General features: G+C 73.9%; 41 protein-coding genes (1 of these 41 cut by a window edge). 24 read left to right on the top strand and 17 right to left on the bottom strand.

Translation table 11 applies throughout. The annotated features are described in order from the left end of the window. The 4 genes from ACIA79_RS19800 to ACIA79_RS19815 form a co-directional block, all read left to right on the top strand. A protein-coding gene (locus tag ACIA79_RS19800) for a tryptophan halogenase family protein (RefSeq protein WP_399429596.1) crosses the window boundary here: on the top strand, positions 1 to 1,504 show its 3' portion. Its footprint begins 95 nt before the window's first position; 1,504 of the gene's 1,599 nt are visible here — the last part of the coding sequence; its start codon lies beyond the left edge, outside the window; the stop codon is at positions 1,502 to 1,504. 194 nt (positions 1,505 to 1,698) lie between these two features. Beyond that, on the top strand, positions 1,699 to 2,340 hold the full coding sequence (locus ACIA79_RS19805) for a flavin reductase family protein (RefSeq protein ID WP_399429597.1): 642 nt from the start codon (positions 1,699 to 1,701) through the stop codon (positions 2,338 to 2,340). Further along, complete coding sequence (locus ACIA79_RS19810) at positions 2,327 to 3,610, top strand: cation:proton antiporter (RefSeq protein WP_399429598.1); 1,284 nt, start codon at positions 2,327 to 2,329, stop codon at positions 3,608 to 3,610. Before ACIA79_RS19805 ends, ACIA79_RS19810 begins: the two co-directional genes overlap by 14 nt. Positions 3,611 to 3,976: 366 nt before the next feature. After that, complete coding sequence (locus ACIA79_RS19815; RefSeq protein ID WP_399429599.1) at positions 3,977 to 4,831, top strand: DMT family transporter; 855 nt, start codon at positions 3,977 to 3,979, stop codon at positions 4,829 to 4,831. A gap of 42 nt (positions 4,832 to 4,873) precedes the next feature. On the opposite strand, the gene ACIA79_RS19820 is transcribed toward ACIA79_RS19815, so the two are convergent. From ACIA79_RS19820 to ACIA79_RS19830, 3 genes are all read right to left on the bottom strand, one after another. Beyond that, positions 4,874 to 5,350, bottom strand: coding sequence for a hypothetical protein (locus tag ACIA79_RS19820; RefSeq protein ID WP_399429601.1), 477 nt, complete (start codon positions 5,348 to 5,350; stop codon positions 4,874 to 4,876). A gap of 245 nt (positions 5,351 to 5,595) precedes the next feature. Further along, positions 5,596 to 7,206, bottom strand: coding sequence for a glycerol-3-phosphate dehydrogenase/oxidase (locus tag ACIA79_RS19825; RefSeq protein ID WP_399429602.1), 1,611 nt, complete (start codon positions 7,204 to 7,206; stop codon positions 5,596 to 5,598). After that, positions 7,203 to 7,802, bottom strand: a complete 600-nt coding sequence (locus ACIA79_RS19830) for a TetR/AcrR family transcriptional regulator (RefSeq protein ID WP_399429603.1) — start codon at positions 7,800 to 7,802, stop codon at positions 7,203 to 7,205. Before ACIA79_RS19830 ends, ACIA79_RS19825 begins: the two co-directional genes overlap by 4 nt. Positions 7,803 to 7,876: 74 nt before the next feature. Between ACIA79_RS19830 and ACIA79_RS19835 the strand changes: the two genes are divergently transcribed. From ACIA79_RS19835 to ACIA79_RS19850, 4 genes are all read left to right on the top strand, one after another. Then, on the top strand, positions 7,877 to 9,472 hold the full coding sequence (locus ACIA79_RS19835; RefSeq protein WP_399429604.1) for an FAD-binding oxidoreductase: 1,596 nt from the start codon (positions 7,877 to 7,879) through the stop codon (positions 9,470 to 9,472). A 34-nt stretch (positions 9,473 to 9,506) separates the two neighbouring features. Further along, positions 9,507 to 10,388 (top strand): YegS/Rv2252/BmrU family lipid kinase, encoded by an 882-nt coding sequence (locus ACIA79_RS19840; RefSeq protein ID WP_399429605.1) that lies wholly within the window; start codon positions 9,507 to 9,509, stop codon positions 10,386 to 10,388. A 269-nt stretch (positions 10,389 to 10,657) separates the two neighbouring features. Then, positions 10,658 to 10,843, top strand: coding sequence for a hypothetical protein (locus ACIA79_RS19845; RefSeq protein ID WP_399429606.1), 186 nt, complete (start codon positions 10,658 to 10,660; stop codon positions 10,841 to 10,843). 104 nt (positions 10,844 to 10,947) lie between these two features. Then, positions 10,948 to 11,169, top strand: coding sequence for a hypothetical protein (locus ACIA79_RS19850; RefSeq protein WP_399429607.1), 222 nt, complete (start codon positions 10,948 to 10,950; stop codon positions 11,167 to 11,169). A 9-nt stretch (positions 11,170 to 11,178) separates the two neighbouring features. Here the strand turns inward: ACIA79_RS19850 and ACIA79_RS19855 are convergent, their stop codons facing one another. After that, a complete protein-coding gene (locus ACIA79_RS19855; protein ID WP_399429608.1) occupies positions 11,179 to 12,246 on the bottom strand; it encodes a lactonase family protein in 1,068 nt (355 codons plus the stop codon). Positions 12,247 to 12,313: 67 nt separating this feature from the next. Next, entirely contained in the window at positions 12,314 to 14,380 is a 2,067-nt protein-coding gene (locus ACIA79_RS19860) for a discoidin domain-containing protein (protein ID WP_399429609.1), read from the bottom strand. Positions 14,381 to 14,612: 232 nt separating this feature from the next. Between ACIA79_RS19860 and ACIA79_RS19865 the strand changes: the two genes are divergently transcribed. From ACIA79_RS19865 to ACIA79_RS19875, 3 genes are all read left to right on the top strand, one after another. Then, positions 14,613 to 14,837, top strand: coding sequence for a DUF2945 domain-containing protein (locus ACIA79_RS19865; protein ID WP_399429610.1), 225 nt, complete (start codon positions 14,613 to 14,615; stop codon positions 14,835 to 14,837). Next, entirely contained in the window at positions 14,834 to 15,181 is a 348-nt protein-coding gene (locus tag ACIA79_RS19870) for a DUF3140 domain-containing protein (protein ID WP_399429611.1), read from the top strand. Before ACIA79_RS19865 ends, ACIA79_RS19870 begins: the two co-directional genes overlap by 4 nt. Before the next feature lie 160 nt (positions 15,182 to 15,341). Next, entirely contained in the window at positions 15,342 to 15,707 is a 366-nt protein-coding gene (locus ACIA79_RS19875; RefSeq protein ID WP_399429612.1) for a hypothetical protein, read from the top strand. Between the two features lie 32 nt (positions 15,708 to 15,739). On the opposite strand, the gene ACIA79_RS19880 is transcribed toward ACIA79_RS19875, so the two are convergent. From ACIA79_RS19880 to ACIA79_RS19905, 6 genes are all read right to left on the bottom strand, one after another. Next, on the bottom strand, positions 15,740 to 16,174 hold the full coding sequence (locus tag ACIA79_RS19880) for a nuclear transport factor 2 family protein (protein WP_399429613.1): 435 nt from the start codon (positions 16,172 to 16,174) through the stop codon (positions 15,740 to 15,742). 111 nt (positions 16,175 to 16,285) lie between these two features. Beyond that, positions 16,286 to 16,930, bottom strand: coding sequence for a TMEM175 family protein (locus ACIA79_RS19885; protein ID WP_399429614.1), 645 nt, complete (start codon positions 16,928 to 16,930; stop codon positions 16,286 to 16,288). A gap of 77 nt (positions 16,931 to 17,007) precedes the next feature. Beyond that, positions 17,008 to 18,564, bottom strand: coding sequence for a SpoIIE family protein phosphatase (locus ACIA79_RS19890; protein WP_399429615.1), 1,557 nt, complete (start codon positions 18,562 to 18,564; stop codon positions 17,008 to 17,010). 1 nt (position 18,565) lies between these two features. Continuing rightward, positions 18,566 to 19,123, bottom strand: a complete 558-nt coding sequence (locus tag ACIA79_RS19895) for a methanogen output domain 1-containing protein (protein WP_399429616.1) — start codon at positions 19,121 to 19,123, stop codon at positions 18,566 to 18,568. Positions 19,124 to 19,350: 227 nt separating this feature from the next. Next, positions 19,351 to 19,980 (bottom strand): L,D-transpeptidase, encoded by a 630-nt coding sequence (locus ACIA79_RS19900; protein ID WP_399429617.1) that lies wholly within the window; start codon positions 19,978 to 19,980, stop codon positions 19,351 to 19,353. Further along, positions 19,970 to 20,488, bottom strand: coding sequence for a SigE family RNA polymerase sigma factor (locus ACIA79_RS19905; RefSeq protein WP_399429618.1), 519 nt, complete (start codon positions 20,486 to 20,488; stop codon positions 19,970 to 19,972). Before ACIA79_RS19905 ends, ACIA79_RS19900 begins: the two co-directional genes overlap by 11 nt. A 133-nt stretch (positions 20,489 to 20,621) precedes the next feature. On the opposite strand from ACIA79_RS19905, the gene ACIA79_RS19910 reads away from it, so the two are divergent. The 5 genes from ACIA79_RS19910 to ACIA79_RS19930 all read left to right on the top strand — a co-directional run bounded on the left by ACIA79_RS19910 (position 20,622) and on the right by ACIA79_RS19930 (position 27,954). After that, positions 20,622 to 22,634 (top strand): D-alanyl-D-alanine carboxypeptidase, encoded by a 2,013-nt coding sequence (locus ACIA79_RS19910; protein ID WP_399429619.1) that lies wholly within the window; start codon positions 20,622 to 20,624, stop codon positions 22,632 to 22,634. Between the two features lie 690 nt (positions 22,635 to 23,324). Further along, entirely contained in the window at positions 23,325 to 23,531 is a 207-nt protein-coding gene (locus ACIA79_RS19915) for a hypothetical protein (RefSeq protein ID WP_399429620.1), read from the top strand. A 167-nt stretch (positions 23,532 to 23,698) separates the two neighbouring features. Beyond that, complete coding sequence (locus ACIA79_RS19920; protein WP_399429621.1) at positions 23,699 to 24,811, top strand: helix-turn-helix domain-containing protein; 1,113 nt, start codon at positions 23,699 to 23,701, stop codon at positions 24,809 to 24,811. A 32-nt stretch (positions 24,812 to 24,843) separates the two neighbouring features. Then, positions 24,844 to 25,362 carry a hypothetical protein gene (locus ACIA79_RS19925; RefSeq protein ID WP_399429622.1) on the top strand — a complete coding sequence of 173 codons (519 nt, stop codon included), beginning with the start codon at positions 24,844 to 24,846 and terminating at the stop codon, positions 25,360 to 25,362. A 204-nt stretch (positions 25,363 to 25,566) separates the two neighbouring features. Beyond that, positions 25,567 to 27,954: a SpoIIE family protein phosphatase gene (locus tag ACIA79_RS19930; protein WP_399429623.1), complete on the top strand. Its 2,388-nt coding sequence runs from the start codon at positions 25,567 to 25,569 to the stop codon at positions 27,952 to 27,954. 54 nt (positions 27,955 to 28,008) lie between these two features. On the opposite strand, the gene ACIA79_RS19935 is transcribed toward ACIA79_RS19930, so the two are convergent. Together ACIA79_RS19935 and ACIA79_RS19940 are read right to left on the bottom strand one after the other, a co-directional pair. Beyond that, entirely contained in the window at positions 28,009 to 28,869 is an 861-nt protein-coding gene (locus ACIA79_RS19935) for an alpha/beta fold hydrolase (protein ID WP_399429624.1), read from the bottom strand. A 327-nt stretch (positions 28,870 to 29,196) separates the two neighbouring features. Further along, positions 29,197 to 29,688: a hypothetical protein gene (locus ACIA79_RS19940; RefSeq protein WP_399429625.1), complete on the bottom strand. Its 492-nt coding sequence runs from the start codon at positions 29,686 to 29,688 to the stop codon at positions 29,197 to 29,199. 188 nt (positions 29,689 to 29,876) lie between these two features. On the opposite strand from ACIA79_RS19940, the gene ACIA79_RS19945 reads away from it, so the two are divergent. Next, positions 29,877 to 30,083, top strand: a complete 207-nt coding sequence (locus tag ACIA79_RS19945; RefSeq protein WP_399429627.1) for a cold-shock protein — start codon at positions 29,877 to 29,879, stop codon at positions 30,081 to 30,083. Between the two features lie 335 nt (positions 30,084 to 30,418). On the opposite strand, the gene ACIA79_RS19950 is transcribed toward ACIA79_RS19945, so the two are convergent. Beyond that, positions 30,419 to 32,653: a heavy metal translocating P-type ATPase gene (locus tag ACIA79_RS19950; protein WP_399429655.1), complete on the bottom strand. Its 2,235-nt coding sequence runs from the start codon at positions 32,651 to 32,653 to the stop codon at positions 30,419 to 30,421. A 239-nt stretch (positions 32,654 to 32,892) separates the two neighbouring features. Between ACIA79_RS19950 and ACIA79_RS19955 the strand changes: the two genes are divergently transcribed. Continuing rightward, complete coding sequence (locus tag ACIA79_RS19955; RefSeq protein WP_399429628.1) at positions 32,893 to 33,915, top strand: hypothetical protein; 1,023 nt, start codon at positions 32,893 to 32,895, stop codon at positions 33,913 to 33,915. Between the two features lie 30 nt (positions 33,916 to 33,945). On the opposite strand, the gene ACIA79_RS19960 is transcribed toward ACIA79_RS19955, so the two are convergent. Further along, entirely contained in the window at positions 33,946 to 34,776 is an 831-nt protein-coding gene (locus tag ACIA79_RS19960; RefSeq protein WP_399429629.1) for an alpha/beta fold hydrolase, read from the bottom strand. Between the two features lie 592 nt (positions 34,777 to 35,368). On the opposite strand from ACIA79_RS19960, the gene ACIA79_RS19965 reads away from it, so the two are divergent. Continuing rightward, the gene (locus ACIA79_RS19965; RefSeq protein WP_399429630.1) at positions 35,369 to 35,539 is read left to right on the top strand and encodes a hypothetical protein; all 171 of its coding nucleotides are present in this window, start codon (positions 35,369 to 35,371) and stop codon (positions 35,537 to 35,539) included. 224 nt (positions 35,540 to 35,763) lie between these two features. On the opposite strand, the gene ACIA79_RS19970 is transcribed toward ACIA79_RS19965, so the two are convergent. Further along, positions 35,764 to 35,919 (bottom strand): DUF6131 family protein, encoded by a 156-nt coding sequence (locus ACIA79_RS19970; protein ID WP_399429631.1) that lies wholly within the window; start codon positions 35,917 to 35,919, stop codon positions 35,764 to 35,766. 921 nt (positions 35,920 to 36,840) lie between these two features. Here ACIA79_RS19970 and ACIA79_RS19975 point away from each other — a divergent pair. Next, on the top strand, positions 36,841 to 37,494 hold the full coding sequence (locus tag ACIA79_RS19975; RefSeq protein WP_399429632.1) for a hypothetical protein: 654 nt from the start codon (positions 36,841 to 36,843) through the stop codon (positions 37,492 to 37,494). Next, entirely contained in the window at positions 37,491 to 38,120 is a 630-nt protein-coding gene (locus ACIA79_RS19980; protein ID WP_399429633.1) for a hypothetical protein, read from the top strand. Before ACIA79_RS19975 ends, ACIA79_RS19980 begins: the two co-directional genes overlap by 4 nt. A 250-nt stretch (positions 38,121 to 38,370) precedes the next feature. Here ACIA79_RS19980 and ACIA79_RS19985 read toward each other — a convergent pair whose 3' ends face one another. Then, positions 38,371 to 39,288: a S1 family peptidase gene (locus ACIA79_RS19985; protein WP_399429634.1), complete on the bottom strand. Its 918-nt coding sequence runs from the start codon at positions 39,286 to 39,288 to the stop codon at positions 38,371 to 38,373. Between the two features lie 1,134 nt (positions 39,289 to 40,422). Here ACIA79_RS19985 and fusA point away from each other — a divergent pair. The 3 genes from fusA to ACIA79_RS20000 all read left to right on the top strand — a co-directional run. Further along, complete coding sequence (gene fusA, locus ACIA79_RS19990; RefSeq protein ID WP_399429635.1) at positions 40,423 to 42,573, top strand: elongation factor G; 2,151 nt, start codon at positions 40,423 to 40,425, stop codon at positions 42,571 to 42,573. Between the two features lie 173 nt (positions 42,574 to 42,746). Next, entirely contained in the window at positions 42,747 to 43,265 is a 519-nt protein-coding gene (locus tag ACIA79_RS19995; RefSeq protein WP_399429636.1) for a hypothetical protein, read from the top strand. 674 nt (positions 43,266 to 43,939) lie between these two features. Then, a partial coding sequence (locus ACIA79_RS20000; protein WP_399429637.1) for a HAMP domain-containing protein occupies positions 43,940 to 44,520 on the top strand: 581 nt, incomplete at its 3' end.

The following is a 44,520-nucleotide window of genomic DNA, read 5'->3' on the forward strand; positions in this document are numbered from 1 at the left end:
GGGCACGGTCGACATCACCGTGCTGGAAGCCCCGACGATTCCGCGGATCGGGGTCGGCGAGGCGACGGTGCCCAACCTGCAGCGCGCGTTCTTCGACTACCTCGGCATCGCCGAGGACGAGTGGATGCGGGAGTGCAACGCCAGCTTCAAGATGGCGGTGCGGTTCGTGAACTGGCGCACCGAAGGCGCAGGCGAGGCCACGGCCAGGGAGCTGCCCGACGGCCGGCCCGACCACTTCTACCACCCGTTCGGGCTGCTGCCCGACTACGACCAGACGCCCCTGTCGCACTACTGGTTCAAGCGCAAGTACGAGGGCACCACCACCGAGCCCTTCGACTACGCCTGCTTCCGCGAGCCCCCGATCATGGACGCGATGAAGGCGCCGCGCTGGCTCGACGGCCGCTCCGCCACCCGCTACGCCTGGCACTTCGACGCCCAGCTCGTCGCCGACTTCCTGCGCCGCTTCGCCATCGAGAAGCAGGGCGTCCACCACGTGCAGGACGAGATGACCGAGGTACGGCAGGACGCGCGCGGCTACGTCACCGCGCTGCGCACCCGCAGCGGCCGCGAGCTCGACGCCGACCTCTTCGTCGACTGCTCCGGCTTCCGCGGACTGCTGATCAACAAGGCGATGGCCGAGCCGTTCGTCGACATGAGCGACCACCTGCTGTGCGACAGCGCGGTCGCCACCGCCGTTCCGCACGACGACGAGGCCGGCGGCGTGGAGCCGTACACCTCCGCCATCGCGATGTCGTCCGGCTGGGCCTGGAAGATCCCGATGCTGGGGCGCTTCGGCACCGGCTACGTCTACTCCAGCAAGTTCACCGGGAAGGACGAGGCCACGGCCGAGTTCGCGGCCATGTGGGGCCTCGACCCCGAGACGACGGCGTTCAACCACATCCGTTTCCGGGTCGGCCGCAACCGCCGCGCCTGGGTGAAGAACGTCGTCAGCATCGGCCTGTCGTCGTGCTTCCTGGAGCCGCTGGAGTCGACCGGCATCTACTTCATCACCGCGGCGATCTACCAGCTGGCCAAGCACTTCCCCGACAAGACCTTCAACGAGGGTCTGATCGACAGCTTCAACCACGAGATCGAGGTGATGTTCGACGACACCCGCGACTTCATCCAGGCGCACTTCTTCTACGCGCCGCGCAACGACAGCCCGTTCTGGCAGGCGAACAAGAAGCTGACCCTCCCCGACAACATCCAGCAGAAGATCTCCGCCTACCGGGCGGGCCTGCCCATCAACTCGCCGATCACCGACGAGTCGACGTACTACGGCAACTTCGAGGCCGAGTTCCGCAACTTCTGGACCAACGGCAGCTACTACTGCATCTTCGCGGGCATGGGCCTGGAGCCCGACGCTCCCCTCCCGGCGCTGGCGTACAAGCCCGAGTCGGTGGCGGGCGCGGAGCCGCTGTTCGAGACGGTCAAACGCCAGCAGCAGAACCTGCTGGAGACGCTGCCGAGCGCCTACGAGTACCTCAAGCGACTGCACGGCTGAGCCGGCCGGGGCCGGGCCGCCCCCGGTCCCCGGCCCGCGGCCACCCCCTCACCTCCCCGGCACCGCAGCACTCCGGCGCGGAACCGGCGGCCACCCCCGGGCCCCGGCTTCCGCCGCCGCTCCCACGGCCCGGCGCCCGGCGCAGTCCGCCGGGTGCCGGGCCGCACTGCATCGTCATCCACAGGGAGTCACACATGCCCGACTTCGCTCCGCACCCGGACACCCCGGGTGGCGACGGCACCGAGGGGGCTGTCGCCGCCGAAGGCGCCGTCGTCCTCCGGGAGGCGGATCTCCGCCCCTTCATGGCCGCTTTCCCCTCCGGGGTCACCGTGGTCACCACCCTCGACGCCGACGGCCGGCCCCGCGGCCTCACGTGCAGCTCGATGGCGAGCGTCGCCCTCGCCCCGCCCACGCTCGTCGTGTGCATCCGGACGGCGAGCCCGACCCTGCGGGCCCTGCTCGACCAGGGGCAGTTCGCCCTCAACCTGCTGCACGAGCGGGCCAGGGCGACCTCTGACCTCTTCGCCTCCGGGGCGCCCGACCGCTTCGAGCGCACCGAGTGGCGGCTGCCCCTCGGTGCGAGCGGCCCGCACCTGACCTCGTCCGCCCACGCCGTCGCCGACTGCACCGTGGTGGAGACCGCCGTGTTCGGCGACCACACGGCGGTCTTCGCGCAGGCGCGCCGGATCAGCGTGCGCCCCGCGGCGCAGCCCCTCCTCTACGGCCTGCGCCGCTACGCCGGGTGGTCCGCCGCGGCCGCCGTGCCGCAGCCGCCGGCGGTCCCGCTCCCGCCCCGCTCCGTACCGACCGAAGGAGCCGCCGGTGTCCGCGGCTGAAACCATGCGCGCCCTGCTCGTCGCCGTCCCGGTCGCCATCCTGGCCTGCCAGGCCGGGGCGAGCCTCGTCAGACGATTCGGCCAGCCACCCGTGATCGGCGAGATCGCCATGGGCATCGTCCTCGGGCCCTCCCTGCTGGGCTGGCTCTGGCCCGAGGCGCAGCACTGGCTGTTCCCCGAGTCGGTCCTCCCGTACACCTCGGTGCTGGGCCAGCTCGGTCTGCTGGCGTTCATGTTCCTCGTCGGCCTGGAGCTCGACCTGGGTGCCCTGCGCGGCAACTCGCGGACCGCCGTGGCCGTCAGCCAGGCCGGCATTCTGCTTCCCCTGGGCCTGGGTGCGCTGCTGGCCTTCCCGCTGTACGGGCACCTCGCGCCCGACGGTGTGGAGTTCACACCGTTCCTGCTGTTCGTCGCGGTCGCCATGAGCATCACGGCGTTCCCGGTGCTGGCCCGGATCCTGGTCGACCGCGGGCTGTACGGGACTCCGCTCGGCGCCCTCGCGATGGCGTGCGCGGCGGTCGACGACGTGGCCGCGTGGTGCCTGCTGGCGCTGGTGGTCGCGTTCTCCACGGCGGGGTCGCCGTTCGACGCCCTGACGGCGGCGGGGCTCACCGTGGCCTTCGGTGCCTTCATGCTGCTGGTGGTCCGTCCGCTGCTGGCGCGGTGGGCGAAGGGCCGCACGGACCGGGCCGGCGACGGGGTGGTCCTGGTCCTGCTGTTCAGCGGTCTCAGCCTGTCCGCGCTGGCGACGGACCTGATCGGGGTGCACACGCTGTTCGGCGCCTTCCTGTTCGGCGTGGCCGCACCGCGCGGCCACCGCCGCATCGAGGCGTCGTCCGCCCGGCTGCGCGCCGTGGTGGTCCCGGTGCTGCTGCCGCTGTTCTTCGTGCACACCGGACTCAGCACCGAGATCGGGGCCCTGGCCGCCGACCCGGTGCAGTGGCTGTGGACGGGAGCGCTGCTCGCGATCGCCGTGGCCGGCAAGTGGGGCGGGGCGGCCGGTGCCGCGCTGGCGTGCGGACAGTCCTGGCGGCAGGCCATGTCGATCGGGGCCCTGATGAACTGCCGGGGCCTGACCGAGCTGGTGGTGCTGTCCATCGGCCTGGAGCTCGGCGTGATCGGACCGGAGCTGTTCACCATGCTGGTGCTGGTGGCCCTGATCACCACCGCGGTCACCTCCCCGGCCGTCACCCGCTTCCAGCGCCTCCGTCCGGCGGACCCGCCGGCCCGGGAACCGGAACCCGTGCCGAAGGCCGCCTCCCGCCCTTGAGCCCGGCCTGGGCGTCCCGGCAGGAGCCCCACGCCCGCCCGGGAGGCCGTGTGGGCCGGCCGCTGCGCCGTGTGGGCCCGTGGCTGGGCGCGGGCCTCTCAAGGCCCCGGCCGCCGGGACGGGGACCCGCCGGGCCGGGGACCCGCCGGGACGGTCGCGCCCGCCGGGGAGCCCCCGCGTGCCGGGAGCCTGCGCCCGCGGGGGAGCCCACCGCGAACCTGCGCCTGCCGGAAGGCTCGGGGTGTGGCTCCCGGGAGGCCCGGGAGCCACGGACCGGGAAGGCGGGCCACACCCCAATGGCTCCGGCCGGCCGCGCGGCCGACGTGTCGGCCCGCCCGTGCCCCGCCGCCGCACCAGGATCGGGGCATGGGCGTCCTCCTCCCCACCCTCTTCGCGCTCTGCGCGGCGGCGAGCAACGCGCTCGCCACCGTGCTCCAGCGCCGCGCCACCCTGACCGTCCCGCAGACACAGGGCTTCCGCCCCGGCCTGCTGCTCGATCTGCTGAGACGACCGCTCTGGCTGGCCGGCATGCTGGCCGTGATCGTCGCCGGGGTGGGCCAGGCGGCCGCCCTGGCTACCGGCCCCCTGGCACTCGTACAACCCCTGTTCGTGCTGGAACTGCCCCTCGCCCTGCTGTTCGGGTCGCTGGCGGACCACCAGCGGCTGGCCGGGCGCCTGTGGGTGGCCGTGGCCGCCGTCGTCGCCGGGCTGGGCCTGGCCCTCATGGCGGCCGCCCCCGAGGGCAACCGCACGCACGTGCCGCTCGACCGGTGGGTGCCCACCCTGGCCGGGTGCGCCGTGGTCGTCCTCGCGCTGACGACCGCGGCACTGCGCCGGCCGCCCGGCAGGGCGAGGGCCGGGTGCCTCGGGGCCGCCACCGCGGTGTGCTACGCCCTGACGGCCGCCCTGATGAAGACGTCCATGCACATCCTCGACGACAGCGGCGTGGGCGCGTTCTTCACCACCTGGCACACGTACGCCTTCGCGGCCTGCGGCGTCTGCGCGCTGCTGCTGCTGGAGCACGCGCTGCAGGGCGGTCCGCTGGTCGCCTCGCAACCGGCGCTCACGCTGGGGGACGCGAGTGTGAGCCTCGTTCTGGGCGTGCTGCTCTACGAGGAGCACGTACGCGCCGGCTGGTGGCTGGTGCCGGAGGCGCTCGGGGTCGGCCTCATCGTCGCGGGAGTGCTCACGCTGGCGCGGGCCGGCGCGAGCACCGGGTGACGGGCCCGGCCGGCCCGCGGGCCGGAAGGCGGCCTGCCGCAGTCAGCCCGCCGCGTCCAGCACGGCGAGCAGCGCGCGAGCCTCCGCCCGGGCCCGGTCCACCTCGACGTCGCGGCAGACCACCTCCAGGCCCAGGGAGGTCCACTCCGGCCGGCCGGGGACGGCGACGTACGAGCGGTAGGCGACGAAGGCGCGCTTCCCCTCCGTCCGGTCCCGGCCGACCCGCAGGGTGGCGAAGCGCTCCTCCTCCGGCCCCTCCTCACCGAGGAGGAACTCGTGCTCGTCGGCGGCGGGAGCCGACGCCAGGCCGAGCACCGCCCGGGCGAACGCCCGGACCTGTGCGGCGTCGTCGAAGGGCAGCAGCTCGGTGACGTCGGGCAGCCCGGCCAGCAGCAGCCAGCGACCGGGCGTGCCCTCCTCCGCCGGCTCGCGGGCGACGGACAGGACCGATGTGCCCGGAGCCCGTCCGGCCGCGCCGCCGTACTGCCACGCGTACGTGAAGACCTGCTCGAACCTCATCCTTTCGGGCCTCCCTCCTCCGGTGCGCGCGTCAGAGCCGGTTCACGGGGTACGCGCGCACCATGACGCGTCAACGCCTCGAATGACACCGCGAATTGACACGGAGGAACCTGTGAACCACATCGTGACAGCCGCTCAGGACGCCGCGGCCGCCCCCGGTTGGCTCCATCTGATCGTGATGGCGGTCGCCGTGGTCGTCCTCTTCTACAGCCTGGCCCGGCACAGCAACTGACCGGCCCGCCCCCTCAGGACGTGCGCGGCACGAGCCGCCCGTCCTCGTGGCGGAGCACCTCGCGGGCCGTGTCCAGCGCCGCTTCCCGGTCGTCCGGCACCACTCCGATCCGGGTGCGGCGGTCCAGGACGTCGGCCTCGTCGAGCGCCCCTTCGTGGCGCACCGCCCACACCAGTTCGGCCACGGTCACCGGGTGGCCCGGCACCACGGGGCGCGCCAGGGCGGGATTCTCCAGCCCCAGCGCGTGCACGGCCGGAGCCTCGGTGCCGTAGCGGCGCACCAGCCGGCGGGGGGCGTCCAGGGCGGCCAGGGCCACCGGGGCGGCCGCCCCCACCAGCGGGAGCCATGCCGTACGGCAGGGCCCCGCCGCGAGACCACGCGCCGAGACCACCGCGTCCAGGGCGTCCTGCGCCATGCGCCGGTACGTCGTGAGCTTGCCTCCCACCACGGTCACCACCCCGTCGGACGAGGTGAGCACGGCGTGCTTGCGGGAGATGTCGGCCGTCCGTGCGGCACCCGGCTCGCCCGACGTGTCGAGGAGGGGCCGCAGGCCGGCGAAGGCGCCGATGACGTCGTCGCGGCCCAGCGACACGTCGAGGGCCGAACCGAGGACGTCGAGCAGGAAGCCGATGTCCGTCTCCGGGACCTCCGGAACATCCGGGATGTCACCGTCGACCGGTTCGTCCGTCAGCCCCACGTACACCCGGCCGTCACCCTGCGGCAGGACCAGGACGAAGCGGTTCGCCTCGCCCGGGATGGGGATGTGCAGGCCCGCGGTGAGCGAGCCCAGGTCCTCCGAGCGGAGGACCAGGTGGGTGCCCCGGGAGGGCCGCAGCCGGATGTCCTCGATCAGCCCGCCGGCCCAGACCCCGGTCGCGTTGACGACGGCGCGGGCCCTGATCCTCGACTCCTCGCCCGTGAGCTCGTCCCGCACCACGGCTCCGCCGCCGTCGAGGGAGAGCGCCCGCGTCCGGGTGAGGATCCGCGCGCCGTGCGCCGCGGCGGTCCGGGCGAGGGCCGTCACCAGCCGGGCGTCGTCACTGAGCCTGCCGTCCCAGGAGAGCAGCCCGCCACGCAGGCCGGTGGACCGCAGGGCGGGCGCCAGGTGCCGGGTCTCCACGGGGGAGAGCGCCCGCGGAGGGGGCAGCGTGGCACGGGACGTGCGCGCCGAGGCCCGCAGCAGGTCCCCGGCCCGCAGTCCGGCCCGGGCCAGCGCCGCCTGCGACCGGGAGACCAGCGGCGTCAGCGGCATCACGAACGGCTGGGCGCCGACCAGGTGCGGGGCGGTCCGCTCCATCAGCACGCCCCGCTCCACGGCGCTCTCGTGGGCGACGTCGAGCTGTCCGGAGGCCAGGTAGCGCAACCCGCCGTGGATGAGCTTCGAGCTCCAGCGCGAGGTGCCGAAGGCGAGGTCGTGGGCGTCGATCGCGGCGACCGTCAGGCCGCGGGTCGCGGCGTCGAGCGCGACGCCCGCGCCGGTGGCCCCGAGGCCGACGACGAGGACGTCCACCGGTGTGCCGTCGGCGAGCCCGGACAGTTCGCGCCGGCGGCGCGCCGCGTTCAGCGACGACGAGGCCCGCGCGGGTGCGGAGGTGGTGCGCGACCGGCTGAGCGGGTGGCTCATGGGGCGAGGGTCCTTTCCAGGAGGGTCCGCAGCTCACCGAGGAATGCCGCTTCGTCGAGCCCGGGGTCGGACGCGTCGGTCATGGTGCGCAGCGAGAGCGTGAAGGACTGGACGATCAGCAGCAGGGAGCGGGCCTGGAGGTCGGGGTGGGCCGCCCGGACCGATCCGTCGGCGTGTCCCTCCTCCAGCGCGCCGGTGATGAGGCCGAGCAGCGCGTCCTGGCTGGCACCCCGCCGGTCGAGCACGTAGGGCAGCAGGAGCTCGGGGTCGACGTCGAGGATCTTGTGGAACAGCGGGTGGGCGCGGAACGCCTCGACGCCCGCGACCAGCCCGTCGACCAGTCTCGGCCGGGTGGGAGCGCCGGGTTCCCGCTCGGGCATGGCCGACACGGCGAGGGCGACCCACTCACGGGTCATCACGTCCCCGACCAGGGTCCGCACATCGGGCCACCGGCGGTAGAGCGTCATGCGGGAGACCCCGGCGCGGCGGGCCACGTCGGTCAGCGTCGTCCGGCGCACCCCGACGGCGAGGACGCAGTCACGGGCCGCGTCGAGGACGGTTTCCCCGTCCGAATGGTTGTGACGAATGGGCGTCATCTGTCACAGTGTAATGCCAGTGCGGGCCCCAGGGCACGCCTTGACCCGAAACCGACGGCGAGGAACCGAATCCCGTGGACATGTTGTGGAGCGGCTGGGGCGACCCGGCCAAGGCGGCCCCCCTGCCCGACACCGTGACCGGCCTGCTGCGCGACCTGCTCGGCGTCACCCCGCGCGACCACGGCCCCGCCGCGCTGGAGGACATCGCCGTCCCCGCCCCATCGCTCATGGACGACACGCTCCGCGCCCTCGCCGCATGCCTGGGCGATCCCGCGCACCTGCGGACGGACGCCGAGGCCCGCATCCGCCACACCCGCGGCAAGTCGACCCCCGACCTGCTGCGCATCCGCGCGGGCGAGGTCGACGACATCCCCGCCGCCGTCCTGCTGCCCGGCAGCCACGACGAGGTCCTCGCCGTCCTGCGCGTGTGCAGCGAACACCAGGTACCCGCCGTGCCGTTCGGCGGCGGCACCTCGGTCGTCGGCGGCCTGGCCCCGGAGCGGTCCAGCTTCGTCGCCCTGGACCTGCGCCGCATGGACGCCCTCCTCGACCTGGACGAGGTCTCCCGCACCGCGACCTTCCAGCCCGGACTGCGCGCGCCGCGGGCCGAAGCCCTGCTCAACGAACGCGGCTACACCCTCGGCCACTTCCCCCAGTCGTACGAATGGGCCACCATCGGCGGATTCGCCGCGGCCCGCTCCAGCGGCCAGGCGTCCGCGGGCTACGGCCGCTTCGACGAGATGGTGCTCGGCACCACCGTGGCCACCCCCGAGGGCACCTGGGAGGCCGGACGCGCGCCCCGCTCGGCGGCCGGCCCGGACCTCCGCCAGCTCGTGCTCGGCTCCGAGGGCGCGTTCGGCGTGATCACCTCCGTCACCGTGCGCATCCGCCCGCTGCCCGAGCAGCGCGTCTACGAAGGCTGGCGCTTCACCTCCTTCGAGGCCGGCGCCGCCGCGCTGCGCAAGCTCGCCCAGGACGGGCCGCGCCCGACCGTCCTGCGCCTGTCCGACGAGACCGAGACCTTCATCGGCCTCGCCCAGCCCGACCGCATCGGCAGCGGCGCCCCGGAGGCGGCCGGCTGCATGGCGATCGTCGGGTACGAGGGGACGGCCGCGCGCAACGAGGAGTGCCGCAGCGGCGTCCACGAGGTCCTCCTGGCGGAGGGCGGCGAGTGCGTCGGCCGCGAACCGGGGGACCGCTGGGCCCACGGCCGTTACGACGCCCCCTACCTCCGCGACGCGCTCCTCGACGCCGGGGCCTTCGCCGAGACCCTGGAGACGGCCGCCTTCTGGTCCGCGCTCCCGCGGCTGTACCAGGACGTCCGCCGGGCGCTGACCACCGCGCTCTCCGACGCCGGCACGCCGCCGCTGGTCATGTGCCACATCTCGCACGTGTACGAGAACGGCGCCTCCCTGTACTTCACGGTCGTCTCCGCCCAGGGCGATGACCCCGTCGCTCACTGGGCCCCGGCCAAGCAGGCCGCGAACGAGGCGATCCTGGCCGCCGGCGGAACCATCAGCCACCACCACGGCGTCGGCACCGACCACCGCGACGGGTACACCCGGGAGGCGGGCCCCCTCGGCGTCCGCGTCCTCCAGGCCGTCAAGGCGGAGCTCGATCCGGCGGGGGTGCTCAATCCCGGCATCCTCGTCCCCGTCCGCCACCCCTGACCCCCAGCCTGCCCTGCCCTACGGAGGCGCGCACATGCGACAGTTCACCGCCGTCGTCAACCCGGCCGCGGGAAGTTCCAGCGGCACGGCGGCCCTGCTGCCCGTGGCCCGGCTCCTGCGGGAGGCGGGGGCCGGGCTGGAGACCCGCTACAGCCGCAGCCTCGACCACGCCCGCGAGCTGGCACGGCAGGCCGCCGCCCAGGGGCACGTCGTGCTCGCGGTCGGCGGTGACGGGATGGCCGGAGCCGTCGGCGGGGTGCTCAGCGGCACCGACGCCGTGCTCGGCCTCGTCCCGTCGGGGCGCGGCAACGACTTCGCCCGGGCCCTGGGCCTGCCCGCGGAGCCCGCGGCCCTGGCGGAACTCCTCCTGCGCGCCGCGCCGCGCGCCGTCGACACCATCGAGGTGGAATCGGCCGTGCACCCGAGGACCGCGGTCCTCGGCAGCGTGTACGCGGGCGTCGACGCCGTCGCCAACCGGTACGCCAACCGGTCACGGCTGCTGCGGGGCGCCGCCTCGTACTACGCGGGCGGCGCACGGGCCGTGGCGGGCTGGCGGCCCGCGGCGTACCGGATCACCGTCGACGGCACGGTGCACGAGCGGAGCGGCTACACCGTCGTCGCCGCCAACTCCGGCTTCTACGGCTTCGGCCGCCGCATCGCGCCGGACGCCCGCGTCGACGACGGCCTGCTCGACGTCGTCGTCGTCCGCCACGCCCCGAAGCGGCTGTTCTTCGCCCTGATGAACGAGCTCAAGACCGGGGCGCACATGCGGCGGCCCCAGGTCGAGGTCCTGCGCGGCAAGGAGATCCGCATCGAGGCCGACCGGGACCTGCCGTACGGCGCGGACGGCGAGGTCGACGCGACGCTGCCGGTGACGGTCCGGGTGCGGCCGGGCGCCCTGAACGTGCTGTGCTGACCGAGCGCGCCGCACCCCGGGTGCCGCCGCGCGCACGACGCGCGGGGCGCCCCGGCGGCGCCTAGCGTGAGTACGTGTACGCGGCGAAAGGGCACGACCGTGGCAGAGCACTTCGCGTCCGTCGACGACTACATCGGCTCCTTCCCCGAGGACGTGCGCACCGTCCTCGGACGGATCCGGCGCACGATCCACGAAGCGGCGCCCGAGGGCATCGGCGAGAAGATCGGTTACGGGATCCCGGCGGCGTCACCCTCGACCGCCGGATCCTCGTGTACTTCGCCGGATGGCGGCATCACGTCAGCGTCTATCCCGTCCCGCGGGGCGACGACGCGTTCCGGCGGGACACCGAGCCCTACCGGTCGGGCCGCGGAACGCTGAAGTTCCCCCTGAACGCCCCCGTGCCGTACGACCTCATCGCGCGGACCGTGCGGCACCTGGTGGCGGAACGGGACTGAGCGGCCCGCTCCGTCCGGCCGGGGACCCGGACCGCGCGGGGACCTGATCCGCCGAACGGGCGACCGGGGCCGTGACCGGGCACGGGAGGGATCGTTGCCCGGGCATGCCAGGAATCACCCAGCGCGCCATGACCGCGCTCGCCCTTGCGGGAGCCGCGCTCTCGGCCGGCGGAACCGCCCACGCCGGATCCCTCAACCAGGAGCTGGTCGACCGGGTCCACGTCGGTGTCGACGGCGAGCTCGCCCAGCACGTCGTGGACGAGACCGTGCACACGGTCGACACCGTGCAGTCGAAGGCGTCGATCCAGCCGTCCGGACGGCGCTGAACCCGCCGGTCAGGAGAAGACCACACACGCGGCGGCCGGCACCTCCACCGCGCCGCCGCGCCGCAGCCGCCCGCTCTCGGGGTCCGCCTCGAACCAGGTGACGTCGCCGGACCACTCGTTGACGACGTACAGCCGGCGCCCCGACGGGCCGGTCACCAGATCCCGCGGCCAGACGCCGCCGCAGTCGGCTGCGCCCGCGAGCGCCGGCTTCTCGGCGCCGTCGGCGAGGGAGAACGTCAGCACGGTGTTGCTGCCGCGCACCGCGGCCCGGACGAAGCGCCCGTCGGGCGAGACGCAGACCACCGAGGGGTAGGCGCGCTCCCCCGCGGGGAGGCCCTCCGTGTCGATCGCGGTCTCCGCCAGCGCCTCCAGGCGGCCGGCCGCCGCATCCCAGCGGCAGACCGTCATCAACGGCTCCAGCTCGTGCAGGACGTACACCACCTCACCGTCCGGGTGGAAGGCCAGGTGACGCGGGCCCGACCCGGCCCGCAGCACGGTCTCGGCGTGCACGCGCGGCTCCCCGGTGGCCGGGTCGAGCGCGCAGACCCGCACCGCATCGGTGCCCAGGTCCACGCTCAGCACCCACCGCCCGCCGGGGTCCGGCAGCACCTGGTGGGCGTGCGGCCCCTGCTGCCGGTCGGCGTCCGGGCCCGAGCCGTGGTGCGCGAGCACGGCCGGAGGGCCGCTGAGGGAGCCGTCCGGGCCGATCGCGAGGCTGCTGACGCTGCCCGAGCCGTAGTTGGCGGTGAGCACCCGGCGCCCGGCCACGCCGAGGTGGGTGGGGCCCGAGCCGCCCACACCGACGGCCGCACCGAGAGGGGTGAGGGCGCCCCCCGCCGCCCGGAAGGCCGCGACCGCACCCGGCTCCGTGTCGCTCACCGCGTAGAGCACTCCCGCCACCGGGTCGAGCGCGAGGGCCGAGGGGTTGACGATCGTGCCGACGGCCGTGTGCGGGGTGAGCGCCCCCGTCACCCGGTCGACGGCCGCGACCGTGATGCCGCGGCCGCCTCCCGTGGTGAAGGAGCCGATGTACGCCCACTGCCCGTCCCTCGTGCCCGCCCGGTTGCCGCGCTCCACGCCGCCCACAGGATGCCCTTTCCGCCGTTCCACGACTGGCTGGGCACTGTAGGTCCCGAGCGGGACGTCAGCGGCTGTACACGCCGACCTCGTGGAGCGAGTAGCCCCATTCGGTCCCGCGTTCGAGGCCCATCACCCGGACGAAGCGGGCCGGCACGGCGGTGAACCGCGCGGTGTCCAGACCGCCGTCCCCGGCGGTGGTGGACCAGACGGTCCGCCAGTCGTTCCCGTCGCCGGACACCTCGATGCGGTACGCCTTGCCGTGCGCGCGTTCCCAGTCGAGCGTCACCCGGCCGACCGGCTGCGCGGAGCCCAGGTCGATCCGGAGCCACTGCGGGTCGCTCCGGTCGCTGGCCCAGCGGGTGCGCGGGTCGCCGTCCACGGCGCGGCCGGCGGCGTAGCTCGTGAACGGGTTCCACTCCGCCGAACTCGCCGACGCGGGAGCCCCGGCGGCCAGGTTCGCGCCGGCCCGGTGGCGCTCCGAGGCGCCCCAGGTGGTCAGGTAGGACTCCGCGCCGCGGAAGAGGTCGTCGATGACGTCCTGGCCGCCCGTGACGCGGATGTCCTCCAGCCAGTCGGGCACCAGGCCGTAATGGGCGGCGCCGTCGGTGTTGATGTCCCAGGTGCGTTCGCCGGTGGTCTGCCGGTCGATGACCGAGCCGCCGTCGGCGCTGCGGAAGGGGTACCGCACCGGGTCGGGCGTGTCGGCGCCGCGCGGCGCCGGCCAGCCGCCGACCCCGTTCATGTCGGTGCCGTAGCCGTATCCGGCGCCGTACTTCTCACGCAGCGCGTCCGTGCGCCGCGCCTCGGCGGTGAACCCCTCGGCGCCGTGCATGTACTGGGCGATGAACCCGCCGAGGCGGTAGACCCGCTCCGTCCAGTCGGTGTCCATCCAGCTGTGCGAGGAGAGCACGCCGGGGTACGAGGCGGACTCCAGGATGTCGAGGACGCGGCCGGTGGCCTTCACGCTCATGTGGTCGATCTCGATCATCATCCCGCGCTGCATCATGCCGCGCACGGCGTGCTCGCCGAGCGCGGTGAGGCCGCGGGTGTTGCACCGTGCGTCGGCGGCGTACGACGGGACCGCGACGCCGGGCGGGAGCTGCTTCTCCGCCTCGGCGGCCGGGGCGGCGCCGATGGGGTTGTCGGCCTGCGGCCCGGTGCACTTCTCCGTCTTCCAGAACGTGCCCGTCGAGAGGAACTGCCCGACGTTGATCGCCGTACCGAGGGTGCCGGAGTCGAACCGCACCCCGCACAGGGCGTTGTCGAACTTGTGGCACAGGAACATGCTGCGGACCCCGAGGGCGTGCAGCTCGTCCAGGCCGCGGTCGATGTCGTCCTTGCCGCACTGCGCCACGTCCAGGATCTGCTTGCACCCGAAGGGCTCCGAGGTCTCCACGCCCAGGACGACGGCCATCTTGCCCTGCTCGACGACCTCCCTGGCCTGGGCGGAGTCGGTGACGACGCGGAACCATCCCTTGCCCGGTCCGCCGTACATCGTGTCGATGTACGCCTGCATCTCGTACGTCTTGCGGGCCTGGAGGCGGATGGAGGTCATCTCGTCGCAGCCGCGGTCCTTGAAGAAGTAGACCGAGCAGATCACGCCGTTGGTGACGAGGTCGTTGACGAGCACCCGCTGGCCGCCGCGCCAGGCGCGCTCCACCCACGCGTAGTAGTTCTGCTGGTGGGTCAGCGAGTCGTGGGCGGGCCAGTCCTTGAAGGTGGGCCAGCCGTGGGGGTCGTGCCGGCCGTCGCCGCCCTTGGTGATGAAGTCGAAGACCGCCAGGGAGCCGTCGGGGTAGTGCTCCGGGCAGTCCTTGAGCGCGTCGGCGACGCCGCCGGCGGAGAACGGCTTGCCGCAGATCAGCCGGCCCCCGAAGGCCTCGTTGGACATCAGGTGGTCGTGCGCGTCGACGAAGCCCCGGACCCGGCCCTGGGAGTCGGTGCCCTTGAACGGCTCCCCGGTGACGTCGATGCGGGAGTCCGGCGCCGGCCGGGCCACGGGGTCCCACCAGCCCGGTCCGGAGGCGGCGCCCGCCCCCGCCTGGGCCGGTCCCAGGCTCAGCAGGGTGAGGACCAGCGAAAGTACCGCGAGAACCCTGAGCCTGCCGTGCGTGCGTCGCACCAAGGTCATCACCCGTGTCCCAGCCGGAGGAGGCACCGAAGGGGACCCGGGCGCCCGCGGGGCCCGAGCCCTCCAGTGATTGTCATGTCCCCATAAATGATGCGAGGAGGATCGCGGCTGCCGCCGCAGCAGTCAAGAGCCGCGCATCGGCCGCCCCGCCCCGCCACCGCGTGGCGGGAGGCGCACCGGCGTGTTCTGCTCGGACGGGGGCGTGTTCCCGGCTCCCGGAGGAGTGATCCGCATGACCAAGCGCAAGAAGCTCGACGAGGGCGACAAGGTGACCTGGAAGAGCCACGGAAAGAACGTCGCCGGCACGGTGAAGCAGAAGATCACCGAACGCACGAAGGCGGCGGGGCGCACCGTCGACGCCTCCGCGCAGGAGCCGCAGTACGAGGTCGAGAGCGACAGGAGCGGCCGCTCGGCCGTGCACAAGCCCCGGGCGCTGCGCAAGAAGGGGAGGTCGTGACCGCCGGGGACGGCGACGGACGCGAGGACACCGTCGCCGCGTTCCGCAAGGCGGTCAACCTCACCGCCACCGAACTGGAACGGTGGCTGGAGACCGACGAGTCCCGCAGCGTCGGCCAGAAGCAGGACGGCGGCTCCGAGAGCGTCGGACACGCGTCGGGCCGCCGCATCGTCGCGCTGCTGCGCACGAAGAAAGCGGACCTCACCGACGACGACGTCGCCCACATGCGCAAGGTCGTCGGGTACGTCGAGCGCCACACCGCCCAGCGCCCCGGCGGCGACGTCACCCGGACGCCCTGGCGGTACTCCCTGATGAACTGGGGACACGACCCCGAGAAGGGCTGACCCGCCCGCCGCCGCGGGCGGGCGCGGGCTCGCGGCGGGCGCGACATGACCGGACATCGCCTCACGGAGGGACGCGCTCCGGCGGTTGGGTGGGACGGGCCGCGCCCGGGGTGTCACCCCGGGCGCGCACCCTGACCGCCCACCGTCGCAAGGAGACTCCGTGTCGCTCCAGCGCACCATGGCCCTCGCCGCCGCCGGCTCCGCCGCCTGCCTGTTCCTCGCCGCGCCCCCCTCCCACGCGGCACCGGGCGACGTCACGACCGTCTGCGCGAGCGTCCTGACTCCTGCCGGGTTCGTCGATGTGAGCTGGGGGACCAGTCTCTCCTGCGGCTCGGGGAGCGCCCCGAACATCAAGCAGATCAAGCAGCTCACCGGTCTCGCCGTGGGCACCACCGTCAACGCCTGTGCGTCCACCTACCCGCCGGCCGGCTGGGTGCAGACGAGCACGTACTACAGCAGCAGTTGCCGGTACTCGGTCGTGCCGAGCTTCAACCCGAACGCCTGGACGCTCAAGCGCGTGTCGTGATGGTGCGCCGGGGCGGCCGGGGCGGTGCGGTCTCAGGCGAGGCCGTCGCCCCAGCCGACCTGGACCATCGTCTGGAACGCCCACACCCCGTCCCGCCTGACGAGGATGTCGGCGTACCGCAGCTGCGTCGTCTCCTCGCCGCTGGTCATCGTGGAATCCGTGAACACCACGGCGATGGACGGGCTGAGGAAGACCGGTGTCCGGGTGGAGGTGAAGGAGAGCTGGGCGTCGCCGCTCTCGCCCATCACCTGGCCCATGGTCTCCAGGAACCGCGCGCGGTCCCACTGCGCGGTGCGGCCGTCGCCCGCGCTGTCGTCGCTGACCAGGTTCAGCGGGAAGACGGCCATGTCGGCCATGCGCGGGACATCACGCCGGGCGCTCGCCGCGTCGTACTCGGCGAACCAGGCGTCTAGGCTCGCGCGGTCCTCGGCGGACGGGGTGAAACCGGTGTCGGGCAGTACGGTCATCGCGAAACCTCTCATCACGTCCGGATCAGTCGCGTGACCGTATCCCCGGCGCGATCAGCTAGTCAAACTTGATTAATGCGGTTCCGGGGCGACCCGCACGGCGCGAACCCGTCACGGCCCCCGTCGCGCGGAGTCCCGCCCCTCCCGCGACGGCGGGACGGTGAGCCGGCGGGCCAGCACCGCGAGGGGCACGGAAGCGATCCAGCTGTAGATCGCGGCGGTGGGCGAGTGCACCGCGACGACCACCGAGAGCAGGAACACGACGGCCTGCGCGGGAAGGGGGACCGAGCGCCACGACAGGTGCCGCGTGCCGCGCAGGATGTGCAGTTCCATCGCGTACAGCACCAGCGCGGCCGCACCGATGACCGCTCCGTACAGCCCCGGGCCGAGCGGCCGGTGGGCGTAGGCCTCCAGGACGCGCGTGGGGAACGGGATCAGGGAGACCAGCACCAGGAAGACCACGTTGAGCCAGAAGAGGTGGCCGTCGATCCGGTCGGCGTCCCGCAGGGCGGCGTGGTGCGCCCGCCAGAACAGCGCGATCACGAGCGCGCTCAGCAGGAACGTCCCCACCTGGGACTCCACGTCGTCGAGGGCGTGCCGCAGCGCGTCCCCGCGCAGCCCGTCGGGGAGTTCGATGTCGAGCACCAGCAGTGTCATGGCGATGGCCACCACGCCGTCGGTCAGAGCGAGCATCCTGTGCTTGGGCATCCGGTGGGATCCGTCCTCGACGGCCGAGCGCCGCTGACCCGTGTTCATGCCTCCGTAGTAGCACCCGCCCGGCCGCGGGCCCGCCGCCGCGCGGGCGGGGCGTGTCGCGCGGGTACGGCCGGAACTCAGGCGGGGCGGACGGTGAGCAGGGCCCGGTCGTCCGGCAGCTCGGTGTCGACCTGCTGGTGCAGCAGCACGTCGCAGGTCTCCCGGGAGCCCAGGCCGGCCGTGGCCCGGGCAGCCTGGGCGAGCCGCTCCATGCCGACGTCCAGCCCTTCGCCGCGGCGCTCGATCAGGCCGTCGGTGTAGAAGACGAGCGTCGCGTCCGCCGGGACCGTCGTCTCCTCCTGCGGGTAGTCCTTGAACGGGACGGGACCCAGCGGTGGGGCCAGCGCGCCGGCCAGGTACCGGGTGGAGCCGTCGGCGCGGATGAGCAGCGGCGGGGGGTGGCCCGCCCGGGCGTAACGCAGGGTCCGCGTGCGCTGGTTGTAGCTGGCGTAGCAGGCGGTGGCCATCAGCCCCTGGTGGTACGTGCCGAGGAAGTCGTTCAGCTCGGCCAGCACCCTGGGCGGCTGGTTGCCGCAGCGGCGGGCGATGCTGCGGAGCACCGTCGTGATCTGCGCCATCGCCGTGGCTTCGGCGACGCCGTGGCCGGCGACGTCCCCGATGGTGAACCCGACGGTCTCGCCGTCCAGCACATGGACGTCGTACCAGTCGCCCCCCACGTCCACCATGTGCGTGCCGGGGGCGTAGCCGCCGGCGATGTCCAGTCCGGGGACGTCCGGCAGGCTGGGGAGCAGGCTGCGCTGGAGCCGCTCCGCCAACCGGTGCTCGTGCTCGAACAGCCCGGCCCGGCGCACCGCCTGGGCGATCTGCAGGGCGATGGTCAGGGTGAGATCCGCGTCCGGTTCCGCTCCGGGAGCGAAGGGGATGACCAGCCGGCCGAGCGTGACGCCCTCGGCCCTCAGCGGCACACGGCGGGCGTTCTCGGGCACGGTGGCGGTCCCCGCACCGTGGATCCCGTCCAGGTCGGTCCAGGAAGTGGGGACGAGCGGCAGGCTGTCCGCCGGACCGAGGGAGGGGATGATCCGGCGGGAGTGCAGCTCCAGGACCACGTCCGTGGCGTCCAGGGCCTGCGGGGCGCACTTGCGCACGGCGTCGCAGACGTCGGCGAGGGTGGCGCCGGCGGCCAGCGCGGCGGTGAGCCGGTACAGGCGCTGCATGCGCGCACGGGCCGCCTTCTCGCTGCGCAGCAGCAGGTCGCGCTGCTCGGCGATCGCACGACGGTAGGTCATCTGCTGGTTCATCAGCTTGATGCGCTGGGTGAGCGCCACGAACCGGTCGCTGATGTCGAGGCGGGACAGGTGCAGCTGCACCGCCGGCTCGGACCCGCCCCACCAGGTGGCGCGGGCACCGTGGCAGCGCAGCCGGACCGGCCGGTCCTCGTCGTCGCGCACGGTCATCACGCCCGGCAGCGGGGAGCCGCTGCGCAGCCACTGCGAGAGCCGTTCCCCCAGTTCCCCGGGGTCGGTCACCAGGTCGCTCAGCTCGGCACCGGTGCGCAGGGAGTTCACCGTACGCAGGGTCGCCGGGTTGGCCGCCAGGATCCGCCCCGAAGCGGTGCACACGAGGACCGCGTGGGGGAGCAGCTTGGCCACGGACCGGAAGGACGCGAGGTTCATCTCACCGGTCCGTCGCGGTCATGCCGGCGGCGCGGGGCTGCCCGGCGTCCCCGAAGTACTCGCGCCCCGGCTCGTCGTCCATGTCGAGCTCCGGCTTGAGGTGCACCACCACCCGGCAGCCGGTACTGCCCCGGGCGATCGTCTCCTCCAGCTCCACCCGGGCGTACCCCAGGTTCTGCGCGGCGATGGTGCCGAAGACGTTCGACGTCATCATGCACATCGACTCCCGCCCCAGCACCTTCTCGGCGAACGGGCAGCTGCGGCTGCCCAGGACGATCCGCTCGTCGTCCTGCGCGATGATGAAGAAGTCGCCCTTGATGCGCTGCTTGAGGTCGACGAGCACGTCGGCGACCTGCTCGCGCGACATCTGGGGCACGCCGAGCGCCCTGACGTACGCGTCGTTGAGCTGGGAGCCGACCGACTGGCCCACCAGGCTGATGTAGCCGGAGGCCTCCTCCAGCCCGACGACGGACTCCAGCGACGTCGCCAGCTCCCGCACCAGGCTGCGCATGAAGACGTCCCGGTCCAGCTCCAGGTCCGCGTCCTTCGCCACGCTCACAGGCTGCTCCTCTCCCGACTCGTCTGGAGCACCGCGAACGTGGCCGGCCCGGTGCGCCCCGGGAAATCAGAAGACCAGGCTCCACGACGAGCATAGAGGCCACCGGTGAGGAGTCCATAGAGCGACCACCGACGGGGGCGGACCGGGTAGCGTGGTGTCGTTTGACCGTCGGCCGGTCGCTCCCGCGCCCGCTCCCGTGCCCCACGGGCCGGGCGGGCCGCGCGCCGTCAGGGCGCGGGTGCCGTCCCGGTGATGGTGACGACGTCACCCGTGCTGAGGTTCCGGTACAGCCATGCGGCATCCGACGGCCGCAGCGCGATCCAGCCGGCGGTGATGTCCCGCCTGCCGGGGGCCCGCTCGTCGTAGGGCATGGCTGCCAGGTGGTTCGTGGCTCCGCCCGCCGCGCGCAGCTCGATCACCCACGGCAGCACCGTGTCGTACGGGCCGGCGAAGCCGACGTCGTCACCGGTCACGCGCATCTCGGTGTGCTTGGCCGCGACCGTCATGGCGCCGACGGGCGTGCGGTGCCGCGCGTCCCCGGAGGAGATGGGCAGTTGGCGCCCCTCCGCCGTCAGCACCCGCCGTGAGAGGTCGACCGTGGCGGCCGCCTCCGCCGTGGGCGCGGCCGTGGCCGATGGTGACGGTGGCTGCTCGCCGACCTGTGACGCGGTCCCACCCCCCACGCCGAGAGGCACGGCGACGGCGAGGCAGGCCGCGACCAGCCCCGACGTGACCAGGGCGTGCCTGCGCCGCCGGCGCCGCACGGCGAGCCGGCGGATGCCGGCGCCCGGGACGACCGGGGACGGTTGCCGCCCCTCGACCAGAGCGCGCAGCGCGGTGGTGAGTTCATCCGACATGGCTGCCCTGCCTCCTGCCCGTGACCATCGGCGACGGCCCTTCCGCCAGCTGCTTGGCCAGGGCGTCCCTCCCCCGCGACAGCCGGGCCTTCACCGTCCCCGGCGGCGCGTTCGTCTCCCGCGCTATCTGCTCCACGGAGAGGTCGCACAGGTGGTGCAGGACGACCGCGGTCCGCTGTGCCTCGCTGAGCCCGCGCAACGCCTCCACCAGCGCGGTGTGGTCCGGTGTCGGCCCGGGGACCGGCTCGGGCGGCGGGCTGTGGTGCACCAGTTCCAGCCAGCGGCGGGCCCGCCGCCACCGGCTGACCGCGAGCCGCATGGCCACCGTGCGGACCCACGCCTCGGGAGCCTCGCCCACCAGGAGCGCGCGCCGCTTGTCCCAGGCCCGTACGAACGCTTCCTGCACGACATCCTGGGCCTCGGCCAGGTCGCCGGTCATGGCGTACAGCTGGCCGACCAGGCGGGGGAAGGCGCCTGCGTAGAAGGCGTCGAACTCCTCCTCCGTCATGGGGTTCCGCGGTCTCCATCGCTCGAACGACGCCACTGCGGAGCGCCGCGAAAAATTCCTCAGTACGTGTGCAACCCGCCTGCCCCGGCGTGCGTACAAGTGGCGTACATCGAAACACAAGGAAAGGGATGCCATGACCACGGGGGGCGGGAACGGCCTGGTAGGGCGGACGCGGGCGACCACCGGCGACACGGAGGCCGGAGACACGGCAGCGACCGACGCCGCGCCTGCGTGCGCGGGCACCCCGGCGCAGGACGACGCCCCGCCGGTGAACCCGGACCCGGCGGCACCGGAGGAGGAGACCGGACGCGTTCCACGTCAGGGCCCGTCGCGGCTCGCGGAGACGTCGCCCGAGGCTGACGGGGCCGATGCGGACGGGGCCGAGGCGGACGAGGCCGAGCAGGGCGGGGCCGAGGTGGTCGGGGCCGAGGAAGAGACGCCGGAGCCGGAGGAACAGGAAGAGCCCGAGGAGACGCCGGAGCCGGACGAGACTGCGGAGTCCGGCGAGAGGACGGCGTCGGACGAGAGCACGAAGCCCGGCGAGAGCAGGGAGTCCGACGAGGCCACGGAGTCCGACGGGACCACGGCGTCGGACGAGAGCACGGAGTCGGGCGAGCCCGGGGCGGAACAGCCCGGGGAAGAGTCCGGGGAAGAGCCCGGGGAGGAAGCGCCCGGCACGGGTACGGGGACCGACGAAGTGGCGCCGGGCCCTGACGAGGCGGCGGCGGAGGCCACGGCGGAGCACATTGTTGCGCCCGCGGTACCCGGCACCGCCGAAGGGGACGGCACCGGCACCGCATCGGGACCCGACGCGGACGGCGGTGACGGCACCCCCGGCCCCGCCGGGCGGTCCCGCGAGGCTGCGCCCGGAGTCCCGGCAGCACCGGCGTACACACCGCTCCTGCCGGAGCGCCCGGCCCGCACGCTCCCGCGCCGCATACGGACGTGGGCGCCCGTGGGCGTCGTCCTCCTCCTGCTGCTGTGCGCCGGCGTGCAGTTGGTGCGGCCGCTGCCCGCGCCGACACTGACCCCCGCCCTGTCCCCGGCGTACACCTTCCCGGGCGGTCCGCTGAAGATGCCGTGGCCGGGGGAGGGCCAGGGGGCCGTCGAGGTGGAAGGCGTCGGCGTGATCGGCACGTACGGCAGCGGTGAGCCCGCTCCCATCGCGAGCGTCACGAAGGTGATGACCGCGTACGTGATCCTCCGCGAGCATCCGCTCACCGGCGACGCGTCCGGTCCGGACATCACGGTCGACGCGGCCGCGGAGAGGGAGGGCCGCAACCCGGACGAGTCGAGAGTCCCGGTACGGAAGGGGGAGAAGTACACCCAGAAGCAGATGCTCCAGATGCTGCTCCTCCCCTCGGCGAACAACATCGCGCGACTGCTCGCCCGTTGGGATGCCGGTTCCGAGGCGCGGTTCGTCGGGAAGATGAACGCCGCGGCCCGGGAGCTGGGCATGACCGGGACGACGTACACCGACCCGAGCGGTCTCGACGCGACCACCGTGTCCACCGCGGTGGACCAGGTCAAGCTGGCGAAGGCGGCGATGCGCAGCGAGGTGTTGCGGGAGATCGTGGACTCGTCGCACGTCACCCTGCCCGGCTCGGCGGGACGGATCGACAACGGCAACAGCATCCTGCCCAGGCCCGGGGTGACCGGCGTCAAGACCGGTTCCTCGACGCCGGCCGGCGCCAACCTGCTCTGGTCCGCCGACACCGTCGTGGACGGCGAGGAACGCCGCATCGTCGGCATGGTGATGGGGGTGCGGAACGCCGAATCGCTCCGCGAGAAGCTCGTGCTGGCGATCGAGACGTACAGCCGCGGCCTCATCGAGGCGGCACAGAAGGGCGTCACCTCCGCCACGGTGGTCGAGGAGGGCGACGTCGTGGGGTACGTGAACCGGCCCCTCGGCGGCAGGATCCCGCTCGTCGCCACGAAGGACGTGCGGCCGGTCGGCTGGCCGGGCCTGACCGTGAAGCTGGAGCTCGGCAGTGGAGGCAGGCCCCTTCCTCGTTCGGCGAAGGCGGGCGCCGTGGTGGGCGAGGTGCGGGCCGGCGAGGGGGCAGGAGCGGTCCGGGTCCCGGTGGCCCTGCGGGAGGACCTGGTGGGGCCCGGTGTCGCCGACAAGTTGGTACGCCTCGGCTGACGCCTTGCCCGACGCGTCGTCCGGAGCCCGGCCCGATGCCCCGGCCTGCGCCTCGTCCGGCGCTGTGCCCGATGCCTCGGCCGGCGCTTTGTCCGGCGTCTCGGCCGACGTCGCGGGGCGGCGCGCCGGCGATGTGCCGGCCGGCGCCACCGCGTGCTCCGCGGGGCCGGGGGCGGACGCGCACGGCACGCTGTGGCGCGCGGGTGGCGGACGCTGGCGCCGGGCACGCCGGTGCTGCCCCGCGCGCGGGTCCATGCGCCCGGGTTTGCAGTTGCGGTGGTCTCCGAATCCCCGCGTGACTCCCGGCATTTGCGCTACAGGCGATCTTTCCGCTGCGTTGTCGGATCGTTCCCTTCCGGAATCGATCAGGGATGTTCGTGACGAGGCGACAACTGTGGTGCGGGGGACGGGCGAGGGTTTGCGGATGCGGCCTGGGCGCATGCGGCCATAACCCTGCGTGCGCGTGGCGCTGCGGAGCGCTGACAAGTTATGGTCCCGGTCACCGGTTCTTCCGCCGGGACGACAAGGACCCTGGCGGGGCGTCCAAACCACAGCCAGGGCCTTGTTCCAGCAACCGCGATCCCGATCGCACCACGTGAACCACACATGGAAGGGGGCTACTTCATGCCCTACGACCACAATTGCCGCCGACGCCCGTTATGGGGGCCGGAATCAGGTGCCGACGCTACCATGACCCCGCTTTCCGGAGACGGGGTGCGACAGGCCGATGACTTGGCGGTCACGGCACGGGGCGGCCTGTTCATCGCCCTGCCGGTGCTGCCCCTCATCGTCATCACCGGAGTCCACGACCCCGCTGTACTGGCAGCTTTGGCCATAGCTATTTCCGTTCTGGGCGCGGGGATGCGCCTTGTCTACAAGCGAGTTCGCCGGTTCTGAGAATTCGCCACCCCACCTGCCCGCCTGCTCCCCGGTGAGGCCGGCGAGGCGGGCGGCTCAGCGGCGGTCGGCCGGATCCCGCCGAGCGAGTTTTCCGCTCGGCGGGTCATCCGCGACCGCATCCTCACCGCAAAACTCCCCCGCGTTCCCCTGAAAGAGGCACCTCCATGTCCCCGGCCCTCCCGCGACAGCAGATCAGGCAGTGTTCCCACTGCGGAGAGGACTTCACCCACATCGTCAGGCCCGGACGCCCGAACACCTTCTGCTCCACCGCGTGCCGGACCGCCTCCCGCGCCTCCTCCGCCGAACCCCCGGACGTCACGCAGTACGCGGAGGACCTGTCGGCGACGGCGGAGGACCTCAACCTCGCCGTCACCACCCTGCTGGCCACCGTCCAGGACGACGGCGACTCCAACACCCTGATGCGCCAGATCACCGACATCGACCGGCTCCGCAAGGACGTCGAGGCGGCCATCGTCGCGCGGGCCCGCGCACGCGGCGACTCCTGGAAGGACATCTGCCGCTCCAGCGGCCGCGGACCCGAGCGCCTGCGCAAGATGTGGACGCAGGACGCGGTCACCCGCCGGCTGGAGCTCGTCCGCGCCGCCCGGGCGAGCCGGCCGGCGCCGCCCGCCCAGGACCCGGCCGACGGACCGGCCGCCCGGACGGCGGGCTGCGCGGGCACCGGGACCGACGCCGAGACCGCCCGCCCGCCGAGCCAGACCCCCGCGCAGCAGCTCGCGGCCGCGATGTCCTACCTCCAGCGGTCCACCCGGAAGTCCATCAAGGAGACCGCCCTCGACATGGGGGTCTCGCCCTCCCACGTCTCGCGCATCCTCGCCGGGACGCGCCGGCCGTCCTGGCCCGTCGTGGAACGTTTCGCCGCCGTTTGCCGCGGCAGCCTCCCCGAGCTGCGGGACCTCTGGGAAGCCGCCCAGCGCCCGCTCGGTTACGAGGCCGCCGGCCGCGAGCCGGCCCCCGACGACCCGGCGGAGGCGAAGGAGAAGTTCCACACCGCGCTGAACGCGCTGTACCTGGCCGCCGACCGGCCCGACCTCTGGGCCGTGCAGCGGATCTCCGGCACCGGCAGGAAGGTGGCCATCGGCGAGATCACCCGGACCCTCACGGGCGGACACGTCCCCGACTGGGAGACCACCGCCCGCCTGGTCGCCGCGCTCGGCGGGCGCCCCGCCGAACTGCGGCCCCTCTGGAAGGCCGCCGCCGCCGCGCCGCCGCGCCGGCCCGACGCTCCGGAACTCCCTGCCGCGGCCTTCGGATGATCGTTTCTGCGACCCCGGGGGACCCCCAGCCCATGCATCCCGGCCCCGACACCCACCTGTCGCCGCCCGCCGTCCGTACCCGCAGCCTCCGGCTCGCCTACGAGGCCTTCCACGCCCTCCACCACGCGCACTACCTCGCCTTCGCCCGCGCCCGGCTCGACGACGACCGGGCGCACGCGGCCGTGACCGCCGCCTTCACGGCTCTCCTCGCCAGCTGGCCCGCGGTCATGAGCTCCCTCGTCCCCGCCTCCCGGGCGTGGGCCCTGCTCAGCGACCAGATCCGCTCCCGGGAAGGCCGCTGCCCCTCTCCTCCGAAAGGGGACCGACCGGTGGGGGGCCGGTCGGCGCAGGGCCCGCCCGCGGGGGAGCCGCCGGAGGACCCGCCGTCCGAGGGCCCGCTGTGCGGGAGCCCCTCGGCCGAGGACCCGCTGGCCGAGGACCTGCGTACGCTCGCCGCCCTCGGGTACAGCGCCGAGCGCAGCGCGAGCCTCACCGGCCTGCCCCTGGGCAAGGTGCGCTACCTGACCGCCCGTACCGACGCCACACCCTGACCTGACCTGACCTGACCGCCCGGTCCGGCCGCCCGGTGCCACCACCCGGTCCGACTGCCCTTTCCGGCTGCCCGGTCCGGCCGCCCCTCCGCAGCCGGACCGGCCGGGGCGCGCCGCCCCGCTGCGCCGGGACAACACGCGGCCCCGCCCTGGGGGACAATTTCCCCAGGAGGGGGGTGCGATCCTGCGGCAGCGAGGAGTGCGATGGACCCCTTCAGCGGCGTGGTGACCGTCCTGCTGGACAGCGAGGGGACCGTACTGCGATGGTCCCGGGCCGCTGCCGCACTGCTGGACCGCCCGGCGGCGGAGGTCTGCGGCCGGCCGCTGCGGGAGCTGCTCGCCTCCCAGGGGGACCCTTACCCCGCGGAGCCGGCTGACGGCTCCGGCGCGGTCATCGCCGGACAGGCCGCCCTGCGGCACCGCTCGGGCCGCACCGTCGAGGTGGTCCTCCAGGCGCAGCGCCTGGACGGCAGCACCGACGTGCTGCTGCTGGTCGCCCCGCTGGAGAGCGGGCACGAGCGGAACGCCTCCCTGGCCGGGACGCTGCTCCACCAGGACGTGCTCGGCATCTGCGTCTGCGACACCGCACTGACCGTCGCCCGCAGCAGCCTCGACCCCGCCCGGATCCCCTGGGTCCGGGCACGGGTCACCGGCCGCCCGCTGACGGACCTCCTGGCCCCGGAGGACGCCGAGAACACCGCGGCGATCCTGCACCGGGTGCTGCGCACCGGTGTGCCGGTGGCCGGGCTGGAACGGTGGGTGCGCGCGCCCGGCCCCCCGGAGCGGCGGTGGGCCCTGTCCCTGTCCGCCTTCCGGACCGAGGACGCGGCCGGCCGCCCCGACGGCGTCGTGGCCGTGCTCACCGACATCACCGAGCACCTGTGGGCCCGCAGGTACCTGGACCTGCGCCACGAGGCGGCCGTCCGGATCGGTGACTCCCTGGACATCACACGGACGGCGCAGGACCTGGTGGACGTCCTCGTCCCCGCCCTGGGCGACCTGGCCTGGGTCAGCCTGGCCGAGCCCGTGCTCTCCGGCGACGACCCGCCGAAGCTGGCCGGGGCGGGGGACTGGCACATGTACCGGGTCGCCGTTGCCTCCACCGGACCATGGCCCGCCGGCCTCCCCGCCGCGGGCACCATGGGCCCCCCGGTGCCGGACGCGCCCCTCATCAACAAGGTCCAGAACGGCGAGACGGTCGTCGTCACCGAGCGGGCCGACGCCCTCGCCATGGTCGAGGACCATCCGGAGCTGCGGTCCGCGTACATCCCCGAGGGCGGGCACACCGCGGTGGCGGCCCCGCTGTTCGCCCGCGGTCTCGTCCTGGGAGCCGTCGTGGTGTGGCGGATCGAGCAGCCGGGCGCCTTCGACCAGGCGGACGCCGGACTGCTGACGGAGATCGCCACCCGCGGCGCGCTCAGCGTGGACAACGCCCGCCGCTACACCCGCGAGCACCGCGCGGCGGTCGCGCTCCAGCAGCGGCTGCTGCCGCGCCCCACCACCGACACCCCGGCGGCGGTGACCTCCGGGGTGTACCGCCCCGCTTCCGGCGGTGTCAGCATCGGCGGCGACTGGTTCGACGTCATCCCCCTGCCGTGCCTGAGGGTCGCCCTCGTCATCGGGGACGTGGTGGGCCACGGACTGCACGCCACCGCCACCATGGGGCGCATCCGGGCCGCGATCCGCACGCTCGCCGAGCTGGAGATGGAGCCCGACGAGGTCCTCGCGCACGTCGACGACCTCCTCCAGCAACTCGCCCAGGAGGCCCCCCGCGGACAGGCGGAGACGCTCGGAGGATCGTGTCTGTACGCGGTGTACGACCCCGTCGGCCGGCGGTGCTCCTTCGCCAGCGCGGGACATCCACCCCCGCTCACGGTCACGCCGGACGGCTCCGTGGCGACCCTTGCCGTCTCGCCCGGTCCGCCGCTCGGCGTGGGAGGCATGCCGTTCGAGGTCACCGAGATCGAGCTGAGCCCGGGCAGCGTCCTCGCCCTGTACACCGACGGCCTGATCCGCCGCGGCACCGAGGACCTCGACACCGGCACCGACCGGCTCGCGGAGGCACTGGGGCGCCTGGTCCCGTCGGGCAGGACCCTGGACGAGGCCGGTCACCACCTCCTCACCCACATGGCGGGTGACGCCCCGCCCCGCGACGACATCGCGCTCCTCCTCGCGCGTACGCGCGCCATCGCACCGGACCGGGTCGCCTGCTGGGAGTTCCCGGCCGATCCCGGCGCGGTGGCCGGCGCCCGGGAGGCGGTCGCCCGCCGGCTGACCGCCTGGGGGCTGGACCACCTGGTCTTCACGACCGAACTCCTGGTCAGCGAGCTGGTCACCAACGCCGTCCGCTACGCCGGCGGGCCCATCGGCGTACAACTCCTGTACCAGGGTGTACTGGTGTGCGAGGTGTCGGACCCGAGCAACACCCAGCCGCGACTGCGCCGGGCGCGCAGTACGGACGAAGGCGGGCGGGGCCTGTTCCTCGTGGCCCAGTTCACCACCCGCTGGGGCTGCCGGTACGGACAGTCCGGGAAGACGATCTGGGCCGAGCAGTCCCTGGCAGGAGCCGACGGCTCCACCGCCCGCGGGTGAACCGGGCGGACCGCGCCGGGGACCGGCAGCCGGCCGGGCGGTGCCGCCGCTTGCTCACCGGCGGCCCGCCAGGAAGCCGGAACAGAGGCGGTTGAAGAGCTCGGCGCGCTCGAACTGCACCCAGTGGCCGGTGCCGGCGACGGTGTACAGGTCGCAGTCCGGCATGCGCTCCGCCAGCATCCGCCCGCCGCGCGGCCGGTTGACCCTGTCCCGCGTGCCCCACAGCACCAGGGTCGGCACCGGCAGCCGGCCCAGGCGCCTGTCGCGGGTGAGGTCCGTACGCCACACCGTGCGCAGCGCGCCGCGGCCGGAGGGGCGGCGCAGCGGCGGGGAGGCCACCACTTCCGGGTCGATGCTGGCCCGGTACCGGTCGTCGACGTCCTCGTCGGAGATGTCCGTGGCGTCGAGGACGAGGTACTCGCGGATGAACCTCTCCAGCTTCGGGCGGGACGGGCCGTCGCCCGCGTAGTAGTTCAGCAGCGCCGACAGGCCGGGGGTCGGCAGCGAGCGGGTGGTGCCCACCCCGCCGGGCGCCAGGAGCACCATTCTGTCGAGCCGTTCGGGGGTGTCGAGCGCCATCCGCAGGGCGCAGGCGCCGCCGTAGGAGTGCCCGACCAGGTGGGCGCGGTCGAGACCGAGAACGTCGAGCAGTCCGCGGACCGCGCCGGCGAGGTACCCGAAGGGATCGCTCCCGTCGACCCCCTTGGTGCTGCGGCCGTAGCCGGGCAGGTCGGGCACGATGACCCGGAACTCCTCGGCGAGCGCGGCGATGTTGCGGTGGTACGCGGCCACGCCGGAGGTGCCGGGCCCACCGCCGTGCAGCAGCACCACGGGCGGTCCCTCACCCGTCTCCGCGACGAAGATCTTCTTTCCGGCGACGTCGAGCAGGGATTCCTGCAGGGGCTGCGGGGCCAAGGGTTCCTCACGCGTTCGTACGGGCGGACGGGCGGGCAGCGGTGCCGGCTCGGGCCGGCAGCGCCGGCGGGCGGACGCGTGCCGGCGAGCGGCCCGCGGACAACTCACCGGCCCCGGCCCCAGGGTGACGGTTCACCGCCCGGCCCTCCACCCCGGCGGCCTCTTTCGCCGTCCGTGTCCCGGAACGTCTCGTACGAACCACGGAACCCGTCGCACGACGTGCCCGGTGAGCGGCTGGGTCCGCGCAGCGCGGCGCGTGCCTGCGCGTGTCGGCGAGGATGCGTGACGACCGCGGGTGCGACCGCCGGGTGCCCCCGCAGCCCGGCGCTACGGAATCAGCTCGCTGAGCACGTCGAGTGCCGTCTCCCACCAAGGGGCGGCGCCCGTCCCGAACGCGGCGGCGAGGGCGGTCCCGACGGCGACGTCCTGCGCCGACACCTGCGCGGTGCCGTCCCAGTCGTCGATCACCTTGCCGTCCCCCGACGAGTCCAGCTCACCGATCCCGCGCCCGTTCCGGAGCAGCCTGCTCTCACCGTAGGAGCAGGGCACGAGGCGGTAGCGCGTGCCGCCGACCCTCGCGTCGACGCGGTACGAGCGCCGGGAGAGGCGGCCCTTCGCGGGGGTGATCCGCGCGGGTTCCCCGTCCACGGTGAGGGTGAGGCGCGCACGGTCGCGCGTGCCGATGGGGATGTGCTCGTCCGGCTTCTCGTCACCCGTTCGGGCGAGCCGTACGCGGGGCAGTCCGCTTCCGGACACCTCGACGACACCGGCACGGTGGTCCAGCCGGACGCGGGCGGGGCCCGGGGTGTTCTCGTTCATGCTCGGGTTCTTGCTCTCTGTGCCGACAGTGCGTCGAGGTTAGCCCGTGCGGGTGAGGACACCGCCGGCGGGGACGGGTGAGATCCGCGTCGATGGGGTATGCCTGGTCCAGGCACCACCCGGTGTGGGGGTGCCTGCGCCGGTCCGGGCCCGGACCGGGGCGCTGGTGACTGACATGAGGAATTCGTATGGCGAGCGGCACCGTGAAGTGGTTCAACTCCGAGAAGGGCTTCGGCTTCATTTCCCAGGACGGGGGAGGACCGGACGTCTTCGCCCACTACTCCAACATCACCGGCATGGGGTACCGGGAGCTGTTGGAGGGCGAGAAGGTGACGTTCGACGTCAGCCAGGGCCAGAAGGGGCCCCAGGCGGAGAACATCGTTCGCAGCAGCTGAATCCCCTTCATGCGATCGCCCCGGCCGGCGTGACCGTGCCGACAGCCGCATCCGCGGGCCGGTGGCGACGCTCGTGTGCCGGGCCCCCGGACCCCGCAGTGAGGTCTGTGTACGGGCCCGGCGCCGACGACCGGCCAGCGTCCGGCGTCACGGCGCGCCCCGCCCCGAAAAGGTGACGACGGGGGCTCCTCGGCGGCTGGTCACCGCTGTGCCGGTCCTCCTGAAGGCCGGGGTCCCGCTCCAGCGGGCGGGCCGAAGCACCGACGTCCACCGCGAGTACCGACGTCCACCGTAAGCGCCGACCACCGGGAGCGCCGGTGCCTGCGGTGCTGACGTCAGGCGGCTGCGCGGAAGCCCCGCAGCCGCAAGCTGTTGCCGACGACGAAGACCGACGAGAACGCCATCGCCGCACCGGCGATCATCGGGTTGAGCAGCCCGGCCGCGGCCAGCGGCAGGGCCGCCACGTTGTACGCGAAGGCCCAGAAGAGGTTCGAGCGGATCGTGCCGAGCGTGCGTCGCGCGAGGCGTATGGCGTCCGCGGCCGCCCGCAGGTCGCCGCGTACGAGCGTGAGGTCCCCGGCCTCGATGGCGGCGTCCGTGCCCGTGCCCATGGCGAGCCCCAGGTCCGCCTGGGCGAGCGCGGCCGCGTCGTTCACGCCGTCCCCCACCATGGCGACCGAACGGCCCTGCGCCTGGAGGCGCTTGACCACGTCCACCTTCTCCTCCGGCAGGACCTCGGCGAACACCTCGTCGATGCCGACCTCGGCGGCCACGGCCTCCGCCACCGCGCGGTTGTCCCCCGTCAGCAGGATCGGCGTCAGCCCCAGCGCGCGCAGGCGGCGGATCGCCTCCGGGCTGGTGTCCTTGACCGCGTCCGCGACCTCCAGGACCGCGCGCGCCTCACCGTCCCAGGCGACCACGACGGCGGTGCGCCCGGCCGCCTCCGCCTCCGCCCTGGCCCGTACGAGCGCCTCGGGAAGTTCCAGCGCCCGGTCGGCGAGCAGCTTCTCGCGGCCGACCAGGACCGCGTGTCCGTCGACGACGCCCTGGACACCCAGTCCGGGGACGTTGGTGAACTCTTCGGGGGCGGGCAGGGCTCCGGCGCGCTCGGCCGCGCCGGCGGCCACGGCACGGGCGACCGGGTGCTCGGAGGCGTGCTCCAACGCGCCCGCCAGGCGCAGCACTTCGCGCTCGTCGGTGCCCTCGGCGGTGTGCACGGCCAGCAGGGTCATCCGCCCGGTGGTGACGGTGCCCGTCTTGTCGAGGACGACCGTGTCGACCGCGCGGGTCGACTCCAGCACCTCCGGGCCCTTGATCAGGATGCCGAGCTGGGCGCCGCGTCCCGTGCCGACCATGAGGGCGGTCGGCGTGGCGAGGCCCAGGGCGCACGGGCAGGCGATGATCAGTACGGCCACGGCGGCGGTGAACGCGGAGGTCAGGCCGGCGCCGTTGCCGAGCCAGAAGCCCAGCGTGGCGAGCGCGAGGCCGATCACCACCGGGACGAAGACGGCGGAGATCCGGTCGGCGAGGCGCTGCGCGGCCGCCTTGCCGTTCTGGGCGTCCTCCACGAGACGGGCCATGCGGGACAGCTGCGTGTCGGCGCCCACACGCGTCGCCTCGACGACCAGCCGGCCACCGGCGTTGAGGGTGGCGCCCGTGACGGAGTCGCCGGTCCCGACCTCCACCGGGACGGATTCGCCGGTGAGCATGGACGCGTCGACCGCGGAGGACCCCTCGACGACCGTGCCGTCGGTGGCGATCTTCTCGCCCGGGCGCACGAGGAAGCGGTCCCCGACGGCCAGGTCCGCGACGGGCAGGGTCACTTCGCGGCCGTCCCGCAGGACGGTGACGTCCTTCGCGCCCAGTTCGAGCAGGGCCTTGAGCGCCGCGCCCGCCTTCCGCTTGGAGCGGGCCTCGAACCAGCGGCCCGCCAGGATGAACGCGGTGACGCCGGCGGCGGCCTCCAGGTAGATGTTCCCGGCGCCGTCGCCGCGGGCGACGGTGAACTCGAAGGGGTGGGTCATGCCGGGCGTCCCGGCCGTGCCGAAGAACAGCGCCCACAGGGACCACAGGAACGCCGCCGAGGTGCCGACCGAGATCAGCGTGTCCATCGTCGCCGCGCCGTGCCGCGCGTTGGTCCAGGCGGCGCGGTGGAAGGGCCAGGCGGCGTAGGTGACGACGGGTGCGGCGAGGGTGAGGGACAGCCACTGCCAGTACTCGATCTGCAGGGCGGGGACCATGGCCATGGCGATCACGGGAACGGAGAGGACCACGGCGGTGATCAGGCGGTGCCTCAGGGACCGCAGCGGATCCGGCTCCGCGGCCGGCGCCGGTCCCGCGCCCGGCCCGGGTCCCGATCCGGAACCCGGTAGCGCCGGTGTCGCGGCCGGGGCCGGCAGGTGCGCCGTGTACCCGGTGGCCTCGACCGTGGTGACGAGGTCCTGGACGGAGACGTCCTCGTCGCGGTAGGCGACCTTGGCCTTCTCCGTGGCGTAGTTGACCGTCGCGGTGACGCCGTCCATCCGGTTCAGCTTCCGCTCGATGCGGGCCGCGCAGGAGGCACAGGTCATGCCGCCGATGGCGAGTTCGACCTCGGCGGTGCCGACCGTCGTCGTGGCGTTGTTCACGGGTGCTCCTCGCAACTCGGGTGCTCTACCCCCCGGGGGTATCAGCTCGGTGTTCCTGTATACCCCCACCCCGTATGCCTGGGCAAGTGATGATCTCGCTTGACTTTATACCCCCTGGGGGTATCTATTGTCGGTGGTTGAACGCAACGTCATCCGGCGCGCACCTGCAAAGGAGTTCGGTCATGAGCACAGGTCTCAAGGTCACGGCCTTCGCGGCGGCACTCGCCGTCGCGTTCGGGGCGGCGTACGGGGTGGGCGCCAGCCTGGGCCCCGTGGTCGCGGGGGGTGAGCGGCCCGCGGGCGGTGGAGGGGCCGCGCAGGCGGAGCACGCGGCGGCCGGGGGCGGCGAGGCGGCCCTGCCCGACGGTGTGCTCGTGTCCCGGGCCGGCTACTCCCTCGACCTGCGCACCCCCACCCTCCGCGCGGGTGCGCCCGCCGAACTGCGCTTCGCCGTACGGGACGAGCGCACCGGCCGCAACGTCACGGCGTTCCGCCGCGAGCACGGCAAGGAACTGCACCTGATCATCGCGTCCCGCGACCTGACCGCATACCGGCACCTGCACCCGGCCAGGGCCGCCGACGGCACCTGGTCCACGCCGGTCCGGCTGCCGGAGGCCGGCGGCTACCGCGTCTTCGCGGACTTCCGGCCCGCGGGGGAGGGTGCTCCCGGCTTGACGCTCGGCGCCGACCTCGCCGTCGCGGGGACCTCCGTGCCGGATGCGCTGCCACCGCACAGCGCCACGGTCACCGTGGAGGGGTACCAGGTGCGTCTCCAGGGTGGCCTCACCCCCGGCGCGGGCAGTCGGCTGACGTTCGCCGTGAGCAGGCGGGGGGAGCCCGTCACGGACCTGGAGCCGTACCTCGGCGCGTACGGGCACCTCGTCGCCCTGCGCGCGGGGGACCTCGCGTACGCGCACGTCCACCCGAACGGGGAGCCCGGGGGCCGCGCCACGCGCCCCGGACCCGGTATCTCCTTCACCGCGACGGCTCCCGGCGAGGGGGTGTACCGCCTGTTCCTCGACTTCCGCCACGGGGGCGAGGTCCGCACGGCGGCCTTCACGGTGCACGCCGGCGGGCGGGCCGCCGCTCGGCCGGCGGAGGCGAGTCAGGAGGGCGGAGAAGAGCGTGAAGGGCGCGGGGAAACGCTTCAGGGAGAGCGCGGAGCGCGGGAAGGGGGCCCGGAGTCCGGGGGGCACGCGCACTGACCGGGCCGGACCTGCTCGCCGCTGGCGGTCTCAGTGGCCGAGCGCCTTCATCAGGAGCCGCGCGAACTCCGCCGGGTGCTCCGTGCAGCCGACGTGCCCCCCGGGGAACTCGGTGATGCCGGTGCCGAGCGACCCCGCCAGCCGCTTCACCGGCCCGTACAGGGCCTCCTGCTGCCGGGAGTCCCGCCCCGCGGCCAGGACCAGCCGGTCCGCGGCGCGGCTCAGGGCGGCGACGTCCGGGACGGTGGCCGAGAAGGGGCACAGGACGCGCTCCAGGAAGACGGGCAGGTTCGCGTGCATGCGCGGAGCCATGTCCCTCAGCTCCGGGGGTAGTTCGGTCGCCCGCTCCGCAGGCCGCTCGCCGAGTCCCTCGCTGAAGCGCGCGATCGCCGCGCCCGCCCCGCGTGCCCGGGAGATCTCGCGCACCTCCGCGAACAGCGCCCGGTGGGGCGCGGGGTCGTCCAGGAGCTCCAGCAGGGGCGGCTCGTGCGCGACCGCACGGCGCAGGCGGCCGGGGTGCCGGGCCAGCAGGTCGAGCGCGACGATGGCGCCCGAGCTGCTGCCGAAGACGTACGCCTCCTCGTCCGGCGCCAACAGGTCGAGCAGCCGGCGGGTGTCGTCGCTCCACACCTCCACCCGCTGGTCGGTGAGCGGTCCGTCGAGAGAGCTGCGGGACAGCCCGCGCGGATCGAAGGAGACCACCGTGAACGGGCCGGCGGCCAGGACGGGCGCCATCGCCTCGTACAGCCCGGCGTCGGCGGCGCCGCCCGGTATGAGCAGGAGCACCGGGCCGCTGCCGCGCTGCTCGTAGTGGAGGGTCGCGCCCGGCACGTCGAGCGTGCCGGTCGTGGGGGTGGACATCGATGGGTCCCCTCTGGTCATGGCGTACCGGCCGCGCAGTGCGCGCGACCAGCTTGCCTAATTCTATTAGGTTAGAACCTAATAGCTCTAGGGAAGCGGGTCGAGCGCGGAGCGATGCCCTTGGCAGCGGGCAGAGGGGCGCGGGTGTTCCGGCGGGAGGGGGCGGGGGTGTTCAGGCCCCGGGGTGTCGGAGCGGCCTGCTTGGCAAGGGGGTCCGGAGGCGCCCGTGGGCGCGCATCGGGACGCACGACCGGCGGAGAGGCGGTGTCGCAGGGCACCCGGGATGCCGTGCGGCACCGCCTCTCCTCGTCCGGTCACGGCTGGAGGCGTCCGTCCCGGCACGGCACGCGTGCCCTCGCCCACCGCCCGCATACTCCGCCGTACGGCTGATCGTCTGTCAGGCCGCCGTGCGCCGGGCCGCCGGTCCATCGGCCCGCCGGCCATCAGTTCGTGGATCCGTCGGTCTGTCGGTCGGCCTTCAGCTCGTCAGTCCTACCGTCCGCGGGCCGCACGGACGCGCGCACCCCGGCGCGGAGTCTGCGTCCCGGCCGACGGGGCATACGGGCACCAGGACACGACGAAGGGAGTGGCCATGCTGGCCATAGCCGCAGCGGTGTTGTTCTTCATCGCCTTTCTCATCAACGCCGCCGAGATCACCACGAACGAGGCCTTCTCCTCGGGGAACGTCATGTTGCTGGGCCTGACCCTCGTCGCCCTGCACCTTGCCGGTGTCGGCGCCGGCTGGCGGGCCGGCCGACGCTAGGAGGTGTCTTGCCGATCAGGCCGGCCTGATCGGCAGGACACCCTCTGGCACCGTCGTCGGCAGCGCGTCCGGCGGCCGTGCCGTTGCTCGCCGCAGCCGTGCTTACGCACGTGGTGACGCCGGCCCGGCCGCGGGTGCGGCCGGGCCGGACAGCGTGCCCCGTTGTGTGATGGCGCGGTCGGTGGGCCGGGCCGGGACGTAGCTGCGGAAGAGCAGCTGGAAGGTCACCAGTAGTGGCGGCGTCCGCCGACCGCGTGGCCGATCGCTCCCAGGATCCAGAGGACGGCTCCGATGACGACCAGGACGACCCCGACCGTCCAGAGGATGGAGATGCCGGCCACCAGGCCGATGATGAGCAGGACGACCCCGAGGATGATCATGACGTCCTCCGATCTCGAGGATTACCCCACCACAAGAGTAGGCGCACCTCGGGGCGGCGGCTCGCCGGACGGCGGTCAGCGGACGAAGGCCCTGTCGCACCACGCGGTGATCGACGGGTCGGCCACCCCGCGGGAGGCGCGGCACACGTGCTCCATGCCGTGAGCGGAACCGGATCGCGGTGGCCTGGGCAGCGGCGGCGGGACGAGCCGGGGCGCGGGCGCCGTGCGCTCGGGGGTCCTGGTCCGTTCGGCCGCCCGGTGCCGGCCCGGCGCCTCCCCGCCCGCCGTCCTCCGGCCTGCCTTCGTCCCCTGCCCTGCGGTCGTCCCGCGTCCGGCCGTCGTTCCCCGTGCCGACTCCCCGCCCGGTGGCCGTGCTGCCGGGCGCCGCGGGCCGCTCCCGTCCGTGCCGGGCTCCCCGCGGCGGGCCCGGCCCCCCGCCGCCGACGGCGCACCGGGCCGGCCGGCCGGGCCCGTCGTCGCGAGCACCTGCCGCGCCGGGGGCTCCGCCGGCGGCCGCCAGGTCACCGGAGCGGGGGCCGGACCGCCTGCCGGTGCCGGGCGGTTGGGCGGGGGGACGGCGGCGTGGGGTACGGACACACAGCCCGCTGTTCCGAGGAGAACGGCGGCGAGCACGGCCCGGGCCGCGCGGGCGGCGGAGGCGGCGCGGGTCGCGCGGGCGGCGAGGGCGTGGGACAGGACGAGCGGGCGCATCCGACCACCATCACGCACGGATCCCGTACCGCACCGGTGCTCCGCGTCCCCGCCACCGGCACGAGTGACCCGGGGAGGCGCGACGGCGACGCGCCGGGGGCCGCGGGGCGCCACCGCCCTGAGTGTCCGTCATGCCGTTTGTCCCCCGGAATCGCGGCAACCTGCCTGACGAACACCCTTTGGGCACACCCGGATCGAGGGAAAACAGTCATGTCCACTGTCCTGATCGTCGTCGCCCTGGTCGTGTTGGTGGCCCTCGTGGGCGCGGCGCTGTACTGGAGGAGCCGGTCCCGCAACGACCTGCGGCGCCCCGCGCTGCAGAAGCGCTTCGGGCCCGAGTACGACCTCACTCTCGCGCGTCACGACGGCAACCACGAGGCGGCCGACCGCGAACTCGCCGGGCGGGTCGAGCGGTACGGCCACCTGCGGCCGCGGCCGCTGACCGGCGAGGAACGGGAGCGCTACGAGACCCGCTGGGCCGAGCTGCAGCAGCGGTTCGTGGACGCCCCGCGCGAAGCGGTCGCGGAGGCGGGCGAGCTGCTGGCCGGGCTGGCGGAGGAGCGCGGCTACCCCGCCGCCAACGCGTACGAGGAGCAGATGGCCGCGCTGTCCGTGCACCACGCCCACAGCCTCGACGCCTACCGCCGCGTGCGCCGGGCAGCCCGTCCGGAAGGGACGGGCGCGAACACGGAGCAGCTGCGCACGGCCCTGCTCGAAGCCCGTCAGCTGTTCGAGGAGCTGAGCTCCGACCGGCCGTGCCACCAGCGTCGCGACGCACGGCGCCACGAGGTGGAGAACGGCCGCCACCACCGTCCGTCGCACCTGCCCCGTTCGCTGAAGCCGAAGGGAAGTGGAGTCCGATGAGCCTCGACCCCGCCCAGGTACCGCAGAAGGGGACGCCGCCCACCCCCGGGCAGTCCCGGTCCGTACAGCCCCTTGCCGGTCGCTCGGCGGCCGACCCGGGCCGGCCCGCGGGCGCCGGCGCGGACGGCGGCGTGAACCCCGCCGTCGACGGCGGCGCGGACCCGCCCCGCGTGGTCCACCCCGTCCACCCCACACCGCCGCAGGACACCTCGCGGCCACCCCAGGACACCTCGCGGCCGTCCCAGGACGCCTCGTGGCCGGCCGAGGGCCACGGTCCGGCTGACGCGGGCGCCGCACGGCCGGCCGCATCCCCTCGCTCCGCCGGCGCGGCGGACACGACGACCGGGACGTCGGCCCGCTCCCTGGTCGCCGACGGCGAGCGGGAGGCGCTCGAACGGCGGATCCAGCACGCCATGACCGAATTCGTCGACGATCCGCGGCGCGCCGTGCAGGAGGCCGCCGGGACGATGGAGGAGGCCGCCGAGCGGCTGACCAGCGCCCTGGCGGAACAGCGCCGGAAGCTGCGCACGGCATGGGACGGCGGCGACCGGGCGCCCGACACCGAGCAGCTCCGCGTCACGCTGCGGGAGTACCGCGACATGACCGACCGGCTGCTGCGCCTCTGAACCGAAGGACACGGCCCCCTCGGCGCCCCCGCCCCGGTCCGCACCTCGCGGGTCCGGCGGGGGCGCCGTGCCGTGGGGCCGCCGGTTCGCGTGCCGGCCGCCCCTCGTACGGTCGGGACGCGAACCGGCGGCCCGCAGGACGCGGACCGCCGGAAGCGCGGTGCTGTCGTGGTGCGGAGCCGTCAGGGCATACCTGACGGTGCGCGCCGCAAGCTCCGGGGCCACCGCCGGACGGCCCCGGAGCGCGGTGCTAGAAGACGCTCACGCCGTACGCGCTCAGGGCCTCGGTGACCGGCTGGAAGAAGGTGGTGCCGCCGGAGGAGCAGTTGCCGCTGCCGCCCGAGGTCAGACCGAGCGCGGTGGTGCCGGAGAAGAGGGCGCCGCCGCTGTCGCCGGGCTCGGCGCAGACGTTGGTCTGGATGAGGCCGTAGACGACGTCGCCGTTGCCGTAGTTGACGGTGGCGTTGAGGCCGGTGACCGTGCCGCTGCGCAGGCCGGTGGTGCTGCCGCTGCGCTGCACCGACTGGCCGACGGAGGCGTTCCCCGCCCCCGTGATGTCGCGGTACGAGCCGTTGTAGAGGTACACGCGGCCGTCCGCCGCCGAGGCGTTGGAGTGCCGGATGATGCCGTAGTCGTTGCCCGGGAAGCTGGAGCCTGTACGCGTGCCGAGCACGGCGGTGTTGGCCGAGTTGGTGTACCAGGTGCTGCCGCTGTTGGTGCAGTGGCCGGCCGTCAGGGCGTAGTAGGTCGAGCCGCTGCGGACGTTGAAGCCGAGTGAGCAGCGGCCGCCGCCGGCGTAGATGGCCTGCCCGCCCGCGATGAGCTTGTTGAACGTGCCCGGGGTCCGCTTGACCTCCAGGGCCTCGCTCCGGCTGCCGAGCGCCTTCTTGATCTTGGCCAGCTCGCCGGCCGAGACGGTGGAGTCGGCGGTCAGGACAAGCTTGCCGGACGCGGAGTCCGTGTACCACGCGGTACCGGGGACGTCGGCTCCCAGGACCGCGTCGCTCGCCGCGGCGAGCTGGGCGGTGGTGGCGCGGGGCGCGGGGGCCGAGTCCGCCGCGGCGCTCGGAGCGGCAAGCGCGGCGGCGGTCAGCAGGGCCGAGGCCACGGCGGTCAGCCGCAGGCCTCTCGCGACGCCACCGTGGGGGGTGAAGCGCTTGATGTTCACTGCATCCTCCATGGATGTCGAGGACCCGTTGGGTGTGCGGGCCCACCAGCGGCCGCCGACAGGTGCCCGACGGGACGGCTCTCCGTCATGGGCCTGACAAGCGGTCGATACGGATCCTGTCCTCCGCTTGGGCGCGGCAACAGAGCGGCTTTCGGTCGCGCTACGCGCGTTCAACGGGTACGTGGACCCCGGCACCGCCACCGGGCGCTCGACCGGACGTGCGTTCCGCTTCCCGTCCGTCCCGCCTCGGCACCGTGGCTGGCTGAAAGGTGACGGGGCGTGGGATTTGCCTTCGGCAAAGGGTGCGGGTCCGGTCCGGGGCCGCTGCGGTCACCGTACGAGCAGTTCAGTGTTCAATAAATGGATGTGTTGCTGTAGTGGCGTCAGCAACCACAGGTGACGCATGAGGTGCCGGCCGCCCGCGCCGCCACGGACGCCATGGCCGGATCCGTACCGTCCGCCCCACGTGGCGAGAGCGGGGGCCTGCGTCACTCGCGGCCGGCCGCCGAGGCCGCCCTTATGCCGTGATCGCTCCGATTCGCACCCGGGCGGGCCGTGGCCTGATCACGTCCCTTGCGCCCCGGGCAGAAAATTGCGGTGCTCCTGGCAAAGGCCCCTCATTACACTCGCCTTCGTGACGCTGCCGCAGGGAGAACTGCGCTGTGCAGTGCGCGTTCCGACACCGAAGAGGGGGCCCGACCGTGCGAGCATGCACCGCTGTCGTCGTCCCCCGGCCCCGGTACGACGTGATCCCGGTGTCCTGCCGGCTCCGGTGACGGCTGCGCGGCCGTCACCGGATGTCCGCGACGAACACCTGGGGCGTGGCGCCTGACACGCCCGGCCTGCCACCCGGCGCCTGTTACGCGGTGCCGGCTCCCGGCACCTGGCGTCGGATACCTGACTCCTGACGTCTGACGCCTCGACAGCCGGCGATCGGCGACCGGTGGCTGATGCCCGAAGCCGTACGCCTCGCTGCGAGACATCGGGGAGCCGTCACGTCATGACGCCGGGTGTCTCCACGCCCGGTGTCCGGCACCCCGCGGCCGGAAGCTCTTCAGCCCGGTCGTTCCTTCCCGGTTCGTCCCGGAAATCGCGCCGCCTTCTACCTCTCCACAGCACCGAAAGGCTCGGGCCGTGCGCACCGACGACCGCAAGACCTCCGCCACACCACTCACCCGCGTCCGCAATCTCGGCATCCTCGCCCACGTCGACGCCGGGAAGACCACCCTCACCGAACGGATCCTGTACGCGACCGGGGCCACCCACAAACGGGGCGAGGTCCACGACGGCACGACCGTCACCGACTACGACCCCCAGGAGCGCGATCGCGGGATCACCATCTCCGCCGCCGCGGTCAGCTGCACGTGGGACGGTCACCGGATCAATCTCATCGACACCCCCGGTCACGTCGACTTCTCCGACGAAGTGACCCGTTCCCTCAGGGTGTTGGACGGAGCGGTCGTGGTGTTCGACGCGGTCGCCGGAGTGGAGCCGCAGAGCGAGGCCGTATGGCGCCAGGCCGACCGTCACGGGGTCCCCCGGCTCGCCTTCGTCAACAAGCTCGACCGCGCCGGCGCGGACCTCGACACCGCGGTCACGTCCATCCGGGAACGCCTGCGCGCGGTCCCGCTGGTCGTCCAGCTGCCGGTGGGACGTGAGGACGGCTTCACCGGGGTGGTCGACCTGCTGCGCATGCGCACGCTGCTCTGGGGCGCCGACGGCGACCCGTACGGCGAAGGCCCCGTACCCGAGGCGCTGGGGGAGGAGGCGCGCCGGCGCCGGCGCCTGCTGGAGGAGACGGCCGCCGAGCTCCACCCGGCCGCGCTGGAGGAGTTCTGCACGCGACCGGAGGTCTCCGCGGAAACCCTGGCCACGGCTCTGCGCGACCTCACCCGCAGTGGTGAGGGCGTGGTGGTGCTGTGCGGTTCGGCGTACCGCAACCGCGGGATCGAGCCGCTGCTCGACGCCGTCGCGGCGTACCTGCCGTCGCCCGCCGACGTACCGCCGGTGCGCGGCACCCTCGGCGACACGGTGCAGGAGCGGAGCGCCGACCCCGGTGCGCCGCTCGCCGCGCTGGTCTTCAAGGTGCAGGCGACCGCCACGGGCCGGCTCACCTATGTACGCGTGTACGCGGGGACGATACGGAAGGGGGACGCGGTGCTGGACATGGGAGCGCGCCGCGGTGAGCGCATCGGGCGGATCCTGCGGGTGCAGGCCGACCGGCACGCCGAGGTCGACGCGGCGTCGGCCGGGGAGATCGTCGCCGTGGTCGGACTGAAGACGGCCCGTGCGGGGACCACACTGTGCGCACCCGCGGCTCCGCTGGTCCTGGAGCCGCCCGCGGCCGCCGATCCGGTCGTCTCGGTGGCGGTGGAGGCCCGCAGGAGCCTGGACGCCGACCGTCTGGCGTCGGCGCTCGCGCGGCTGGCCGAGGAGGACCCCTCCCTGACGGTGCGGACCGACCCGGAGACGGGGCAGACGGTGCTGTCGGGGATGGGCGAGCTGCACCTGGAGGTCGCGGTGGAGAAGATCCGTCGCGCCCACGGTCTGGAGGTCGGCGTCGGACAGCCCCGGGTGTCCTACCGCGAGGCGGTCGCCCAGGGCGTGCGGGGCCTGGTGTACCGGCACGTCAAACAGGACGGAGGCGCGGGGCAGTTCGCCCACGTCGTGCTCGACGTCGAGCCGCTGGACGAGCACGCCGACGCCGGTGCTGCCGACGCCGACGCCGACGCGGCCGGCGGCTCGGTGGCCCGCCCGGCCGGCCGTGCCGAGGGCGGCTTCGCGTTCCGGTCCGCCGTCGTGGGCGGGCGCGTGCCGCAGGAGTACGTCCGCGCGGTCGAGGCCGGCTGCCGGGACGCGCTGGCCGAGGGCCCCCTCGGCGGCCACCCGGTGACCGGGGTGCGCGTCACCCTGACCGACGGGGCCACCCACTCCAAGGACTCCTCGGAGATGGCCTTCCGCACGGCCGGCCGGCTCGCGCTGCGCGAAGCGCTGCGCGCGTGCGCGATGACGCTCCTCGAACCGGTGGCCGAGATCACGGTGACCGTGCCCGACGACTTCGTGGGCGGGGTGCTCGGCGACCTGGCGGCACGGCGCGGCCGCGTCTCGGGATCGACCTCCCGGGCCGGCACATCGGTGATCACCGCCGTCGTGCCGCTGGCCGAGCTCTTCGGCTACGCGTCCCGGCTCCGCGGCCGCAGCCAGGGCCGCGGGACCTTCACCACCCGCCCCGCCGGTCACGCGCCGGTGCCGGCGAACGTGACCCGGCAGGTGCTGTCGCGGTAGCCCGCCCGCGGCGCCCGCGCCGTCACCGGCCGGGCCGGCCCCGCCCCGCACGGGCGGGCCGGCCCGGCCTTCCGCGGTGGTGATCGGCACTCGCACGGCGCTGTTAGGGTGACGTGCGCCCGTCAACAAGGGCGCATCCTTTCGTACTTTCCAACGCTCAACGGGGGTTGAACGTGAAACTTCGGCATGTTCGCGCTGTCGCCGTCTTCGGTGTCGTACTCGTCGCGCTGACCGGCGCCCGGGGTTCCGGCGGTGGCGGCTGCGGCAGCAGCCACGGGTCCAGCAGCAGCAACAGTGACAGCTCCAGCTCCGGCGGCTCCCAGGGCAGCGACGGCAGCAGCAGCTCCGGCACCGGTGGAGCGTCCGTCCCGGGCGGCGGCTCCGGTGCGAGCGCGGCCGAGCGCGACGTGCGCGTCGACGACTGCCGGATGGACGCGGCGGGCAAGAATTTGATCGCGAAGGTCACGGTCACCAACGACGACGCGCTGGACTACAGGTACGACGTCACCCTGCAGTTCAAGGGCGACCTCGGCGGCGCGCCGGTCACCAGGGCCGTCGCGAAGGTCGACGACCTGCTGGTGCCCGCCTCCCAGTCCCGTACGGGCGAGGCGAGCACCGCCTACCTCGGGGACGGCGACGGCTCCGAGTACAAGAAGTGCGAGGTCGTCAACGCCTCGCGGGTGACGAGCTGAGGTCTGCGGTGCACAGGGCAGCGGATGCGAACGCGAGCCGGCCGTACTCCTGCTTGTGGTGCGGCCGCCTCTTCCAACCCCGCGGCCGGGGCGTGCTGCGGCGGTACTGCAGGCGCTCGCACAAGTGGCGCCGCCGCTTGTCGGACCTGATCGAGGTACTGAGCGGGGCGGCGTAGCGGCCCCGCGCCCGCCCTGCCCGTTTCCCGTTATCGCGCCGCCCCCCGCGTGCCGTCCCTCCGGGGGCGCGCTCCGTACGGGGGCGGCGAACCGCGTTCCGGCCCGCGCCGGAAAGCCCGCGCCGGAAAGCCTGCGCCGGAAAGCCTGCGCCGGAAAGCCTGCGCCTTGAGGCGCCCGTCGGCCCCGGCACGGCCAGGGGAGCGGCAGCACCCACCGGCCCCGGCCGGCGCACGAAGCCCCCGCCCGGGAATTCACTCCCGGGGACAGGCATCGAACCCGGGAAGCGGGGCGCGAGCCGACGGTGGGCCGCACGCCGTGTACCGGGGACGAGCGTCCGCCTGCACCGGCCGGACCGCTCCGGAATAGGATCCTCGTGTTCCGGACACTGCGGAGGTTCGAATCCAGCCGCAATTGCCCGGTATCCCGCACCGCGGTTAATCTTCGCCGGATTTGCGACACACGCCTACGGTGCCGTTGACGGAACGAGGTTATGGACGATGACTGAGACCCCGGTCAGAAACCCGCAGCCCGCACGCGGAACCGCTGAGGGAGCGGGGACGGACGCCGTGGGAGAACCGGAACTGCGGGAGCTGCTCGCCGGGCTCACCGCCGTGCGCGACGGGGACTTCGGGACCCGGCTGCCCCACCAGTCCGACGGCCTGCTGGGGGAGATCGCGACCGTCTTCAACGGCATGGTGGACCAGCTCTCCTCGGTCACGTCGGAAGTGACGCGCGTGGCACGGGAGGTGGGCAGCGAGGGCGCCCTCGGCGGCCAGGCGCACGTGCCCGGCGCCTCCGGATCCTGGGCCGACCTCACCGAGTCCGTCAACGCCATGGCGGGCAACCTCACGGGCCAGGTGCGCTCGATCGCCCAGGTGGCGACCGCGGTGGCCCGGGGCGACCTGTCGCAGAAGGTCCAGGTCGACGCGCGGGGGGAGATCCTGGAGCTGAAGGAGACCATCAACACGATGGTCGATCAGCTTTCGGCGTTCGCCGGTGAGGTGACGCGTGTCGCGCGTGAGGTGGGCACGGAGGGGCGTCTGGGCGGTCAGGCCGACGTCAAGGGCGTGTCGGGTAC

The sequence above is a fragment of the Streptomyces sp. NPDC051310 genome, from assembly GCF_044455245.1.
Taxonomy (GTDB): domain Bacteria; phylum Actinomycetota; class Actinomycetes; order Streptomycetales; family Streptomycetaceae; genus Streptomyces.

Excerpts from the sequence above, each read along its gene's own strand:
- ACIA79_RS19805 (WP_399429597.1), top strand. The coding sequence starts at position 1,699 with ATGCCCGACTTCGCTCCGCACCCGGACACCCCGGGTGGCGACGGCACC.
- ACIA79_RS19815 (WP_399429599.1), top strand. The coding sequence starts at position 3,977 with ATGGGCGTCCTCCTCCCCACCCTCTTCGCGCTCTGCGCGGCGGCGAGC.
- ACIA79_RS19820 (WP_399429601.1), bottom strand. The coding sequence starts at position 5,350 with ATGAGGTTCGAGCAGGTCTTCACGTACGCGTGGCAGTACGGCGGCGCG.
- ACIA79_RS19825 (WP_399429602.1), bottom strand. The coding sequence starts at position 7,206 with ATGAGCCACCCGCTCAGCCGGTCGCGCACCACCTCCGCACCCGCGCGG.
- ACIA79_RS19830 (WP_399429603.1), bottom strand. The coding sequence starts at position 7,802 with ATGACGCCCATTCGTCACAACCATTCGGACGGGGAAACCGTCCTCGAC.
- ACIA79_RS19840 (WP_399429605.1), top strand. The coding sequence starts at position 9,507 with ATGCGACAGTTCACCGCCGTCGTCAACCCGGCCGCGGGAAGTTCCAGC.
- ACIA79_RS19850 (WP_399429607.1), top strand. The coding sequence starts at position 10,948 with ATGCCAGGAATCACCCAGCGCGCCATGACCGCGCTCGCCCTTGCGGGA.
- ACIA79_RS19860 (WP_399429609.1), bottom strand. The coding sequence starts at position 14,380 with ATGACCTTGGTGCGACGCACGCACGGCAGGCTCAGGGTTCTCGCGGTA.
- ACIA79_RS19865 (WP_399429610.1), top strand. The coding sequence starts at position 14,613 with ATGACCAAGCGCAAGAAGCTCGACGAGGGCGACAAGGTGACCTGGAAG.
- ACIA79_RS19880 (WP_399429613.1), bottom strand. The coding sequence starts at position 16,174 with ATGACCGTACTGCCCGACACCGGTTTCACCCCGTCCGCCGAGGACCGC.
- ACIA79_RS19885 (WP_399429614.1), bottom strand. The coding sequence starts at position 16,930 with ATGAACACGGGTCAGCGGCGCTCGGCCGTCGAGGACGGATCCCACCGG.
- ACIA79_RS19890 (WP_399429615.1), bottom strand. The coding sequence starts at position 18,564 with ATGAACCTCGCGTCCTTCCGGTCCGTGGCCAAGCTGCTCCCCCACGCG.
- ACIA79_RS19900 (WP_399429617.1), bottom strand. The coding sequence starts at position 19,980 with ATGTCGGATGAACTCACCACCGCGCTGCGCGCTCTGGTCGAGGGGCGG.
- ACIA79_RS19905 (WP_399429618.1), bottom strand. The coding sequence starts at position 20,488 with ATGACGGAGGAGGAGTTCGACGCCTTCTACGCAGGCGCCTTCCCCCGC.
- ACIA79_RS19910 (WP_399429619.1), top strand. The coding sequence starts at position 20,622 with ATGACCACGGGGGGCGGGAACGGCCTGGTAGGGCGGACGCGGGCGACC.
- ACIA79_RS19915 (WP_399429620.1), top strand. The coding sequence starts at position 23,325 with ATGACCCCGCTTTCCGGAGACGGGGTGCGACAGGCCGATGACTTGGCG.
- ACIA79_RS19920 (WP_399429621.1), top strand. The coding sequence starts at position 23,699 with ATGTCCCCGGCCCTCCCGCGACAGCAGATCAGGCAGTGTTCCCACTGC.
- ACIA79_RS19925 (WP_399429622.1), top strand. The coding sequence starts at position 24,844 with ATGCATCCCGGCCCCGACACCCACCTGTCGCCGCCCGCCGTCCGTACC.
- ACIA79_RS19930 (WP_399429623.1), top strand. The coding sequence starts at position 25,567 with ATGGACCCCTTCAGCGGCGTGGTGACCGTCCTGCTGGACAGCGAGGGG.
- ACIA79_RS19940 (WP_399429625.1), bottom strand. The coding sequence starts at position 29,688 with ATGAACGAGAACACCCCGGGCCCCGCCCGCGTCCGGCTGGACCACCGT.
- ACIA79_RS19945 (WP_399429627.1), top strand. The coding sequence starts at position 29,877 with ATGGCGAGCGGCACCGTGAAGTGGTTCAACTCCGAGAAGGGCTTCGGC.
- ACIA79_RS19950 (WP_399429655.1), bottom strand. The coding sequence starts at position 32,653 with ATGACCTGTGCCTCCTGCGCGGCCCGCATCGAGCGGAAGCTGAACCGG.
- ACIA79_RS19955 (WP_399429628.1), top strand. The coding sequence starts at position 32,893 with ATGAGCACAGGTCTCAAGGTCACGGCCTTCGCGGCGGCACTCGCCGTC.
- ACIA79_RS19960 (WP_399429629.1), bottom strand. The coding sequence starts at position 34,776 with ATGTCCACCCCCACGACCGGCACGCTCGACGTGCCGGGCGCGACCCTC.
- ACIA79_RS19965 (WP_399429630.1), top strand. The coding sequence starts at position 35,369 with ATGCTGGCCATAGCCGCAGCGGTGTTGTTCTTCATCGCCTTTCTCATC.
- ACIA79_RS19970 (WP_399429631.1), bottom strand. The coding sequence starts at position 35,919 with ATGATCATCCTCGGGGTCGTCCTGCTCATCATCGGCCTGGTGGCCGGC.
- ACIA79_RS19975 (WP_399429632.1), top strand. The coding sequence starts at position 36,841 with ATGTCCACTGTCCTGATCGTCGTCGCCCTGGTCGTGTTGGTGGCCCTC.
- ACIA79_RS19980 (WP_399429633.1), top strand. The coding sequence starts at position 37,491 with ATGAGCCTCGACCCCGCCCAGGTACCGCAGAAGGGGACGCCGCCCACC.